Annotated in this window: 55 protein-coding genes and 1 pseudogene (2 of these 56 only partly in view); 40 read left to right on the top strand and 16 right to left on the bottom strand. The window is 73.0% G+C overall.

The window, feature by feature from the left end; genetic code table 11:
• The 12 genes from AC1DZC_RS16365 to AC1DZC_RS16310 form a co-directional block, all read left to right on the top strand.
• A protein-coding gene (locus tag AC1DZC_RS16365; RefSeq protein ID WP_477039792.1) for a DUF3180 domain-containing protein crosses the window boundary here: on the top strand, positions 1 to 89 show its final stretch. The gene continues 403 nt to the left of window position 1, outside the view; only the last 89 of its 492 coding nucleotides appear in the window; the start codon falls outside the window, past its left edge; it ends in the stop codon at positions 87 to 89.
• A gap of 43 nt (positions 90 to 132) precedes the next feature.
• Positions 133 to 642, top strand: a complete 510-nt coding sequence (locus tag AC1DZC_RS16360; protein ID WP_477043995.1) for a PH domain-containing protein — start codon at positions 133 to 135, stop codon at positions 640 to 642.
• Positions 639 to 2324: a PH domain-containing protein gene (locus AC1DZC_RS16355; RefSeq protein ID WP_477043994.1), complete on the top strand. Its 1686-nt coding sequence runs from the start codon at positions 639 to 641 to the stop codon at positions 2322 to 2324. The genes AC1DZC_RS16360 and AC1DZC_RS16355 overlap by 4 nt, the downstream gene beginning before the upstream one ends.
• Positions 2321 to 3310: a Rossmann-like and DUF2520 domain-containing protein gene (locus AC1DZC_RS16350; protein ID WP_477039694.1), complete on the top strand. Its 990-nt coding sequence runs from the start codon at positions 2321 to 2323 to the stop codon at positions 3308 to 3310. The genes AC1DZC_RS16355 and AC1DZC_RS16350 overlap by 4 nt, the downstream gene beginning before the upstream one ends.
• Entirely contained in the window at positions 3307 to 4224 is a 918-nt protein-coding gene (gene panC, locus AC1DZC_RS16345) for a pantoate--beta-alanine ligase (protein WP_477043993.1), read from the top strand. Before AC1DZC_RS16350 ends, panC begins: the two co-directional genes overlap by 4 nt.
• On the top strand, positions 4221 to 4670 hold the full coding sequence (gene panD, locus AC1DZC_RS16340) for an aspartate 1-decarboxylase (protein ID WP_477039696.1): 450 nt from the start codon (positions 4221 to 4223) through the stop codon (positions 4668 to 4670). Before panC ends, panD begins: the two co-directional genes overlap by 4 nt.
• Entirely contained in the window at positions 4667 to 6391 is a 1725-nt protein-coding gene (locus AC1DZC_RS16335) for an L-aspartate oxidase (protein ID WP_477043992.1), read from the top strand. The genes panD and AC1DZC_RS16335 overlap by 4 nt, the downstream gene beginning before the upstream one ends.
• Positions 6388 to 6834 (top strand): N-acetyltransferase family protein, encoded by a 447-nt coding sequence (locus tag AC1DZC_RS16330; RefSeq protein ID WP_477043991.1) that lies wholly within the window; start codon positions 6388 to 6390, stop codon positions 6832 to 6834. Before AC1DZC_RS16335 ends, AC1DZC_RS16330 begins: the two co-directional genes overlap by 4 nt.
• Positions 6835 to 6988: 154 nt before the next feature.
• Positions 6989 to 7912, top strand: coding sequence for a carboxylating nicotinate-nucleotide diphosphorylase (gene nadC / locus AC1DZC_RS16325; protein ID WP_477043990.1), 924 nt, complete (start codon positions 6989 to 6991; stop codon positions 7910 to 7912).
• The gene (gene lysS, locus AC1DZC_RS16320; RefSeq protein ID WP_477043989.1) at positions 7905 to 9407 is read left to right on the top strand and encodes a lysine--tRNA ligase; all 1503 of its coding nucleotides are present in this window, start codon (positions 7905 to 7907) and stop codon (positions 9405 to 9407) included. The genes nadC and lysS overlap by 8 nt, the downstream gene beginning before the upstream one ends.
• A 1-nt stretch (position 9408) precedes the next feature.
• Positions 9409 to 9609: a hypothetical protein gene (locus AC1DZC_RS16315; protein ID WP_477039701.1), complete on the top strand. Its 201-nt coding sequence runs from the start codon at positions 9409 to 9411 to the stop codon at positions 9607 to 9609.
• A gap of 66 nt (positions 9610 to 9675) precedes the next feature.
• Positions 9676 to 10005: a histone-like nucleoid-structuring protein Lsr2 gene (locus tag AC1DZC_RS16310; RefSeq protein WP_477043988.1), complete on the top strand. Its 330-nt coding sequence runs from the start codon at positions 9676 to 9678 to the stop codon at positions 10003 to 10005.
• 86 nt (positions 10006 to 10091) lie between these two features.
• Here AC1DZC_RS16310 and xylB read toward each other — a convergent pair whose 3' ends face one another.
• Complete coding sequence (gene xylB / locus AC1DZC_RS16305; protein ID WP_477043987.1) at positions 10092 to 11486, bottom strand: xylulokinase; 1395 nt, start codon at positions 11484 to 11486, stop codon at positions 10092 to 10094.
• 159 nt (positions 11487 to 11645) lie between these two features.
• Complete coding sequence (gene xylA, locus AC1DZC_RS16300; protein ID WP_477043986.1) at positions 11646 to 12833, bottom strand: xylose isomerase; 1188 nt, start codon at positions 12831 to 12833, stop codon at positions 11646 to 11648.
• 68 nt (positions 12834 to 12901) lie between these two features.
• Between xylA and AC1DZC_RS16295 the strand changes: the two genes are divergently transcribed.
• The 5 genes from AC1DZC_RS16295 to AC1DZC_RS16275 all read left to right on the top strand — a co-directional run bounded on the left by AC1DZC_RS16295 (position 12902) and on the right by AC1DZC_RS16275 (position 22407).
• Positions 12902 to 14056, top strand: a complete 1155-nt coding sequence (locus AC1DZC_RS16295; protein WP_477043985.1) for an ROK family protein — start codon at positions 12902 to 12904, stop codon at positions 14054 to 14056.
• Positions 14057 to 14067: 11 nt separating this feature from the next.
• On the top strand, positions 14068 to 15081 hold the full coding sequence (locus AC1DZC_RS16290; protein WP_477043984.1) for a lactonase family protein: 1014 nt from the start codon (positions 14068 to 14070) through the stop codon (positions 15079 to 15081).
• A gap of 130 nt (positions 15082 to 15211) precedes the next feature.
• Complete coding sequence (locus AC1DZC_RS16285; RefSeq protein WP_477043983.1) at positions 15212 to 20239, top strand: glycoside hydrolase family 3 N-terminal domain-containing protein; 5028 nt, start codon at positions 15212 to 15214, stop codon at positions 20237 to 20239.
• Between the two features lie 79 nt (positions 20240 to 20318).
• A complete protein-coding gene (locus AC1DZC_RS16280; RefSeq protein WP_477044025.1) occupies positions 20319 to 21623 on the top strand; it encodes a glycosyltransferase in 1305 nt (434 codons plus the stop codon).
• Positions 21624 to 21666: 43 nt separating this feature from the next.
• Entirely contained in the window at positions 21667 to 22407 is a 741-nt protein-coding gene (locus AC1DZC_RS16275) for a phosphoglyceromutase (RefSeq protein WP_477043982.1), read from the top strand.
• A gap of 339 nt (positions 22408 to 22746) precedes the next feature.
• Here the strand turns inward: AC1DZC_RS16275 and phoU are convergent, their stop codons facing one another.
• From phoU to AC1DZC_RS16260, 3 genes are all read right to left on the bottom strand, one after another.
• Positions 22747 to 23412, bottom strand: a complete 666-nt coding sequence (gene phoU, locus AC1DZC_RS16270) for a phosphate signaling complex protein PhoU (RefSeq protein ID WP_477039709.1) — start codon at positions 23410 to 23412, stop codon at positions 22747 to 22749.
• A gap of 132 nt (positions 23413 to 23544) precedes the next feature.
• Positions 23545 to 23769 (bottom strand): hypothetical protein, encoded by a 225-nt coding sequence (locus AC1DZC_RS16265; RefSeq protein ID WP_477039710.1) that lies wholly within the window; start codon positions 23767 to 23769, stop codon positions 23545 to 23547.
• Between the two features lie 93 nt (positions 23770 to 23862).
• A complete protein-coding gene (locus tag AC1DZC_RS16260; RefSeq protein WP_477043981.1) occupies positions 23863 to 24057 on the bottom strand; it encodes a hypothetical protein in 195 nt (64 codons plus the stop codon).
• 12 nt (positions 24058 to 24069) lie between these two features.
• On the opposite strand from AC1DZC_RS16260, the gene AC1DZC_RS16255 reads away from it, so the two are divergent.
• The 8 genes from AC1DZC_RS16255 to pstB all read left to right on the top strand — a co-directional run bounded on the left by AC1DZC_RS16255 (position 24070) and on the right by pstB (position 31205).
• Positions 24070 to 24471, top strand: coding sequence for a DUF7144 family membrane protein (locus tag AC1DZC_RS16255; protein WP_477039711.1), 402 nt, complete (start codon positions 24070 to 24072; stop codon positions 24469 to 24471).
• Between the two features lie 22 nt (positions 24472 to 24493).
• Positions 24494 to 24976 carry a DUF1269 domain-containing protein gene (locus AC1DZC_RS16250; protein ID WP_477039712.1) on the top strand — a complete coding sequence of 161 codons (483 nt, stop codon included), beginning with the start codon at positions 24494 to 24496 and terminating at the stop codon, positions 24974 to 24976.
• A 95-nt stretch (positions 24977 to 25071) separates the two neighbouring features.
• Complete coding sequence (locus AC1DZC_RS16245) at positions 25072 to 26280, top strand: sensor histidine kinase (protein WP_477039713.1); 1209 nt, start codon at positions 25072 to 25074, stop codon at positions 26278 to 26280.
• Complete coding sequence (locus AC1DZC_RS16240) at positions 26277 to 27008, top strand: response regulator (protein WP_477039714.1); 732 nt, start codon at positions 26277 to 26279, stop codon at positions 27006 to 27008. The genes AC1DZC_RS16245 and AC1DZC_RS16240 overlap by 4 nt, the downstream gene beginning before the upstream one ends.
• Before the next feature lie 235 nt (positions 27009 to 27243).
• Positions 27244 to 28359 (top strand): phosphate ABC transporter substrate-binding protein PstS, encoded by a 1116-nt coding sequence (locus AC1DZC_RS16235; protein ID WP_477043980.1) that lies wholly within the window; start codon positions 27244 to 27246, stop codon positions 28357 to 28359.
• 100 nt (positions 28360 to 28459) lie between these two features.
• On the top strand, positions 28460 to 29449 hold the full coding sequence (gene pstC, locus AC1DZC_RS16230) for a phosphate ABC transporter permease subunit PstC (RefSeq protein WP_477043979.1): 990 nt from the start codon (positions 28460 to 28462) through the stop codon (positions 29447 to 29449).
• 1 nt (position 29450) lies between these two features.
• Complete coding sequence (gene pstA, locus AC1DZC_RS16225; RefSeq protein WP_477043978.1) at positions 29451 to 30401, top strand: phosphate ABC transporter permease PstA; 951 nt, start codon at positions 29451 to 29453, stop codon at positions 30399 to 30401.
• A 24-nt stretch (positions 30402 to 30425) separates the two neighbouring features.
• Positions 30426 to 31205, top strand: coding sequence for a phosphate ABC transporter ATP-binding protein PstB (pstB, locus tag AC1DZC_RS16220; protein WP_477039717.1), 780 nt, complete (start codon positions 30426 to 30428; stop codon positions 31203 to 31205).
• Between the two features lie 71 nt (positions 31206 to 31276).
• Here the strand turns inward: pstB and AC1DZC_RS16215 are convergent, their stop codons facing one another.
• On the bottom strand, positions 31277 to 31786 hold the full coding sequence (locus AC1DZC_RS16215) for a hypothetical protein (protein ID WP_477043977.1): 510 nt from the start codon (positions 31784 to 31786) through the stop codon (positions 31277 to 31279).
• A 223-nt stretch (positions 31787 to 32009) separates the two neighbouring features.
• On the opposite strand from AC1DZC_RS16215, the gene AC1DZC_RS16210 reads away from it, so the two are divergent.
• Genes AC1DZC_RS16210 through ispF form a run of 3 tightly spaced genes read left to right on the top strand, consistent with a single transcriptional unit; the run spans position 32010 to position 33721 of the window.
• Positions 32010 to 32492, top strand: a complete 483-nt coding sequence (locus AC1DZC_RS16210; RefSeq protein ID WP_028046210.1) for a CarD family transcriptional regulator — start codon at positions 32010 to 32012, stop codon at positions 32490 to 32492.
• Positions 32493 to 32498: 6 nt separating this feature from the next.
• Positions 32499 to 33230 (top strand): 2-C-methyl-D-erythritol 4-phosphate cytidylyltransferase, encoded by a 732-nt coding sequence (gene ispD, locus AC1DZC_RS16205; protein ID WP_477043976.1) that lies wholly within the window; start codon positions 32499 to 32501, stop codon positions 33228 to 33230.
• Positions 33227 to 33721 carry a 2-C-methyl-D-erythritol 2,4-cyclodiphosphate synthase gene (gene ispF / locus AC1DZC_RS16200; RefSeq protein ID WP_477043975.1) on the top strand — a complete coding sequence of 165 codons (495 nt, stop codon included), beginning with the start codon at positions 33227 to 33229 and terminating at the stop codon, positions 33719 to 33721. The genes ispD and ispF overlap by 4 nt, the downstream gene beginning before the upstream one ends.
• Positions 33722 to 33888: 167 nt before the next feature.
• On the opposite strand, the pseudogene AC1DZC_RS16195 reads toward ispF, so the two are convergent.
• A pseudogene (locus AC1DZC_RS16195) lies at positions 33889 to 34692 on the bottom strand (EamA family transporter); the annotation flags it as partial.
• A 72-nt stretch (positions 34693 to 34764) separates the two neighbouring features.
• Here AC1DZC_RS16195 and AC1DZC_RS16190 point away from each other — a divergent pair.
• Positions 34765 to 35664 carry a LysR family transcriptional regulator gene (locus AC1DZC_RS16190; protein ID WP_477043974.1) on the top strand — a complete coding sequence of 300 codons (900 nt, stop codon included), beginning with the start codon at positions 34765 to 34767 and terminating at the stop codon, positions 35662 to 35664.
• A gap of 214 nt (positions 35665 to 35878) precedes the next feature.
• Complete coding sequence (locus tag AC1DZC_RS16185; RefSeq protein WP_477043973.1) at positions 35879 to 36091, top strand: hypothetical protein; 213 nt, start codon at positions 35879 to 35881, stop codon at positions 36089 to 36091.
• 20 nt (positions 36092 to 36111) lie between these two features.
• Here AC1DZC_RS16185 and AC1DZC_RS16180 read toward each other — a convergent pair whose 3' ends face one another.
• Both AC1DZC_RS16180 and AC1DZC_RS16175 read right to left on the bottom strand, forming a co-directional pair.
• On the bottom strand, positions 36112 to 37062 hold the full coding sequence (locus tag AC1DZC_RS16180) for an NADP-dependent oxidoreductase (RefSeq protein ID WP_477043972.1): 951 nt from the start codon (positions 37060 to 37062) through the stop codon (positions 36112 to 36114).
• 57 nt (positions 37063 to 37119) lie between these two features.
• Positions 37120 to 38454, bottom strand: coding sequence for a D-arabinono-1,4-lactone oxidase (locus AC1DZC_RS16175; protein ID WP_477043971.1), 1335 nt, complete (start codon positions 38452 to 38454; stop codon positions 37120 to 37122).
• A gap of 158 nt (positions 38455 to 38612) precedes the next feature.
• Between AC1DZC_RS16175 and AC1DZC_RS16170 the strand changes: the two genes are divergently transcribed.
• The 5 genes from AC1DZC_RS16170 to rlmB all read left to right on the top strand — a co-directional run bounded on the left by AC1DZC_RS16170 (position 38613) and on the right by rlmB (position 44243).
• The gene (locus AC1DZC_RS16170) at positions 38613 to 39263 is read left to right on the top strand and encodes a TetR/AcrR family transcriptional regulator (RefSeq protein ID WP_477039725.1); all 651 of its coding nucleotides are present in this window, start codon (positions 38613 to 38615) and stop codon (positions 39261 to 39263) included.
• Positions 39260 to 40474 carry an MFS transporter gene (locus AC1DZC_RS16165; RefSeq protein ID WP_477043970.1) on the top strand — a complete coding sequence of 405 codons (1215 nt, stop codon included), beginning with the start codon at positions 39260 to 39262 and terminating at the stop codon, positions 40472 to 40474. Before AC1DZC_RS16170 ends, AC1DZC_RS16165 begins: the two co-directional genes overlap by 4 nt.
• Entirely contained in the window at positions 40471 to 41649 is a 1179-nt protein-coding gene (locus AC1DZC_RS16160) for an alanine racemase (RefSeq protein ID WP_477039727.1), read from the top strand. Before AC1DZC_RS16165 ends, AC1DZC_RS16160 begins: the two co-directional genes overlap by 4 nt.
• 104 nt (positions 41650 to 41753) lie before the next feature.
• Positions 41754 to 43193 carry a cysteine--tRNA ligase gene (gene cysS / locus AC1DZC_RS16155; RefSeq protein ID WP_477043969.1) on the top strand — a complete coding sequence of 480 codons (1440 nt, stop codon included), beginning with the start codon at positions 41754 to 41756 and terminating at the stop codon, positions 43191 to 43193.
• A gap of 42 nt (positions 43194 to 43235) precedes the next feature.
• Entirely contained in the window at positions 43236 to 44243 is a 1008-nt protein-coding gene (gene rlmB, locus AC1DZC_RS16150) for a 23S rRNA (guanosine(2251)-2'-O)-methyltransferase RlmB (RefSeq protein WP_477043968.1), read from the top strand.
• A 153-nt stretch (positions 44244 to 44396) separates the two neighbouring features.
• On the opposite strand, the gene AC1DZC_RS16145 is transcribed toward rlmB, so the two are convergent.
• From AC1DZC_RS16145 to AC1DZC_RS16115, 7 genes are all read right to left on the bottom strand, one after another.
• Positions 44397 to 45338 (bottom strand): type IV toxin-antitoxin system AbiEi family antitoxin domain-containing protein, encoded by a 942-nt coding sequence (locus AC1DZC_RS16145; RefSeq protein ID WP_477043967.1) that lies wholly within the window; start codon positions 45336 to 45338, stop codon positions 44397 to 44399.
• Positions 45339 to 45507: 169 nt separating this feature from the next.
• Complete coding sequence (locus AC1DZC_RS16140) at positions 45508 to 46779, bottom strand: DUF4032 domain-containing protein (RefSeq protein WP_477043966.1); 1272 nt, start codon at positions 46777 to 46779, stop codon at positions 45508 to 45510.
• Positions 46780 to 46860: 81 nt separating this feature from the next.
• Positions 46861 to 47988 carry an ABC transporter ATP-binding protein gene (locus AC1DZC_RS16135; protein ID WP_477039732.1) on the bottom strand — a complete coding sequence of 376 codons (1128 nt, stop codon included), beginning with the start codon at positions 47986 to 47988 and terminating at the stop codon, positions 46861 to 46863.
• A gap of 192 nt (positions 47989 to 48180) precedes the next feature.
• A complete protein-coding gene (locus AC1DZC_RS16130) occupies positions 48181 to 49659 on the bottom strand; it encodes an outer membrane protein assembly factor BamB family protein (protein WP_477043965.1) in 1479 nt (492 codons plus the stop codon).
• 10 nt (positions 49660 to 49669) lie between these two features.
• Positions 49670 to 51196, bottom strand: coding sequence for an outer membrane protein assembly factor BamB family protein (locus tag AC1DZC_RS16125; protein ID WP_477043964.1), 1527 nt, complete (start codon positions 51194 to 51196; stop codon positions 49670 to 49672).
• Between the two features lie 47 nt (positions 51197 to 51243).
• The gene (otsB, locus tag AC1DZC_RS16120) at positions 51244 to 52011 is read right to left on the bottom strand and encodes a trehalose-phosphatase (RefSeq protein WP_477043963.1); all 768 of its coding nucleotides are present in this window, start codon (positions 52009 to 52011) and stop codon (positions 51244 to 51246) included.
• Entirely contained in the window at positions 51998 to 53440 is a 1443-nt protein-coding gene (locus AC1DZC_RS16115; RefSeq protein WP_477039736.1) for an alpha,alpha-trehalose-phosphate synthase (UDP-forming), read from the bottom strand. The genes otsB and AC1DZC_RS16115 overlap by 14 nt, the downstream gene beginning before the upstream one ends.
• Before the next feature lie 105 nt (positions 53441 to 53545).
• On the opposite strand from AC1DZC_RS16115, the gene AC1DZC_RS16110 reads away from it, so the two are divergent.
• The 5 genes from AC1DZC_RS16110 to AC1DZC_RS16090 all read left to right on the top strand — a co-directional run.
• Positions 53546 to 55285 (top strand): serine/threonine-protein kinase, encoded by a 1740-nt coding sequence (locus AC1DZC_RS16110; protein WP_477043962.1) that lies wholly within the window; start codon positions 53546 to 53548, stop codon positions 55283 to 55285.
• Positions 55286 to 55416: 131 nt separating this feature from the next.
• Positions 55417 to 55605, top strand: coding sequence for a hypothetical protein (locus AC1DZC_RS16105; RefSeq protein ID WP_477039738.1), 189 nt, complete (start codon positions 55417 to 55419; stop codon positions 55603 to 55605).
• Entirely contained in the window at positions 55602 to 56018 is a 417-nt protein-coding gene (locus tag AC1DZC_RS16100) for a hypothetical protein (RefSeq protein ID WP_477039739.1), read from the top strand. Before AC1DZC_RS16105 ends, AC1DZC_RS16100 begins: the two co-directional genes overlap by 4 nt.
• A 33-nt stretch (positions 56019 to 56051) precedes the next feature.
• Entirely contained in the window at positions 56052 to 56564 is a 513-nt protein-coding gene (locus tag AC1DZC_RS16095; RefSeq protein ID WP_477039740.1) for a hypothetical protein, read from the top strand.
• A gap of 48 nt (positions 56565 to 56612) precedes the next feature.
• On the top strand, positions 56613 to 57218 hold the 5' portion of the coding sequence (locus AC1DZC_RS16090; RefSeq protein WP_477039741.1) for a DsbA family protein. It continues 309 nt past the right edge of the window; only the first 606 of its 915 coding nucleotides appear in the window; the start codon lies at positions 56613 to 56615; the stop codon falls past the right edge of the window.

The following is a 57218-nucleotide window of genomic DNA, read 5'->3' as shown; positions in this document are numbered from 1 at the left end:
TGGTCGAGCGGTTCTGCCGGATCCCGCCGCCCGAGGCCGGCGCCGACTCGGCCCGCGAACGCCCGGCGCCGGACCCGACCACGCTGTGACGGACGCGCCGGCGCGATCCCGCGCGGTGACAGGATGGGCACCATGACCTCTGACGCGCTGCCGCCGAGCCGGGAGCCCTTCGACCCGAGCGACGTCACCTGGACCCCCGTGTCCCGCAAGCTGATCGGCGCACGGCTGACGGTCGCGGGCCTGTTCCTGGTGCCGCTGCTGGTCGTGCTCGTGATCGTGGCGGTGGCGGCCGGCGAGGCGTGGCTCTGGTCGCTGCCGGCGTTCGTCGTGCTGCTCGGCGTGTGGATCGGCTGGCTCGTGCCGCGTCAGGTCGGTGCGATGGCCTACGCGGAACGCGCCGACGACCTGCTGGTGCGGCACGGGATCATGTTCCGCTCGATGGTCGTGGTGCCCTACGGGCGCATGCAGTACGTGGACGTCAACGCCGGCCCGCTGGCCCGCCGGTTCGGGATCGCGACGGTCCAGCTGCACACGGCCGCTCCCGCGACGAGCGCCGCGATCGACGGCCTGCCGCCGCACGAGGCGGCCCGCCTGCGCGACCGGATGGCCTCTCGGGGCGAGGCCCGGCTGGCGGGGCTGTGACCGAGCCCTTCCCCGGCGCGCCGCCCGTCGAGCACGAGCCCGTCGAGGGGCCCGACGCGATCGTCGGCTGGCGCCGGATGCACCCGATCACCCCGGCGCTCAAGGGCTGGCGGATCCTGGCGGTCGTCGTCGGCATCGTCGTGATCCAGTCCGAGAACCTGCGCGAGGCCGTCGACCTGCGGCACGGCCGCACGTGGCTCATCGTGCTGGCCGCCATCGCGGTGATCGCCCTGATCGGGTTCGCGTACTCGTCGCTGGCCTGGCGCGTGACCCGGTTCGCCGTGACCGACGAGGCGGTGCACCTGCGCACGGGCCTCCTGTTCCGGCAGCAGCGACAGGCCCGCCTCGACCGGCTGCAGGCCGTGGACGTGGTGCAGCCGCTGCTGGCGCGGCTGGTCGGGCTGTCCGAGCTGAAGATCGAGGTCGCCGGCGGCGAGGGCTCCAGCGTCTCGCTCGCGTTCCTGCGCGAGGCCGAGGCCGAGGTGCTGCGGGCCGAGCTGCTCGCGCTGGCCGCAGGTCTGCGACGTCCGGCCGTGGCGGCGCCTGCGCCCGTCGCGTCGGCGCCGGACCAGGGCGGCATCCCGGTACCGACGACGACGCCCGCGCCGCCGGCCGTGTTCGGCGCGGCTCCCGAGCGCGAGGTCTACGAGCTGCCGATGGCGCGGCTCATCGTCGCCACGCTGCGTTCCGGGGCGGTGCCGACGCTCCTGCTCGCGGCCGCCGGCATCGTCGTCGCCGTCGTCGTGTCCGGCGAGTTCGGGGCGCTGTTCTACATGCTGCCCGCGATCTTCGGTGGCGCCGCGTTCGTCTGGAACCGGGTCAACCAGGGCGCCAACTTCCGGGCGGCCATCTCGCCCGACGGCATCCGCCTGCGCCACGGGCTGACCGAGAACCGCGCCCAGACCGTGCCCCCCGGCCGCGTGCAGGCCATCCGCCTCACGCAGACCCCGCTCTGGCGTGGCAAGGACTGGTGGCGCGTCGAGATCAACGTCGCCGGGTACGGCCAGGGCAACGAGTCGCAGCGGGACACCGTGCTGCACCCCGTGGCCACCCGCGGCGAGGCGATGACCGCCCTGTGGCTCGTGCTGCCGGACCTCGGGGTCGCGGACCCGGTGGCCCTGGTCAACGCGGCGCTGGACAGCTCCGGCGACGACGCGGGCTTCACGGGGGCGCCCCGCAGCGCCCGGTGGGTCGACCCGATCGGGTGGCGGCGGCACGGCTTCCGCGTCACCGACCGGGCGCTGGTCACCCGGTCGGGGAGGTTCTGGCGGCAGGTCGACGTGGTGCCGCACGAGCGGACCCAGTCGCTGGGCCTCGAGCAGGGGGCCATCCAGCGCAGGCTCGGGCTCGCGTCGTTCGTCCTGCACTCGACGCCCGGTCCCGTCGCGCCCCGCGTGAACCACCTCGGCGCCGCGATCGCCGCCGAGCTCCTCGACGAGCAGGCGGCCCGCGCCCGCACCGCCCGCGCGACCGCGTCGCCCGAGCAGTGGATGCGAGCCGTCGGGGTCCCGACGCCGGCCTCGCAGCCCGTGGCCGAGGTCCCGCCGACGCAGCCCGACGTCTCCGCATCGCAGCCCGTCGTCGACATCCCCGCGACGCAGCCCGCGGCCGACCTCCCCACACCGCGACCCGTCGCCGACGTCCCCGCGGTGCACCCCCCAGACCAGGGACCGCCCGCATGAGCGACCCGGCCGCGCGACCGGGCCGGCTCGGGGTCGGCGTCGTCGGCGCGGGACGGGTCGGTGCGGTCCTCGGCAGCGCACTGCGCGGTGCGGGCCACCCGGTGGTCGCCGTCTCMGCCATCTCGGAGGCCTCCCGAGAGCGCGCCGCCGCGCTGCTGCCGGGCGTGCCCGTGCTGGACATCCCCGAGGTGGTCCGTCGCGCGGAGCTGGTCCTGCTCGCGGTCCCCGACGACGCGCTCGCGGGCCTCGTGAAGGGCCTGGCCGACGTGGGCGCCTGGCAGGCCGGCCAGATCGTCGTGCACACGTCGGGTCGGTTCGGCGTGGACGTCCTTGCGCCGGCGCGGGCTGCGGGCGTGATCCCGCTGGCGCTGCACCCCGCGATGACGTTCACGGGCACGTCGCTGGACCTGGCCCGCCTGGTCGGCTGCTCGTTCGCGGTCACGGCGCCGGGCCCGGTGCTGCCGATCGGGCAGGCGCTCGTCGTCGAGATCGGCGGCGAGCCGGTGGTGCTCGACGAGGAGGCCCGCGGCCTCTACCACGCGGCCCTCGCGCACGGCGCGAACCATCTCGTCGTCCTCGTCGCGCAGGCCGCCCAGGCGCTCGCGGCCGCCGGCGTGGCGGATCCCGGACGGATGCTCACCCCGCTGCTCGAGGCGGCGCTCGACGGAGCGCTGCGCGCGGAGTCGCCCACCGATCCCGCCACCGGCAGCCGGGGCGCGGGCGCGATCAGCGCGCTGACGGGCCCGGTGCGCCGCGGGGATGCCGGCACGGTCCGCGAGCACGGGGTGGCGCTGGCGGGGTTCGCCGCCCGCACGGGGGCGGTGGACGTCGTCGAGGGGTACCGTGCTCTGGCCCGATCGGCCGCCGCCAGGGCGCTCGCGGCCGGTCTGATCTCGGCGAGCGCGGCGCAGGACGTTCTGGACGGCATCAACGAGGGCTCCCCGGCGTTGCAAGGGGACGTGAGCCCGCAGGAGGACGACCAATGACCACGCAGACCACGACGCCGACCCTCGTGCACACGCGCGAGGAGCTCGCCGCGGCGCTGGCGGTGCAGGACGTGCAGGCGGTGCCGCGCACCGAGGGTCGTGCCGCGCACACGGCGAGGCCGCACCGGCGGGCCGTCGTCATGACGATGGGCGCGCTGCACGCCGGCCACCTGTCCCTCGTCGCGAAGGCCCGTGAGCTGGCCGACGCCGTGGTGGTGACGATCTTCGTGAACCCGCTGCAGTTCGGCGCCGGCGAGGACCTGTCCCGCTACCCGCGCGACCTGCACGGCGACCTCGCGCTGCTCTCCGGCCCCGGGCTGCTGGGTCCCGACGACATCGTCTTCGCCCCCGACCCGTCCGTGATGTACCCGGACGGCGACCCGATCGTGCGGGTCAGCGCTGGCGCGATCGGCGACGTGCTCGAGGGCGTGTCCCGCCCCGGCCACCTCGACGGCGTCCTGACCGTCGTGCTCAAGCTCCTGCACCTCACCCGCCCCGACGTCGCGCTGTTCGGCCGCAAGGACGCCCAGCAGCTGGCCGCGGTCCGCCGCATGGTCCGCGACCTCGACGTCCCGGTCGTGGTGCACGGCGCCCCGCTGGTCCGCGACGAGGACGGCATGGCCCTCTCGAGCCGCAACGCCTACCTGTCCGACGACGAGCGCCGTCGCGCGCTCGGGCTGTGGCACGCGCTGCGGCTGGCCGCGCGCAAGCAGACGGTCGACGACATCCGGTCCATCGCCCTCGACACCCTGCAGGCCTCCGGCGTCGAGGACATCGACTACGTGGCGCTCGTCGACCCCGACACGTTCGACGAGGTCGACGCGTCCTTCCGCGGTGGGGCGCTCCTGCTGCTCGCCGCGACCGTGGGGAGCACGCGCCTGATCGACAACGCCACCGTGGAGGTCACCGCGTGACGAGCCTTCAGCGCACGATGATGACCGGCAAGATCCACCGCGCGACCGTCACCCAGGCCGACCTGCACTACGTCGGCTCGATCACGGTGGACGCTGCGCTGCTGGCGGCCGCCGACATCCTGCCCGGGCAGCAGGTGGACGTGGTCGACGTGACCAACGGGGCGCGCCTGACCACCTACGCGATCGCGGGCTCACCCGGCCAGGTCTGCGTCAACGGCGCGGCCGCACACCTCGTCCATCCCGGAGACGTCGTGATCCTCATCGCCTACGGCGCGATGGCCGACGACGAGGCCCGCACCTACGCGCCGCGCGTCGTGCTCGTCGACGAGCAGAACCGCGCGGTGGCGCTCGGCGACGACCCCGGCCAGGTCCCGGACTGGTCGGACCTCGAACCGAGCGGGCTGACGCTCGCCGAGGGGCGCGCACTCGTCGGGGAGAGCCGGTGACGGCGCTCGTCGGCGACCCGGCCGAGGCCGTCCGGACGGCCACCGCCCTGGCCACCCGGCTCGCGGCGCCCGCGCCGGGCTGGACCGTGCAGGCCGACGCGGTCGTCGTCGGGTCGGGGATCGCCGGCCTGACCGCCGCGCTCGAGCTGCGCACGCGCGTCCCGCGGGTCCTGCTCGTCACCAAGGACATCCTCGCGTCGGGCTCCACGGTCTGGGCGCAGGGCGGGATCGCCGCGGCGCTCGACCCCTCGGACTCGCCGGCCGCCCACCTGCAGGACACCCTCGTCGCCGGTGCGGGCCTGTGCGACCCGCGCGCCGTCGAGGTGCTGGTCACCGAGGGTCCCGCCCGCGTCCGGGAGCTGGTCCAGCGCGGTGCCGTGTTCGACCGGGCACCCGACGGCACCATCTCGCTGACCCGCGAGGGCGGTCACCACGCCGACCGGATCGTGCACGCGGGTGGTGACGCCACGGGTGCCGAGGTCTCGCGCGCGCTCGTCGCGCAGATCGAGGCGGTGCGCAACGACCCGGGCATCGAGGTGATCGAGCACGCGCTGGTCCTGGACGTGCTGACCGGCCCGCCGGGACCGGACGGCCGGCCCGGCCGCGCGTGCGGCGTGACGCTGCACGTGATCGGCGAGGGCCAGCGCGACGGCGTCGGCGCGGCCCTCGGCAGCGCTGTCGTGCTCGCGACCGGCGGCATCGGCCAGGTGTTCCGCTCGTCGACCAACCCGTCGCAGGCGACGGGCGACGGGATCGCCGCGGCGCTGCGCGCGGGCGCGGTGCTCGGGGACGTCGAGTTCGTGCAGTTCCACCCGACGGTCCTGTGGCTGGGCGCCGGCGTGAAGGGCCAGCTGACGCTCGTGTCCGAGGCCGTGCGCGGCGAGGGCGCCCTGCTGCTCGACACCGACGGCGTGCGGTTCATGCCGGACGTGCACCCCATGGCCGAGCTCGCCCCGCGCGACATCGTCGCCCACGCCATCGTGCGCCGGATGGCGCTCACGGGCGCCGACCACGTCTGGCTGGACGCCCGGCACCTGGGCGCGGACTTCCTGCGCCGCCGCTTCCCGACGATCCACGACCGGCTGGCCGAGCACGGGATCGACATGGCGACCGACCTGGTCCCGGTCGCGCCCGCGCAGCACTACCACTCGGGCGGCGTCGTGACGGACCTGGTCGGCCGGACCACGGTGCCGGGCCTGTACGCCGTGGGGGAGGTCGCCTGTACAGGCGTGCACGGCGCCAACCGGCTCGCGTCGAACTCGCTGCTGGAGGGCCTCGTGTTCGCCACGCGCGCGGCACGGCACATCGCGACGCAGCCGCTCTCGACGGTCGAGCCGGTCGAGCGGTCCGGGGACGCGGCGCTGGTGGCGGCGGCCTCCCGCTCCCGGGTCCAGCGCATCGCCTCGGACGGGCCGGGGGTCCTGCGCTCGGGCGAGGGGCTGCAGCGCGCGACGGCCGCCCTCGCTGCCGTGCCCACGGACGCGCACCTGCGCAGCGACGAGGGGCGCCGGCTGGCCGCACCCCAGGTCGCCGAGTGGGAGACGACGAACGTGCACCAGGTGGCGACCGTGCTGACCGCGACCGCGCTGGAGCGCGAGGAGAGCCGGGGTGGCCACGCCCGCAGCGACTTCCCCTCGCAGGTCGAGGCCTGGCGCCTGCGGCTGGAGGCCTCCCTGGACGCCGACGGCACGCTGACCACGCGCCGCGTGCCGCTCACGTGAGCGTCCGCTTCCGGCCCGCCCGCCTCGAGGATCTGGCGCGGGTCGTCGAGCTCATCGCCGACGACGTCGTCTCGGCCGAGCGCACCGGCGCCTTCGACGGCCGGCACCTCGCCGGCTTCGAGGCGATCGAGGCCGACCCGAACAACGAGCTGGTGGTCGCCGAGCTCGACGGCAAGGTGATCGGCACGATGCAGCTGACCTACGTCCCCGGGATCTCGCGGCACGGAGGAACGAGGCTGCTCGTCGAGGCCGTGCGCGTCGACGCACGCCTGCGCGGCGGCGGGATCGGCCGGCAGATGATGCTCTGGGCGCACGAGCGCGGTCGCGCGCGAGGCTGCGTGCTCGTGCAGCTGACCTCGGACAAGCGCCGGGCCGACGCGCACCGGTTCTACCGTTCGCTCGGCTACGAGCAGTCCCACGAAGGCTTCAAGCTGAGCCTGTGAGCCGTGTGCGCCTGTCTGCGCGGCGAGGGCGACCCTTCGCCCCGAGATCGCCCGTCCGCACAGCCGTTCTCGCGCCGGAGGGTCGATCTCGGCCGCGGCCGCACGGTCCCGGACGGACGCGATCGTCCAGGTCGGGAACCGCTAGCGTGCAGCCGTGAGCATCACCGGACTCGACCCGGACTGGGTCGCCCGCACCGTCGCGACCGCGCTCGACGAGGACCTCGGCCCGGCTCCCGGCCGGGACGTCACGACGCAGTCGACCATCTCGCCGGACGCGACCGGGTCGGCGGACCTCGTCACGCGCGAGGCCGGTGTCGTGGCGGGGCTGGTGCTTGTGCCGGCGGTGCTGCAGCAGGTGGCCCAGCGCCTCGGCCTGCCGACGCCGACCGTCGAGCAGCGGATCTCCGACGGCTCCCGCGTGGTGCGCGGCGACGTGCTCGCGGTCCTCGCCGGACGGCTCCAGGTGCTGCTGGTCGCGGAGCGGACCCTGCTCAACCTGGCCAGCCGCGCCTCCGGCGTCGCGTCGCACACCCGCCGCTGGGCGGACGTGCTGGAGGGCACCGGCGCCCAGGTGCTCGACACCCGCAAGACGACCCCCGGTCTGCGCGCGCTCGACAAGTACGCGGTGCGTTGCGGCGGCGGGACGAACAAGCGGATGGGCCTCTACGACGTCGCGATGGTCAAGGACAACCACGTGGTCGCGGCCGGCTCGGTGACCGCGGCGATCGACGCGATCCGGTCGCGGTACCCCGACGTCCTGGTCCAGGTCGAGGCGGACACGCTCGACCAGGCGCTGGAGGCGGTCGACGCGGGCGCGCGGTTCCTGCTGCTGGACAACATGCCGACGCCGGTCCTGCGGCAGGTCGTACAGGCGGTCCGGGCAAAGGACGCCGGCGTCGAGCTGGAGGCGACGGGCAACCTGACCCTCGACCGTGCGCGCGAGGTCGCCGAGACGGGGGTCGACTACCTGTCCGTCGGCGGGCTGACCCACTCGTCGCCGATCCTGGACCTGGCGCTGGACCTGGAACCCCTCGCCGCGACCGCACAGGACGCGCCGGTATCCTTGCCCGGTGACTGAGGCACCGACCGACGACGCCCCCGAGCAGATCCGCGTCCGGCGGGAGAAGCGCGAGCGACTCCTGGCGACGGGGCAGGAGGCCTACCCCGTCGGCGTCCCGCGCACCCACACGATCGCGCAGGTCCGTGCCGCGTACCCCGACCTCGAGGCCGGCACCGAGACGGATGACGAGGTCGGCGTTGCCGGTCGCGTGGTCTTCGTGCGCATCGGGGGCAAGCTCTGCTTCGCCACCCTGCAGGACGGCGAGGGCAACCGGCTGCAGGCGATGTTCAGCCTCGACGCGGTCGGCGAGGAGCGCCTCGCCGCGTTCAAGACGGACGTCGACCTCGGGGACCACCTGTTCGTGCACGGCCGCGTGATCTCGTCGCGACGCGGTGAGCTCTCGGTCCTGGCGGACGCCTGGCAGATCGCCGCCAAGTCGCTGCGCCCGCTGCCCAACCTGTACGAGGGCGTCGAGCTGTCCGAGGAGGCCCGCGTCCGGCAGCGCTACGTCGACCTGATCGTGCGTCCGACGGCCCGGCAGACGGCCCGCCTGCGCCCGGCGATGATCCGCTCGCTGCGCGACAACTTCCACGCGCGCGACTTCATCGAGATCGAGACGCCGATGCTGCAGACGCAGCCCGGCGGCGCCACGGCGCGCCCGTTCATCACGCACATGAATGCTTTCGACATCGATCTCTACATGAGGATCGCGCCCGAGCTGTTCCTGAAGCGTGCGGTCGTCGGTGGAATCGAGCGCGTCTTCGAGATCAACCGGAACTTCCGCAACGAGGGCGCCGACTCCACGCACTCGCCGGAATTCGCGATGCTCGAGGCGTACGAGGCCTACGGCGACTACGACACGATGGCGGAATTGACGCGCGATCTCGTGCAGCGTTCCGCGCTCGACGTTCTGGGTACGACGACGGTCGCGTTGCCCGACGGGACCGAGTACGAGCTGGGCGGCCAGTGGGCACAGCTCTCGATGTATGACTCGCTGGCCGAGTCGCTCGGCATTCCGATCACCCCCGAGACGTCGTTGGACGACCTGCTGGTTCTCGCGGAGAAGTTCGACATCGAGGCGGACCCCAAGAAGATCAATCACGGCAAGCTCGTCGAGCTGTTGTGGGAGCACCGCGTCGGCGACGATCTGTACGCGCCGACATTCGTGCGCGATTTCCCCGTGGAGACCAGCCCGTTGGTCCGTCAGCACCGGTCGGTGCCGGGTGTCGTCGAGAAGTGGGACCTCTACGTGCGGGGCGTCGAGCTGGCCACGGGCTACTCCGAGCTGGTCGACCCCGTGATCCAGCGGCAGCGGTTCGAGGCCCAGGCGCTGCTCGCGGCCGCCGGTGACGACGAGGCGATGCGCGTCGACGAGGATTTCCTCACGGCCGTCGAGTACGCGCTCCCGCCGAGCGGCGGCATCGGCCTGGGCATCGACCGACTTCTCATGGCGCTCACCGGGCTCGGCATCCGGGAGACCATCCTCTTTCCTCTCGTGAAACCTCAGGTGTGAGATGAATCCCCTGTTCACGGCCCTCGCAGCGCTGCTTCCGTCGATCGGCGTCGGCCTGCTGTTCTGGGTGGCGATCCGCGCGCTCGTCAATGCAGACCGCACGGAACGGCAGGCGTTGGCAAAAATGGATGCCGAGGAACGCATCGCCGAGGCCGCCAAGGCACGAAACATCAATGGGGAAACGCCGACCTCCAGCGTTTGACGCTCTCATGTGCCGATGCGATAGTGACCGCGTCCGCATTGTAATTTCAGCCAGACGGAGCGAACAATGGCGCAGAAGGTCCAGGTTCTCCTGGTCGACGACATCGACGGTGGAACCGCCGATGAAACCGTGACGTTCGGACTGGACGGCGTCACCTATGAGATCGACCTGACCGCCGGTCACGCGACCGAGCTGCGTGACGCGCTCGCCCAGTGGGTCGGGCACGCGCGCAAGGTCGGTGGCCGCACGGCCAGCAAGTCGGCCCCCCGCGGCCGTCGTTCGTCGTCCAGCGACGCGCAGGCGATCCGCGAGTGGGCCAAGGAGCACGGGCACCAGGTGTCCGAGCGTGGCCGCATCTCGGCCGAGGTCAAGGCCGCGTACGACGCGTCGCACTGACGCGAGCAGAGCAATGACCGGCCCCCGCCGGTCGACGACGAGCCCGGCGCCCCCGCGCCGGGCTCTCGTGCGTCAGGGGGACCGGGTCAGAGGGGCCGCGTGCCCGTGAGCTCGCGGACCGCCGCGTACTGGGACCGCACGTGCGGCTGCGGCTCGGCGCGGTGGACGGCAGCCTCGGTGGCCGCGCTCCACGCGGGCGCCTCGCCGGAGAGCACCCAGGCGGCCTGCCGGGCCGCCCCGTCGGCGACGTACTCGCCGGGCGTCGGGACGTGCACGTCGAGCCCGAGGACGGTCGGCGCGATGGCGCGCACGGCGGCGGACTGCGCACCGCCGCCCACGAGGAACAGCCGCTGCACCGGCACGCCCTGGGCGCGCAGCGCGTCGATGCCGTCGGCCAGCGCGCAGAGCATGCCCTCGACGGCCGCGCGGGCCAGGTGCGCGGGTGTCGTGTTGGCCAGCCGCATCCCGTGCAGGGCGCCGGTGGCGTCGGGCTTGTTGGGCGTGCGCTCGCCCTCGAGGTAGGGGATCAGGACGAGGCCGTCGGCGCCGGCGGGTGCGCTCAGCGCGAGCTCGGACAGGCCGTGGTGGTCGACGCCCAGCATGCGCGCGGCGGCGTCGAGGACCCGGGAGGCGTTGAGCGTGCACGCGAGCGGGAGGAAGGCGCCGGTGGCGTCGGCGAACCCGTTGACCAGTCCGGAGGCGTCGGCGGTCGGGGCGCTGGACACCGCCGAGACGACGCCCGAGGTGCCGATGGAGACGGCGACGTCGCCGGGGGCCAGGTCGAGGGCGAGGGCCGCGGCGGCGTTGTCTCCGGCGCCCGGGCCGAGCACCTGGCCGCCGAGCGCGCGGTAGCCCGCGTCGGAGGGACCGAGCACGCGGGGGAGCCGCGCGCCGTGGCCGAGGGCGAGCTCGAGCAGGTCATGCCGGTAGGACCCGCTCGAAGGGGACCAGTAGCCGGTGCCGGAGGCGTCCGACCGGTCCGTGACCAGCGTGTCCAGGCCGACGGCACCCGACAGCTGCCAGGTGATCCAGTCGTGCGGGAGCGCGACGGCCGCGACCTTGGCCGCGACGGACGGCTCGGCGTCGCGCAGCCAGCGCAGCTTGGTGACGGTCAGCGAGGCCACCGGGACGGACCCGACGGCGGACGCCCACTCGGCGGCGCCGAGCTCGTCGGTCAGGTCGGTCGCAGCGCCGGCCGAGCGCGTGTCGTTCCACAGGATGGCGTCGCGCAGGACGCTCCCGCCCGCGTCGAGGGCGACGAGACCGTGCTGCTGGCCGCCGACGGAGATCGCGGCGACGTCGTCGAGACCGCCTGCCTGCGCGAGGGCGGACTGCAGGGCGTCCCACCAGTGCCGCGGGTCGACGGACGTGCCGTCGGGGTGCGGCGCCCGGCCGCTGCGCACGAGCGCACCCGTCGATGCGTCGCGAACCACGACCTTGCAGGACTGCGTCGACGAGTCCACCCCGGCAACGAGCGTCATGACGATCCCCTCAGACAGCGACGAAGACCCAGCAACGCGGACGCTACCGGGGAGAAAGGGCCGCAACGTCCGCGCCCGTGAGGGTTCAGGGCCTCACGAGTGCGGACGTTGCGGGGGCAGGGAGGCCGTCACCTGAAGGCCCAGGTGACGGCCTCCCGGTCAGCGGGCGCCGAGGGCGTGCTCGAGCGCCAGCTGGTTGAGGCGCACGAAGCCGAAGCCGCGCGCGGCCACCGCGTCCACGTCCAGCTCCTCGTACGCGGACGTGTCGGCGAGCAGGTCGCTCAGGGTCTCGCCCTCGGCGAGCGTCGGCTGCGCGAGCTCGAAGACGCCGGACTCCTCGAGTGCCGCCTGCACCTCGGGGTCGGCGCGGAACGCCTGTGCGCGCTCCTTGAGCAGGAGGTAGGTCGACATGTTGGCCGCCGCCGAGTCCCAGACACCCTGGGCGTCCTCGGTGCGCGACGGCTTGTAGTCGAAGTGCCGGGGACCGTCGTACGTGGGGCCGCCGGACGGGAAGCCGTTCTCGATCAGGTCCACCGTGGCGAACGCGGAGAACAGGTCGCCGTGCCCGAACACCAGGTCCTGGTCGTACTTGATCGACTTCTGGCCGTTCAGGTCGATGTGGAACAGCTTGCCGGCCCACAGCGCCTGGCCGATGCCCTGCGTGTAGTTGAGGCCGGCCATCTGCTCGTGCCCGACCTCGGGGTTCAGGCCGACGATGTCGCCGTGCTCCAGCTTCGCGATGAGCGCGAGGGCGTGGCCGATCGTGGGCAGGAGGATGTCGCCGCGGGGCTCGTTGGGCTTGGGCTCCAGCGCGATGCGCAGGTCGTAGCCCTTCTCCTTGATGTAGGCGGCGACCGTGTCGATGCCCTCGGCGTACCGCTCGTGCGCGGCGTACAGGTCCTTGGCGGAGTCGTACTCGGCGCCCTCGCGGCCGCCCCACATGACGAAGGTCGACGCGCCCAGCGACGCGGCGAGGTCGACGTTGCGGACGACCTTGCGCAGGCCGTAGCGGCGCACGCGACGGTCGTTCGACGTGAACGCGCCGTCCTTGAAGATCGGGTGGCTGAAGGTGTTGGTGGTGACCATCTCGACGGTCACGCCGGTCTCGGCGAGCGCCGACCGGAAGCCGTCGAGGATCTTCTCGCGCTCGGCGTCCGACGAGCCGAACGGGACGACGTCGTCGTCGTGGAACGTCACGTGCGCGGCGCCGAGCTCGGCGAGGCGGTGCACGGACTCGACTGGGTCGAGCCACGGCCGCGAGGCGCTGCCGAACTGGTCCTGAGCGTTCCAGCCGACGGTCCAGAGGCCGAACGAGAACTTGTCCTCCGGGGTGGGCTGCAGTGCCATGTCGTGTCTCCTCATCGAGATTGGTTTACGCGATGAATTTATCCCCGAATACCGTTAAGGTCAACCCCATGGCGCGCCAGGAGCAGATGAGGGACCAGAACCTCGCCGTCGCGCTGCGCATGATCGTCGAGGCGCCCCAACCGCTCTCGCGCGCGCAGGTCGCCGCTCAGGCCGGCCTCGCGCGGGCGACCGTGACCGGCCTGGTGGACCAGCTCGTCGAGGCGGGACTGATCCGCGAGCTCGAACCGACCCAGACGCAGCGGGCCGGCCGCCCGGCGGTGCCGCTGGTGGCACAGCGGGGGACGGTGGCCGGGCTCGGCATGGAGGTGAACGTCGACTATCTCGGCGTCCTCGTGCTCGACCTGTCGGGAGACGTGCTGGCCGAGCACGTGGAGCTCGAGGACCTGCGCGACTCGGACCCGCGGACCGTGCTCGACCGCCTCCAGCAGATCGCCGACGACGCCGTCGCGACCCTCGGTGACGTCGCCGTGGCCGGCTCCGTGCTCGCCCTGCCCGGGCTCGTCGACCGGGTCACCGGACCGCTGCGGATCGCGCCGCGACTCGGCTGGCGGGACATCGACATCGTCGCGCTGCTCGGCGAGAACGGCCGCAACGGTGGGGCCCGCGCGAATCCCACGCGGCTCGCCAACGAGGCCAACCTCGCCTCGCGAGCCGAGGCGCACGCGCGCCGCGGCGGATCGTTCGTGTACGTGTCCGGCGAGGTCGGCATCGGTGGCGCGCTCGTGCTCGACGGCGAGCTCTTCCGCGGCCGGCGCGGGTGGAGCGGCGAGATCGGGCACATCCGCGTGGACGGGGTCTCGCTCGAGGAGCTCGCCGGCCAGGACGCCATGCTGCGCAACGCGGGCATCGAGCCGACGGGACGCGTCGACGCCCTCCTGGCGGCCCTCGAGGCCGGCGACCGGCGCGCGCAGGAGTCGGTCGAGCAGGCGGGCAGGGCGCTCGGCGTGGCGCTCTCGGCGGCGGTGAACGTGGTCGACGTCGACGAGGTCGTGCTCGGCGGCACCTTCGGCCGGCTGTTCGAGCACGTCCGGGAGGCGGTCCAGGAGCAGCTCGACGCCTCCGTGATCTTCGCGCCGTGGGCACCGCTCACGGTCTCGCAGGCCCGCGCCGGCGCCTACCCCGCCATGACGGGCGCCGCGCTCGCAGTGCTGGGCGGCGTGCTGGCCGACCCGGGACCGTGGCTCAGGGGTGAGCGCACGTAGGCTCGTCCCCCGTGAGCAGCCTCTGGATCGGTACCTATCCCGTCGCCGGCGCCGGCACCCCGGTCGGACTCGGGGAGGGGATCTGGCGGGTCGACCTCGTCGACGGAGCCGTGCAGGACGCCCGTCAGGTCGTCGAGACCCCGTCCCCGTCGTTCCTCGCGCTGAGCGCGGACGGGTCAGTCCTGTACGCCGCGAACGAGCAGGCGGACGGCACGATCACCGCCTTCGACGTGGTCCGTGACTCGCTCGTGCAGCGGCAGGTCGTGCCCAGCGGCGGCGCCGACCCGTGCCACCTGCTCCTCGACTCCGACGGCGGTGCCCTGCTCGTCGCCAACTACAGCAGCGGCTCGCTCGCGGTCCTGCCGCTCGACGGGACCGGCGGGTTCGCAGGCGACGTCCGCATGCTCGGGCACGTCGGCGGCGGCCCGCACCCGCAGCGCCAGGAGGGACCGCACGCGCACTTCGTCGTGCATGCGCCCGGCGGCTGGGTGCTCGTGGTGGACCTGGGGACCGACGAGATCCGGCGCTACCGTCGCGACGACGAGGGCCTGCGCGACGACGGCATCGCGGTCACGTTCGAGCCGGGTACGGGCCCGCGCCATCTCGCGTTCTCCGCCGACGGCCGGTTCGCCTATGTCGTCGGCGAGCTCGACGTGACGGTCCGCGTGCTGGCCTGGGACGCGGCCACCGGCACGGGCACGCCCGTCCAGACGGTGCCGGCCATCGAGACCCCCGTCGCCGGCGCCCTGCCGTCCCACGTCCTGCTCGACGGTCGTCGGCTCCTCGTCGGCACCCGCACGGCCGACGTGCTGGCGGAGTTCCGCACCACCGACCATGGCCTGCTCGAGCACGTCGCGGACCACGCGCTGCCGGGCAGCTGGCCCCGCCACTTCGAGGTCGTGGACGGCTGGACGGTCGTGGTCGACCAGGTCTCGAGCGACCTCGCGGTGCTGGCCGCGGACGGCTCGGTCCGCGGCTCGTGGCCGCTGCCGTCGCCCGCCTGTGTGCTTCCTGTGCGGCCGTGACCGTTCTGTGATTGTCTGACGAACAGCCGCTCGAGACGCTCGCGCGGCGGGGCGCCGACGCCCCACCCGGAGCGCCTCCCCGCGGTGCTGGCCGAGCAACGACGCCCGGCCACGTCACGAGGGAGTGACCGTGCGTCGTCAGGCCGAGCGTCCGTTCCGTCTCCCCGCCAGCCTCGCCGCGGCCGCGCTGGTGGTACCGCTCTCGCTGGTGGGCATCGCCCCGCCGGCAGCGGCGGCGCCGGGCGACCTGGCCCTGACGGGCGTGGCGACCGCCGACAGGTTCCAGTCCGACGGCGACGGCACGTTCCCGCCGTCGGCGCTCATCGACGGCGACCCCGCCACGCGGTGGGCGAGCGGCAACGGTCCCGACGAGGACGTCCCGTACACGGCGTGGGTGCAGGTCGACCTCGGCTCGGTCGCAGCGGTCGACCAGGTCGTGCTCGCGTGGGAGGCGGCGTTCGCGGCGGACTACGACGTGCAGGTCGCGACGACCGCGCCGGACGACCCGGCGTCGTGGACGACCGTGGCGACGGACCCCGCGGGCGACGGCGGCACCGACACGGTCGCCCTGGCGACGCCCGCCGACGCGCGCTACGTCCGCATCCAGATGAACCACCGGACCAGCTTCACGTGGGACCCGGCGCAGCTGCACTGGTACGGCTTCTCGCTGTTCTCCCTCGAGGTCTACGGCACGCCGTCGCAGGTCAGCGCGGTCTTCGGGAGCGCCGGCACGACCGTCCCCGCGGGTACGGCGGCCGAGGTGCCCGTGATCCTGGCGACGGCCGCCGACGTCGAGACGAGCGTGCGGGTGACGTCGACGGGCGGCACGGGTGTCGCCGGGACGGACTACACGGCCGTCGACGAGGTGGTGACCTTCGCGCCGGGCTCGACGAGCGGCAACGTGAGCGTCCCGACCGTCGACCACGGCCCGCTCGGCCAGGTGCACACGGTCGAGCTGACCCTGTCCGAGCCGACCGGCGGTCTCGCGCTCGGCGGCCGCACCACCACGGTCGTCACCATCACGCCGCACGGCGACCTGCCCGACGTCGGCGCGGTGACCCTGCTCGACGACTTCGAGTCGGGCGTGCCCGCGGGCTACACCACCTGGGGCATCAGCGCGCCGGTCACGCCGGTGCTGAGCACGGGGCCGGCCCGCACCGGCAACGGCCTCGTCGCGACCGTCGGCGGCCCGGTGAACCCCGGCGACTGGTTCGGCTTCACGCACGACATCGCGGCCAGCGACTGGTCGGCGCACGACGGCTTCACGTTCTGGTTCCTGGGCACCGGTGGCGGGGGGCTGCTGCGGTACGAGCTCAAGAGCGGCGGCCAGCTGTTCGAGCGGTCCGTGGTCGACGACTCCGCGGGCTGGCGGCAGGTCAGCGTCGCGTTCTCCCAGCTGCGGCTCAAGGGCGACCCGGCCTCCGACGCGCGCTTCGACCCGACCGCGAGCACCGGCTTCGCGGTCACGCTCACCGACCTCGGCGCGGGCGCGTGGACCTTCGACGACCTCGGCCTCTACGACCGGGTCACGACGATCGAGGACGCCGAGGGGGACGTCCCGCTCGCGGCGCCGGGGTCCACCGTCGGCATCTTCACGTGGGGCTCGTCGGCAGACCTCGTGAGCCTGGGGGTCACGACGCAGGACCGCCCGGGCCTGCCCGCCGGCAACCACGTGCTGTCCGGCAGCTACCAGATCCCGTCCGGCGGGTACGGCGGCTACAGCCAGAACCTCTCGGCCGGCCAGGACTGGAGCTCGTTCCGCGGCATCCGCCTGGCCTGGTACGCGTCGCAGAACACGCGCCCGGCCAGCCCGACGGCCGGCGACGACATCAAGGTCGAGCTCAAGGACGGCGGACCCGACGGCGAGCACTCGGAGCTGTGGGCCGCCACGTTCCAGGACAACTGGTCGTCCGACGGGAGCCGCTGGAAGATCGTCGACATCCCGTTCTCGGCCTTCGGCCTCAGCGGCTACCAGCCCGGCGACGCGGCCACGCGCAACGGCACCCTCGACCTCACGTCGGCGTGGGGCTACGCGCTGACCATGGTGCCCGGGACGGCCACCCCGGTCGGCTGGGCCGTCGACGACGTGCAGCTCTACGGCTCCGCGGTCCCTGCGCCGACGGCCACGGTCGCGGGCGGAACCGACGTCGTCCTCGTCGACCCCGGCGAGACGGCCCACGCCGCGGTGGTCCTCACGACGACCGACGGCCAGCCGCTAACGGCACCGGTGTCCGTCGCCTACGCGGGCGGCGACGGCACCGCCGAGGCGGGCACCCACTACGACGCCTTCTCGGGCACGCTCGACTTCCCGGCGGGCACGGCCTCGGGCGCGACGCAGACGATCGACGTCGTCACGCACGAGACGGCGGCCGTCGACGAGGCGCGCACCCTGTCCGTGGTCCTCACCGCCACGGGCGCGGTCGTCGGCACGCCTCCTCGCGTCGTGCTCAACGCGGTCGGCGCCACCTACCTCGACGCCTCCAGGCCGACCGCGGAGCGCGTCGACGATCTCCTCGGCCGCATGACGCTCGCCGAGAAGCTCGGTCAGATGACCCAGGCCGAGCGCCTCGGGCTGTCGTCGCCGAAGCAGGTGGCGGACCTGGCGCTGGGTTCGGTCCTCTCCGGCGGCGGATCGGTGCCGTCGCAGAACACCGCCGCCGGCTGGGCCGACATGGTCGACGGGTTCCAGCGCGAGGCGCTGTCCACGCGCCTGCAGATCCCGATCCTCTACGGCGTCGACGCGGTGCACGGGCACAACAACGTGGTCGGCGCGACGGTCTTCCCGCACAACGAGGGTCTCGGCGCCGCCCGCGACCCCGGGCTGGTGGAGCGGGTCCAGCAGGTCACCGCGCAGGAGGTCCGCGCCACGGGCGTCCAGTGGGCGTTCTCGCCGTGCCTGTGCGTGACGCGCGACGAGCGCTGGGGGCGCTCGTACGAGTCGTTCGGCGAGGACCCGGCGCTGGTGTCGGCGCTCTCGGCGGAGGCGGTCACCGGCCTCCAGGGCCACGACCCGGCAGACCTCTCCGGCCCCGACAAGGTGCTCGCCACCGCCAAGCACTGGCTCGGCGACGGCGGCACGCGCTACGAGCCGTCGCAGGCGGGGTCGGGGTACCCGATCGACCAGGGGATCACGTACGTGGCGTCCGAGGAGGAGCTGCAACGCCTCTTCGTCGACCCCTACGAACCCGCCATCGCCGCGGGCGTCGGGTCGATCATGCCGTCCTACTCGGCGATGTCGATCGGCGGCTCGGACCCGGTCCGGATGCACGAGGACGGCGCCCTGAACACGGACCTGCTCAAGGGCGACCTCGGGTTCGACGGGTTCCTCATCAGCGACTGGGAGGGCATCGACAAGCTGCCCGGCGGCACGTACGGCGAGAAGGCCGCGCGCTCGGTGAACGGGGGCCTGGACATGGCGATGGCGCCGTACAACTTCGGCACGTTCCTGTCGACGATGACCGACAACGTCGGCTCGGGCGCCGTCAGCATGGAGCGGGTCGACGACGCGGTCCGGCGGATCCTCACGCAGAAGTTCGCGCTCGGCCTGTTCGAGCAGCCGTTCGCGGACCGGTCGCTGGCCGGGGACGTGGGTTCCGACGAGCACCGCGCGGTGGCCCGTGAGGCGGCCGCCGAGTCGCAGGTGCTGCTGAAGAACGCCGACGGCGTGCTCCCGCTGGCCAGGGACGCGTCGATCTACGTCGCGGGCTCCAACGCCGACGACCTGGGCAACCAGGCGGGCGGCTGGACGGTGTCCTGGCAGGGGTCCTCGGGCGCGATCATCCCGGGCACGACGATCCTCGGCGGGCTGCGCGAGCGGGCGCCGGACGTGACCTTCTCCCAGGACGCGTCCGCCCCGATCGGCGACGCGACGGTCGGGGTCGTCGTCGTCGGCGAGACGCCCTATGCGGAGGGGCAGGGCGACGTCGGCAACAACGGCAAGAGCCTGTCGCTGAGCGCGGCGGACCGGTCGGCCATCGACACCGTCTGCGCCGCCGTGGAGTGCGTCGTCCTCGTCGTCTCGGGCCGCCCGCAGCTGGTCACCGACAAGCTCGACGCGATCGACGGGCTCGTCGCCTCCTGGCTGCCGGGCTCCGAGGGCGCGGGCGTGGCCGACGTCCTGTTCGGCGACCAGCCGTTCACGGGACGGCTCCCGGTCACGTGGCCCGCCGGCGCGGAGCAGGTCCCGATCAACGTCGGCGACGCCACCTACGCGCCGCTGTACGCGTACGGCTGGGGCCTGCGCACGGACGCGCAGCGGCCTCGCCTGGACGGGCTGACCGAGCCCGAGGCCCAGGCGGTGCTCGACGCGCCGATCTGGACGGGCGACGCGCTCGACCCGGCGAGGGCCGCCCAGGCCCTGCCGCTGCTGGCCGACGCGGCGGACGCCGTCGACGACCCGGGCCTCGTCGTCTCCCTCGCGCGTGACCTCGCCCAGCAGGCGATGGTCGCGGGCTCCGCGGTGCCCGACGCCGCCGCCCTGTCGGCGGACGCGGAGCACGCGCTGATGTCCGGGGACGGCCGTGGTGCGGTCGCGCTGCTGGCCAGGGTGCTCGGCCTCTCGGCGACGGCGCCGGTGGCATCGACCACCGCCCTGTCGCTCTCGTCGGGACTCACCGTCTTCGGCCTGCCGGTGTCCGCCAAGGTCACGGTGACCGCTCCAGGTGCCACGCCGACGGGCCAGGTCCAGGTGCTCGTCGACGGGTCCACGGTCGCCACCGGGGAGCTGACCGCCGACGGCACGGTCCGGGTGCCCCTGCCCGCGACGGTCGGGGTGGGCCGGCACACGATCACGGCCGTCTACGGGGGCGTCCCGGACGGCGACCCGCCGATCCTGGGCTCGTCGGCCACGGCCCGCACGCTCACGGTAACCAGGACGCTGCCCGCGGTGCGCACCGACGGCACGGACTGGTCGGTCGGCCGCTCCGACCCGAAGGTCGTCCACGTCCAGGTCACGGGTGTCGCGGGCGTCGAGCCGACCGGGTCGGTCACCGTCTGGGTGAACGGGATGCGCAAGGGGACGGTCGCGCTCGACCCCTCCGGCGACGCCGCCATACCCCTCGCGACCTCGACGAAGACCGCCGTGGTCGTCGTCACCTACTCCGGGGACGGCACCTACCTGCCGTGGGTCGCCTCACCCCACCTGCTCATCGTGCGGTGAGGCGCGGCTCTTTGAGCGAGAATGGAGGCCGACCCGTCCCCTGACAGGAGCCCCCGTGACCTACGCACCCCGCGTCGCCATGCTCTCGGTGCACACGTCACCGCTCGAGCAGCCGGGCACCGGGGACGCGGGCGGCATGAACGTCTACGTGCTGGAGCTGTCCCGTGCGCTGGCCGCCCGGGGCGCGCGCGTCGAGATCTTCACGCGCGCCACCTCGTCGGACCAGGCGGAGACGGTGACGCTCTCCGGGTCCGACGCCGCGGGACGCGCACTGTCGCCGGAGGAGGAGCGGGAGGTCCTGCTCGCCGACGAGGTCGAGGCCGGCGCGGTCCCGCCGATCCTGGTGCACCACGTGCCGGCCGGCCCGTTCGAGCGGCTCGACAAGAACGACCTGCCCGGTGTGCTGTGCGGGATGGCCGCGGGCGTCCTGCGCTCCGAGGCCGCGCGCCGGCCCGGCTGGTACGACGTCGTGCACTCGCACTACTGGCTGTCCGGGCAGGTGGGCGCGATCGCGGCCGACCGCTGGGAGGTCCCGCTGGTGCACACCGCGCACACGCTGGCCCGCGTGAAGAACGCGTCGCTGGCGCCCGGGGACCTGGCGGAACCGAACGTGCGCGTGATCGGCGAGGAGCAGGTGGTCGCCGACGCTGACGCGCTCGTGGCCAGCACGCCCGTCGAGGCCGAGGAGCTGGTCGAGCTCTACGGCGCCGACCCCGACCGCGTGCACGTCGTCGAGCCCGGCGTGGACCTGGACCGGTTCGTGCCCGGGGACCGGACCGAGGCCCGGCGCGCGCTCGGCCTGCCGCTCGACCGCCAGATCGTCCTCTTCGCCGGCCGCGTGCAGGCGCTGAAGGCACCGGACGTCCTGGTCAGCGCGCTCGGCGTGCTGAAGGCCACCGGCCGGCCGGTCCCGCTGCTCGTGGTGCTCGGCGGCCCCTCGGGCAGGACGTCGGCCGTCCGCGAGCTCCTCGCGCTCGCCTCGATGACCGGGGTCGCCGACGACGTGATCGTGCACCCGCCCGCCGACCGCGACGCGCTCGCCCGCTGGTACCACGCCGCCGACGTCGTGGCGATGCCGTCGCGCAGCGAGTCCTTCGGGCTGGTCGCGGCGGAGGCGCAGGCCTCGGGGATCCCGGTCGTCGCCGCCTGCGTCGGGGGGCTGCGCACGATCGTCGACCACGACGTCTCCGGTCGGCTGGTACGCGGCCACGATCCCGCGGTCTGGGCTGACGTGCTCTCCGAGGTGCTGGCGTCGGAGGCCCTGCGCGCCACGTACGCGGTGGGCGCACGCCGGGTGGCCGAGCGGTTCGGCTGGTCGACGACCGCCGACCAGATGCTCAAGGTCTACTCGGTGGCCGGCGAGATCCGGGCGTCCAGGGTCTGATAGCCCTGCCCACGCCCGAACGCTCTGGGGCAGGATGGCGAGCATGACCTACACCCTCGTGCTGCTCCGCCACGGCGAGAGCGAGTGGAATGCGAAGAACCTGTTCACCGGCTGGGTCGACGTCCCCCTCTCCGAGAAGGGGATCGAGGAGGCCAAGCGCGGAGGCACGCTGCTCACCGACGCGGGCGTGCTGCCCGACGTCGTGCACACGTCGCTCCTGCGCCGCGCCATCACGACCGCCAACCTCGCGCTCGACGCCGCCGACCGCCACTGGATCCCCGTCCGGCGCTCCTGGCGCCTGAACGAGCGGCACTACGGCGCCCTGCAGGGCAAGGACAAGAAGCAGACGCTCGACGAGTACGGCGAGGAGCAGTTCATGCTCTGGCGCCGCTCGTACGACTTCCCGCCGCCGGACATCGAGCTGGGCTCGGAGTTCTCGCAGGACAGCGACCCGCGCTACGCCGGCGAGCCGATCCCGCGCGCCGAGGCCCTCGACCAGGTGCTCAACCGCGCGCTGCCGTACTGGGAGTCGGACATCGTCCCCGACCTCAGGACCGGCAAGACGGTGCTCGTCGCGGCCCACGGAAACTCGATCCGCGCGCTGGTCAAGCACCTCGACGACGTCGACAGCGGCACGATCGCCGGGATCAACATCCCGACGGGCATCCCGCTGCTCTACACGCTCGACGAGACGACGCTCAAGCCCACCAACCCGGGCGGCACGTACCTCGACCCCGAGGCAGCGGCGGAGGCCATCAAGGCCGTCGCCAACCAGGGCCGCTGAACCCGCCGCAACGTCCGCACTCGTGGGTCCTATTGCGCCCACGAGTGCGGACGTTGCTGTTTTCCCACCACTCACGTCCGAGCAGACGTGCGCCCTGACCTGCACCTGCTCGGACGTCCGGCGCTCACCGCTCGGAAGCCACCCGCCGCGACGACCGAGAGCGGCAGCTCCTCACCGACGCGGCACGAGCAGGTGCCGCGTTCGTGAGGAGCTGCCGCTCTCGCGGCCGGCGACCGGGTCCCCCCTCGGGACCGGTGCGTCGGCCTGCCCAGCCCGGGCAGACCCGGACCGGAGCAACCGGTCGGCCCGCGCGACCCCCGCGCCGGCCGACCGGAGGTGTCAGCCGGCCGTGCGGTCGAGCTCCTGGCGGCCGACACCGGTCACCAGGTAGGTCACGCGACGAGCGACGGAGACGCCGTGGTCGCCGAACCGCTCGTAGTACCGGCCGAGCAGGGTGACGTCGATGGTCTCCTGCGTCGTCCCGGCCCACGAGCCGCCCAGCAGGGCCGCGAACGTGTCCTCGTGCAGCTCGTCGAGAAGGTCGTCGTCCTGCTCGATGCTCTCAGCGAGGAGGACCTCACGGCTGGTGAGCAGGGTCGTGGTGCGACGAGCCACGCGGACGGCGGCGTCGTGCATCTCGGCGAACGTGCCGGACAGCGCGTGCGGCACGGCGTGCCGGGGGTAGCGCCCCCGGGCGACCTGCGCGACGTGGCGAGCCAGGTCGCCCATGCGCTCGAGCGACGCGCTCATGCGCAGCGCCGAGACGACGATCCGCAGGTCGGTGGCGACCGGCTGCTGCTGCGCGAGCAGCAGGACGCACCGCTCGTCGAGGTCGCGCTCCATGGCGTCGATGTCGAGGTCGTCGGCGATGACCGTCTCCGCCAGGGCGAGGTCGGCGGTCAGGAGCGCGATCCCCGCGTTCGTGATGGCGTGCTCGACCTTGCCGCTCATCGCCGCCAGGTCCTCGCCGAGCTGGTGCAGCTCGGCGTCGAAGATGTCCCGCATGTGCTCCCTCTCGTGCTGCGAGGGCAGGTGCCCCGCGTGGGTCAGGTTGGCATCGGTAGATGAACGAAGGGTCCCACCCAGGTGAACGGACGACGGCCGTTGCATGGGAGCTCCGCACGAATCCGGCGTAGATCACGGTACGTCGTCGATGTCCGGGACCATCGCCATCTCGGTCACGGGGAGGTCGAGATCGTGCAGCAGCGCCACCAGCCCGGTCAGGGCGACCGTGTCCGGCAGGCGGCACGACAGCACCGTCTCGTCCCCGACAGGGGCGCTGACGATGTCGAAGGACCCCAGGCGGTCGCTGTGCTGGTCGACGACGGCCTGAGGCCCGGCGATGCGGATGTGGTAGAGCACGGGACCCCCACGGAGCAGGCCTCCAGCCTCCCCGAGAGGTCGATGTGCGCGGCTCGCCCCTCAGGGGTGAGATAGCCACTAGCGTCGGCTGAGTCATCCGTCGCGGGTGAGCCGGTCGAGAGCAGGGAGTGCCGTGGGCGCTTCGGCGATCGCGTCGACGACAGCCCGGCGGCTGCTCGACGAGAGCACGACCTGATGCACCACGACAACGCCGTCATCGTCGGTGTCCTGCTGCTCGTCATCGGCGCCACGCCGGTGGGCGACGGCATCACCGCCCTCTGAGAACAAGGAGCATCGCGCATGGCCCGCAACGTCACGGCCTGGGTCGGCTGGGTCTGGTTCGCCGCGTTCAGCATCCTCGCGGTCGGCCTGTTCAACCTGGTCGCCGGCTTCGCCGCCGCGCTGTCGCCGAACAACGTGCTGTCGTGGACGAACGACGGTGTCGCGGTCGTCGACGTGTCCGCGTGGGGATGGGTGCACGTGATCCTCGGGGCGCTGCTGGTCGTCGTCGGCCTGTATCTGTTCTCCGGCGCCGCCGCGGCCCGCATCGCGGCCATCGTGCTGGTCGTGCTCAACCTGGTCGCGCAGTTCGTCTCGCTGCAGACCACCCCGTTCTGGTCGCTCGTCATCATCGTCGTCGACCTGGTGATCCTCTGGGCGCTGACCGTGCACGGCGCCGAGGTCGAGAAGGCAACCCGCTAAGAGCACGACGAGAGGAACTGCGATGACCACGTTCACAGCCTGGAAGTTCGACACGGCCGACGGTGCCCAGAAGGCCGCCGAGGCGCTGCAGGGTGCCTCGAGGGACCGCCTGGTCAAGATCGTCGACCACGCCGTCATCAGCTGGCCCGACGGCGCCGCCAAGCCCGACATGCACCACTCGCACGAGGACAAGTGGCGCGGCACGGGCTGGGGGGCCTTCTGGGGCGTGCTGTTCGGCGGCCTGTTCTTCGTCCCGCTGCTCGGCGCCGCGGTCGGTGCGGCCGCGGGCGCGATCACCAAGGCGATGAGCGCCGTCGGGATCGACGAGAACCAGCTCAACACGATCCGCGAGCAGGTCACGCCCGGGACGTCGCTGCTGTGCGCCGTCACCGAGGAGGGCGACCTGGACCGGCTCGGCGAGCGGTTCCACGGGCTGCACTCGACGCTCGTCGCGACGAACCTGACCGAGGCGGAGCGCTCCGTGCTGATGGAGACCTTCGGCTGAGACGCGTGAACGCCCGGTGAACGCTCGACGGCAGGAGAGGCCGTGGGCGGGTTCGCGGCCCGATGCATGCCGGAACCCGCCCTAGGGTTGGTCCTGTGGACGGAGTGGAGGGGATGTCGCTGCTGCTCGCCGGCGGGCTCGGCCTGCTGGTGGGCGTCGTGGCGACCCTGGCGTTCCGCTGGAGCGAGCGCGCCCAGCGCGGCCCTGCGCCGGCAGGCCCAGGCCCGGAGCTCGACGAGGGCCTGGTCCGCACGCTCGCCGTGCTGCGGTCCGCCGCCGTCGTGCTCGACGACGGCGACCGCGTCGTGCGGGCGAGCGCTCCGGCCCACGCCCTCGGCATCGTGCGGGACGGCCGCATCGCGCCCGCAGCGATACGCGACATGATCGCCGCGGTCCGACGCGACGGCGTGATCCGTGACGAGGAGCTCGAGGTGCCGCGCGGCCCGGTCGGCCCAGGCACGCTGCTGGTCCAGGTGCGCGTCGCGCAGGTCAGCGCGCAGCACCTGGTCGTGCTCGCCGAGGACCTGACGCAGGCCCGCCGGCTCGAGGCGATCCGCCGCGACTTCGTCGTGAACGTCTCGCACGAGCTCAAGACGCCCGTCGGCGCGCTGTCCCTGCTCGCCGAGACGGTGCAGGACGCGGCCGACGACCCCGAGGCCGTGCGCCGGTTCGCGGGCCGCATGCAGGCCGAGGCGACCCGGCTGTCGGCGCTCGTGCACGAGATCATCGAGCTGTCGCGCCTGCAGGTGGCGGGCGCGCTGGGCCAGGCCGGGCTCGTGGACGTCGACACGGTGCTGTCCGAGGCCGTCGACCGCGCGCGCACCGCCGCCGAGGCCAAGCACGTCCGGCTCGACATCGGCGGGGTGCACGGCACCCACGTCCTGGGGCAGCACGAGCTGCTGGTCACCGCGGTCCGCAACCTGCTGGACAACGCGGTCGCGTACTCGGGCGAGGCCGCGCACGTCGGCGTCGGCGTCCGGCTCGTCGACGACCTCGTCGAGATCGCGGTCGTCGACAACGGCATCGGGATCAGCGCGGCCGAGCAGGAGCGGGTGTTCGAGCGCTTCTACCGCGTCGACCCGGCCCGCTCGCGCGACACCGGCGGCACCGGCCTGGGGCTGTCGATCGTCAAGCACGTCGCCGCGGACCACGGCGGCGACGTCACCGTCTGGTCGCAGCCCGGACGCGGTTCGACCTTCACTCTGCGCCTGCCGCAGGCCGAGGTCGCCTCCGCCGTGACACCCACCATCCCTGACCAGCCTGCCAGCCCCGAAGGAGCACCCGTGCGCAGGAGCGCCTCATGACCCGGATCCTGCTCGTCGAGGACGAGGAGTCCTACCGCGACCCGCTGGCCTACCAGCTCGAGCGCGAGGGCTTCGACGTCGTCACCGCGGCGACCGGCCCCGACGCTCTGCTGCGGTTCGACGAGCAGGGCGCCGACCTGGTCCTGCTCGACCTCATGCTCCCCGGCCTGCCGGGCACGGAGGTGTGCCGCCGGCTGCGGCTCGTCAGCGACGTCCCCGTCATCATGCTCACCGCCAAGGACGACGAGATCGACAAGGTCGTCGGCCTGGAGCTCGGTGCCGACGACTACGTCACCAAGCCCTACTCGTCGCGCGAGCTGCTCGCCCGGGTGCGCGCGGTCCTGCGTCGCCGGGAGACCGCGGTCCCGGTCGGCGCTCCCGCCGCCTCGCCGCTGCCGGACCTGGAGGACGACGAGCTGCTCGTCGCCGGGCCGGTCCGCATGGACGTCGAGCGGCACACGGTCCGCGTCCGCGGCGAGCTCGTGGCGTTCCCGCTCAAGGAGTTCGAGCTGCTCGAGATGCTGCTGCGCAACGCCGGGCGCGTGCTGACGCGCGGCCAGCTGATCGACCGCATCTGGGGCTCGGACTACGTCGGCGACACCAAGACCCTCGACGTGCACGTGAAGCGCATCCGCGCCCGCATCGAGGTCGACCCCGGCAACCCCGCCCTCGTGCTGACGGTGCGCGGACTGGGCTACAAGTTCGCGGACGACGTCGAGGACGAGTAGCGCGCCCGACCGAGAACGCCCCCGTGCAGCAGCACGGGGGCGTTCGTCGTCCCGGGCCGGAATGTGCCTGTGACCACGGACACAATCGGCCGTCGAACCGCCGATCGCAGGGCACTCGTCGGCCACCGTTCACCTGGGGTTCACCCGATCCCGTCCGGACGGTCACGTCCGCTTCCTACCGTCAGCCTCGCCGCGCACACATCGGTGCGCACATTGATCGACAGGACGGACCACAGTGAAGCTTCCCCTCCTCGGCCGCATCGGGGCGGTTGCCCTCGTCGGCACCCTCGCCCTCACGCTGTCGGCCTGCGGATCGGACAACGCCACCGACACTCCCGCTGCCTCCGGCGGCGCCTCCGAGGCCCCCGCCTCGACCCTGTCCGGCACCTTGAACGGCGGCGGTTCCAGCGCGCAGGAGAAGGCCCAGCAGGCCTGGGTCGCCGGCTTCCAGACCGCGAACCCCGACGTCACCGTCAACTACACGACCTCCGACTCGGGCGCGGGTCGCAAGGGGTTCCTCGACTCCTCGCTCGACTACGCCGGCTCGGACAGCGCGCTGAACGACGAGGAGCTCGCCTCCTCGACCGAGCGCTGCTACGGCGGCGCCGGGATCGACCTGCCCGTCTACGTGAGCCCCATCGCCGTCGCCTTCAACATCGACGGTGTCACTGAGCTCAACATGTCGGCCGACGTCGTCGCCAAGATCTTCTCCGGTGCGATCACCACCTGGGACGACCCGGCCATCACCGATCTCAACCCGGACGCGACGCTGTCCGGACCGATCACGGTCGTCCACCGCTCCGACGACTCGGGGACGTCCAAGAACTTCCAGGACTACCTGTCCAAGACCGCTCCGGACGTGTGGACCTACGAGGTCTCCAACACCTGGCCCGTCCAGGTCGGCCAGGGCGCCAACGGCACCTCGGGCGTCGTCCAGACGATCCAGGCCGCCCCCGGCACCATCGGCTACGCGGACGCGTCCGCCGTCGGCTCGCTCGGCAAGGTCTCGCTCGGTGTCGGCAGCGAGTTCAACGCCCCGACCGCCGAGGGTGCCGCGGCGACCGTCGACGCCTCGCCCCGCGCCGAGGGCAAGGCCGACGGTGACATCGTCATCAACGTCGACCGCACCACCACGGCCGCGGGCGCCTACCCGGCGATCCTGGTGTCGTACCTGGTCGTCTGCAACACGTACGACACGCAGGAGAAGGTCGACCTGATCAAGGGCTACGCGAACTACGCCGCGAGCGCCGAGGGCCAGGACCAGGCTGCTTCCGCAGCCGGCTCCGCGCCGATCTCGGACACGCTGCGCACGGACGTCCTCGCCTCGATCGACGCGATCGCGGTCAAGTAGCAGCTCCGCTCGCAACGTCCTCGTCCGGCGGCCGCCCAGCGGCCGCCGGACGGCGGCGCTCTAAGACAGGAGAGATCCGTTGGCTTCGCCCACGACAGCGATGACCCCCCCGGTCGCGCCGGTACGGACGCCGAAATCACGACGGCGGAGGAAGACCACGGACCGTGGCCTCGACCGCGGGTTCCGGTACCTGGCCGTCTGGTCGGGGATCCTCATCCTCGCCGTCCTCGCCTCGGTCGCGATCTTCCTGATCATCGAGGCGTGGCCCGCACTGAAGAACCCCGACCTGGCGTCCGAGGTCGCCTGGATCCCGCAGGGCGGCAACCTCTGGTCGGTCGTCGGGCCGCTGATCTTCGGCACGGTCCTGGCCGCCATCGTCTCGCTCGTCATCGCTGTGCCGATCGCCGTCGGGGTCGCGCTGTTCATCTCGCACTACGCACCCCGCCGGATGGCGTCGATCCTGGGATACGTGGTGGACCTGCTCGCCGCCATCCCGTCGGTCGTCTACGGCCTCTGGGGTGTGCTGGTGCTGGCGCCCAAGGTGCAGCCGGTCTGGCAGTTCCTCGTCGACTACTTCGGCTGGATCCCGCTGTTCGCCGGCGACGCCCAGGGCAACGCGTCGAACCCGCCGCGCGTGCTGATGACCACCTCGATCGTGCTCGCGGTGATGATCCTGCCGATCATCACGGCCGTGAGCCGCGAGGTCTTCCTGCAGACCCCGCGCCTGCACGAGGAGGCCGCGCTCGCGCTCGGCGCCACGCGCTGGGAGCTCGTCCGGATGGCCGTCCTGCCGTTCGGGCGCTCGGGCGTCACGTCCGCCGCGATGCTCGGCCTGGGCCGCGCGCTCGGCGAGACCATGGCGGTCCTCATGATCCTGTCGCCCGGACTGCTGTACTCGTTCAAGCTGCTCGTCGCGAGCCAGCAGCAGACGATCGCCGGGAACATCGCGGCGAGGTTCAACGACGCCAACGACATCGGGCGATCGACCCTGATCGCGACCGGCCTGGCGCTCTTCGTCATCACCCTGCTGGTCAACCTGGCAGCCCGCGCGATCATCGCGCGGAACAAGGACTTCTCGGGAGCGAACTGACGTGGCCACCGCACAGCTCACCCCCGAGGCCGCGTCGCTGCGCGAGGCCCTGACCCGCGTCGACGGCTCGCGCCGGCGCAAGGACCGGTTCATGCAGTGGCTGATCTACGGCGCGTTCGCGCTCGCGGTCATCCCGCTCATCTCGCTCGTATGGAGCGTGCTCACCAACGGCCTCGGCCGGTTCGACCTCTACTTCCTGACGCACTCGATGCGGAACGTCTACGGCGGCATGGACGCCGGCGGCGTCTACCACGCGCTGCTCGGCACGATCCTCATCACGGCGCTGACCGTGGTCATCTCGGTCCCGATCGGCATCATCACGTCGATCTACCTGGTCGAGTACGGGTCGGGCACCCTGGCCCGCGCGGTGACGTTCTTCGTCGACGTCATGACGGGCATCCCGTCGATCGTCGCCGGTCTGTTCGCCTTCGCGTTCTTCTACCTGGTGGTCGGGCCGCAGTCGATGAGCGGGCTCGTCGGCGCGGTCGCCCTGTCGGTGCTGATGATCCCCGTCGTGATCCGCTCGACCGAGGAGATGCTGCGGCTCGTCCCGAACGAGCTGCGCGAGGCGTCGTTCGCGCTCGGCGTGCCGAAGTGGCTGACGATCATCCGCGTGGTGCTCCGCACCGCGGTGGCCGGCATCACGACCGGCGTGATGATCGCGATCGCCCGCGTGATCGGAGAGACGGCCCCGCTGCTCATCACCGTGGGCGCGACCGACTCGATCAACCGCGACCCCTTCCACGGCAACATGATGACGCTGCCGGTGTACGTCTACCGGCAGTACGCGGCGGGCCTTGTGCCCTGCGCCCCCGGTGCCGAAGACTGCATCCCGACGATCAATTACGACCGGGCATGGAGCGCAGCACTCGTGCTGATCCTGTTCGTCATGCTGCTCAACCTTCTGGCGCGCGGCGTGAGCCGCTGGTTCGCGCCCAAGACCCGGGCCTGAGCCCCCACAAGGAGATCGACGACCATGGCACAGCGAATTGACGTCAAGGACCTCAACATCTACTACAGCGACTTCCTCGCCGTGGCGGGTGTCGAGATGTCCGTGGAGCCTCGCTCCGTGACCGCCTTCATCGGCCCGTCGGGCTGCGGGAAGTCCACCTTCCTGCGCACGCTCAACCGCATGCACGAGGTCATCCCGGGCGCCCACGTCCAGGGGTCCGTCGCGATGGACGGCATCGACCTCTACGGCGCCGACGTCGACCCCGTGGCGGTCCGCCGGCAGGTGGGCATGGTGTTCCAGCGCCCCAACCCGTTCCCGACGATGTCCATCGCCGACAACGTGCTCGCGGGCATCAAGCTGAACAACAAGCGCATCTCCAAGAGCGACGCCGCGGACGTGGTCGAGCGCTCGCTCAAGAGCGCCAACCTCTGGAACGAGGTCAAGGACCGTCTGAACCGGCCCGGCTCCGGCCTCTCCGGCGGGCAGCAGCAGCGTCTGTGCATCGCGCGCGCCATCGCGGTCAAGCCCCAGGTGCTGCTCATGGACGAGCCGTGCTCGGCGCTCGACCCGATCTCCACGCTCGCGATCGAGGACCTGATCTCCGAGCTGAAGAACGACTACACGATCGTCATCGTCACGCACAACATGCAGCAGGCCGCGCGCGTCTCCGACCGGACGGCGTTCTTCAACCTCAAGGCCACCGGGCAGCCCGGCCGCCTGGTCGAGATCGACGAGACGTCGACCATCTTCTCCTCGCCGCGCGAGCAGGCCACGGAGGACTACATCTCGGGCCGCTTCGGGTGACCTGACAGCGACCACGACGCACGACGAAGGGGGCCGGTCCGCCATGGACCGGCCCCCTTTCGTCGTGCGGTTCAGCTGTCGGACGGCACCGCGTCCGCGTACTCCGGCAGGGTGCCGTCGACGACGGGGACCTCGAGGTCGGCGCTGCCCGCGTCCTTCGTCGCGACGGTGACCGTCACGACCGCGCCGGGCGGCTCGGGGACCGACTCGAAGACGATCTCCTCGTCCGTGTCGGAGTTGCCGCCGGGGGCGCCGAGCAGGACGGTCTTGCCCGCGGGCACCTTGACGGTCTGATCGTCGTCACCCAGCGAGATCTTCACCGTCTGGTCGTCGCCGCCCTTGTTCTGGAGCGCGCCGAGCAGGGCGCCCGGCTTGCCCTGGGCCTCGGAGGCGATCAGGAAGTTGATCGCCTTGATGTCGCCGATGTGGCCGCCCGTGCCGTCGGAGGAGTTGTACTCCAGCTCCGTGGTCATCTGGTTCGTGGCCGAGCAGCCCGTGAGCGTCAGGGCGGCGGCCAGACCGGCGACGGCCAGGCCGGTCGCGGTGCGGAACCGGCGGGTGCGGGGGCGGGGCGAGGTCACGGTGACTCCTGGGTGGCGTCGGACTGCAGGCGGAGCAGGGTCCGCCGGGGTGAGCAGGTCTGTGGCGCAAGCGTAGCCCGGGACGAGGGCTGCGGGGCGCTGAGCCCGCGCTGTGAGTCGGCTCGACGACGAGCGCGTGACCTGCGGCGACGGGGTACTACGTCCGGTAAAGACCGGATTTCCGCGTGATAAGATACCCCTCTGCGAAAGGGGACACCTGCAGATGACTTTCACTGTTGGGGAGACCGTTGTCTACCCGCACCACGGTGCGGCATTGATCGAAGAGATCAAGACCAGGACCATCCGCGGAGAGGACAAGCTCTACCTCAAGCTCAAGGTCGCTCAGGGAGATCTCACCATCGAGGTCCCCGCTGAGAACGTCGACCTGGTGGGCGTTCGTGACGTCGTCGGGCAGGAAGGTCTGGACCGCGTGTTCGAGGTGCTCCGCGCCCCGTACACCGAAGAGCCGACCAACTGGTCCCGCCGCTACAAGGCAAACCTCGAGAAGCTCGCGTCGGGCGACGTCATCAAGGTGGCCGAGGTCGTCCGCGACCTGTCCCGCCGTGACGCCGACCGTGGCCTGTCCGCGGGCGAGAAGCGCATGCTCGCCAAGGCCCGCCAGATCCTCGTCTCGGAGCTCGCACTTGCCGAGCACACCGAGGAGGAGAAGGCCGAAGCGATCCTCGACGAGGTCCTGGCGTCCTGACGCCAGGTGACCGTCGTTGCTGTCCTGACTGCCGCCGGGAGCGGTAGCAGGTTGGGTCATCCCCTCCCGAAGGCACTGGTGCCGCTGGGGGGTCAGTCGCTCGTCGTGCACGCCGCCAGGAACCTCCTGGCGGCACGCGCGGCGGGCGATCAGCATGTCCGGGCGCTGGTGGTCACCGCGCCCGCTGAGCACGTGTCCGCGGTCCGCGAGGCCCTGACCGGGCTGGACGTGCAGGTCGTCGCCGGTGGGCCCACGCGGCAGGCGTCCGTGGCGGCCGGGCTGGCGGCGCTGACGTCGCTCGTCGAGCAGACCTCCGACGAGGTCTCCGTGGTGCTCGTGCACGACGCCGCACGCCCGCTGGCGCCGCCGTCGCTGATCGCGCGCGTGATCGACGCGGTCCTCGACGGGCATGCCGCCGTCGTGCCCGGGCTGCCCGTCACCGACACGATCAAGCGGGTGTCGGCGGGCGGCTCGGTCGAGCCCGTGCTCGAGACCGTCCCGCGCGCCGACCTGCGGGCCGTGCAGACGCCGCAGGGGTTCTCGGCGGAGCTGCTGCGGCGGGCGCACGAGACGTTCGCTTCCGACGCCCTCGACGAGTCGACCTCCGCGTCCGACGACGCCGGTCTGGTCGAGCGTCTCGGGGAACGGGTCTGGGTCGTCGCCGGCGACGAGCGGGCCGCCAAGATCACCACGCCGCGCGATCTCGCCGTGGCGACGCTGCTGCTGGAGGACCGATGAGCGCCGCCCTGCCCCGCACCGGGATCGGGATCGACGTGCACGCCTACGCGGCCGACCCCGCCGAGGGTGCCGTGCTGCACCTCGCCGGGCTGGTGTGGCCCGGGGAGCGGCCGCTGGAGGGCCACTCCGACGCCGACGTCGCCGCGCACGCCTGCGCGGACGCGCTCCTGTCCGCCGCGGGTCTGGGGGACCTCGGGTCGAACTTCGGCACGTCCGAGCCGCAGTGGGCCGGCGCGGCCGGTGCCGTCCTCCTGGCCGAGGCGGCCTCGCGCGTGCGCGCCGCGGGGTTCGTCGTCGGGAACGTCGCCGTGCAGGTGATCGGGAACCGGCCGAAGATCGGTCAGCGCCGCGCCGAGGCCGAGGCGGCGCTCTCGGAGGCCGCCGGGGCGCCCGTGAGCGTGTCCGCCACGACGACCGACGGGCTCGGGCTGACCGGCCGCGGGGAGGGCGTCGCGGCGATCGCCACGGCGCTGGTGGTCGCGGCCGACTGAGCCGCGCGGTTCGTCCTCGCGACGGACTCCTTCGCGTCGGCCGGTGGTGCGATCCGCTGGTCCGCGTCGTTCGTCGCGACGGCCTTGCGCCGGGACCGCGTGCTGCCCAGCAGGACGCCGCCCAGCACGAGGGCGCCCCAGGCCAGCTCGATGACGCTCGTGCGCTCACGCAGCAGGAACCACGAGGCGGCGATGCCGGCGACGGGGACGAGCATGGAGAACGGGGCGACGGTGCTGGACGGGTGCCGTCCCATCAGGCCGGTCCAGAGCATGCCGCCGCACAGGGTCGCGACGAGGACGGTGTAGGCCAGCCCGGCGAGCGCGAGCAGGCCCTGGGTGCTCGTCAGACCGGTGAACGAGTCGCCGATCGCGGCCGGCCCCTCGATGAGCAGCGACAGCGCCAGCATCGGCAGCGGCGGCACGACCGACATCCACAGCAGCAAACGAACGGGCTCGTGCGGGCTGGCCTGCATGGCCTTGCGGCTGCCCAGGTTGCCGATCGCCCAGCCCAGGCCGCCCGCGAGCGTGAGCAGCACCGGGACCAGCGTGGCGCCGCCGTTCAGGCCCGCCCGGTGCGCCGCGATGCCGCCCAGACCCGCCACGGCGAGCAGGATGCCGACACCCTGCCGGGCCGTCAGCCGCTCCCGCAGGAACGTCGCCGCCAGGACGACCGTGAACGGTGCCGACGACTGCAGCACCAGCGACGCGAGCCCCGTCGGCATCCCGTTGGCCATCGCCAGGTAGAGGAACACGAACTGCAGGACGCCGAACCCGGTCCCGTACAGCAGGATCCAGCGCCAGGGCGCCGACGGGCGGGGAACCAGCAGCAGGGTCGGGACCGCGAGCAGGGCGAACCGGAACGCCACGAGGAAGAACGGCGGGAACTGCTGCAGCGACACGTGGATGGCGGTGAAGTTCAGGCCCCAGAGCACGGCGACCAGTGCGGCGAGCAGGCGGTCCCGGGTGGTCATGCGACGAGTGTGTGTCCGGGCTTTCGTTCAGCACCAGCGAAAGATATTTATCCGACGATGTAGCGTGCCTACATGGATGCTCGCGCGCTCGAGACGCTCCGCACGGTCGGGTCGCAGGGCGGCGTGACCGCCGCGGCGGCCGTCCTGCACCTCACGCCGTCCGCGGTGTCGCAGCAGGTGGCCGTGCTGCAGCGCGAGGCCGGGGTGCCCCTCACCGAGCGGGTCGGGCGCGGGCTCCGGCTGACCCCCGCGGGGGAGGCTCTGGCCGCGGCCGCCGTGGACGTCGCAGTGGCCCTGGAACGCGCCCAGGCGGCCTGTGACGCCTTCCGGGAGCGCCCCGAGGGCATCGTGAGGGTGTCGGCGTTCCAGAGCGGCGCAGAGCTGCTCCTGCCCGGGCTGCTGACCCGCGTGGGGCTGCTCGACGGCATCACGCTGGAGTGCACCGACGAGGACGTGGCCCAGGAGGACTTCGCGGCGCTCACCGACCGGATCGACATCGTCGTCGCCCACCGGCCCGAGGACGCGCCCGACTGGCCGGGCGTGCAGGTGGTGCCGTTGCTGCGCGAGCCGCTCGACGTCGCCGTGCCGCTCGACCACCCGCTCGCGTCGCGCGCATCCGTCCACCCGACCGACCTGGCCGACGCCTCGTGGATCTCGGTGCGCGTCGGCTTCCCGATCGCCTCGCTGGTCACCGAGGTCGCCGGCCGGGCCGGGACGGCGCGGCGCATCGTGCACCGGGTCAACGACTTCCACGTGGTCGAGGCGCTCGTCGGCGCCGGGCACGGCATCTCGCTCCTGCCGCGCTACACGTTCGGCGGCAGCACGCGGATCCGGCTCGTCCCGCTGGAGGGCGTGCGGGCCGGCCGCCGGATCGACGCCCTCCTGCGTCGCGACCGCGCCGAGCGCCTCGTCGTCCGCCGCGTCCTGCACGAGCTCCGGTCCCTCGCCGCGCAGATCGCCCCGCCGGGCTGACCGACGTCGCGCGTGACGATGCACGAGTCCTGACCTGCGCACCCGCCCCGCGACCGTTCGGCACCGGCGCGCGGACGCGTCGCGATCGGGGCCTGCGGCCGTTCGGGGCGTTCCGAGGGGGTGTCGCTCGTTCGGGGTCGCGTCCGGGTGACCGTCGGGTGAGGTCCGGGTCTGCAGGCTGGCGTCCGATTCGGACGAAAGGTACGTTCCTGCCGTGACCCAGACCGCCGACGCTCCCACGCAGCAGCTGCCCGTCGTGCGCGCGGCGGGCACCCCGGGCGGACAGCGGTTCGACGACCCCCGCGGGTTCCTCCCGCTCGACGTCCTCGAGGCCACGCGTGCGGGCCTGATGGGCCTCGACGACCACGCCCCACGCCAGCTCACGGGCACCGCGCCCCCGGTCCCGGTGCTGACCCGCACGGTCTGACCGGTCGGCACGGTACGGCGTCAGGGCAGCAGGACCAGCTTCCCGTTGGCGTGGCCGGTCATGCCCTCGGCGTGGGCCTTGGCGGCGTCCTCGAGCGCGTAGGTCTGCGCGACCCGCACGTCGAGGGACCCGTCGGACGCCAGCTCCGCCAGCTGCGCGCGGGCGGCCTCCCGGACGAGAGTCCCCGGGTCGGCGCCCGGGCCCCCACCCAGCGCCCGGATGCCCAGCTCGCCGGCCCGCCGGAACCCCGCGATCGTCGCGACGCGCTGCCGGTCCTCGACGACGGCGACGGAGGTGTCGAGCGCCTCGTCGGTGCCGACGGTGTCGATCGCGACGGTGATCGGCCCGGTGGTCCGGACCGCGTCGTCCAGCCGGTCGAGCAGCCCGTCCCCGTAGGCCACCGGGATCGCGCCGAGGGCGCGCAGGTCGTCGTGGTGGCGCGGGGACGCGGTCGCTATCACCTGGGCCCCGCGCAGGACGGCCAGCTGCACGACCATCCGCCCGACGCCCCCGGACCCGCCGTGCACGAGGACGACGTCGCCGTCGTGGGTGCCGGTCGCGGACAGGGTGTGGACCGCGGTGGCGCCGGTGAGCAGGAGACCGGAGGCGGGAGCCCAGTCGAGGTTGGGCGGCCGGCGGACGGTCACCTGCTCCGAGACGACGATCCGGTCGGCGTAGCCGCCGTCGACGCGCCACGCGATGACCTCGTCGCCCGGCGAGAGCCACCGGACGGACGGACCGACGGCGCTCACGACGCCGGACACCTCGTAGCCGAGCCGCATCGGGAGCCGGCTGGGGTCGGCGCTGCCCCCGCCCGAGTACCGCTTCCAGTCGATCGCGTTGACGGCTGCGGCGCGGACGTCGATGAGGACGTTCCCGGGACCGGGTTCTGCGGTGTCCACCTCGACGACGCGGAGGACCTCGGGCCCGCCGAACGCTGTTGCGACGACGGCTCTGCTGCTGACTGCCACGGGCTCAGAGTGCACCCGTGCGCGGCCGTTGACCAGGGTGTGCGCCCTGTGAGGGCTTTACGCGCCGAAGAGGCGGGACAGGTACGGGTTGCTGAACACGCCGTCCGGGTCGGCCTGTTGCCGGACTCGCTGCGCGTCGGCGAACCGGGGGTACAGCTGGCTGAGGCGGTCGGCCTCGAGCCAGTGCATCTTGCCCCAGTGCGGACGGCCCCCGACGGCGGCGACGATCTGCTCGACCGCACGGAAGTACGTCTCGAACGGCAGGCGGATGTACTGGTGCACGGCGATGTAGGCGGTCTCGCGGCCGTGCGCCGTGGACAGCCACAGGTCGTCGGCGGCGGCGAACCGGATCTCGACGGGGAACGGGACGCGCTCGCCCGAGGCCTCGAGCCAGCGGTCGATCTCGGTCAGCACCGGGACGAGCTGGTCGCGGGGGATCGCGTACTCCATCTCGCGGAAGCGCACGCGGCGGGGGCTGACGAAGACCTCGGGCGCGGGGGCGACGAAGCGGCGCGAGCTCAGCGCGCGGGCGGACAGGCCGTTGATGCCGGCCGTCGTCCGCGGCGCGATCGTCGCGAGCGCGTTGACCGCGGCGAACAGGCCGTTCGACATCAGCTCGTCCTCGATCCAGCCGCGGACCGGGTTCAGCGGCCGCTCGACCTCGTCGGGAACCCTGTTGTTGCGCTTGGTGAGGGTGCGGCGCGTGTGCGGGAACCAGTAGAACTCGAAGTGGTCGTTGCCCTCGACGAGTCCGTCGGGTCCGTCGAGGCGCTCGAGCACGCGGTCCAGGGGCCAGGGTTCCTCGACGGCCTCGAGCTTGAACGCGGGGACGACCTCGAGGGTGACCGCGGAGAGCACGCCGACGCTGCCCAGGCCGAGGCGGGCCAGCTCGAACAGCTCGGGGTTCTGCTCGGGGCAGGTCTCGAGAACCTCACCCTTGGCCGTGACGATGCGGGCGCCGACGACCTGCGTCGCGAGGCCCCCGAGACGGGCGCCGGTGCCGTGCGTGCCGGTCGAGATCGCGCCGGCGACCGACTGCTTGTCGATGTCGCCGAGGTTCCGCATGCCCAGGCCGCGGGCAGCCAGCTCGGCGTTCAGGGCGCCGAGGCGGATGCCCGCGCCGACCGTGACGTGTGTCGTGCCATCGATCTGGGGCGCGACACGCTCGAACGCGTTCAGCCGATCGAGGTGCAGGTGCATGCCGTCCGACGCGGCCACGGGGGTGAAAGAGTGCCCGGCGCCCACCGCCCGCACCTGCAGACCCTCGTCTGCCCCGCTCCGTACGGTTTCGACCAGTTCGTCCTGGTCAGCGGGGTAGACCACGCGCTGAGGGGTCGCCGACGCGGTGCGCGACCAGTTGCGCCACGCCACGGAGCCGGACGGGTGTCCCATGGAATAGAGGGTCCTATTGGTCAACTGTCCAAGTCAAGTGCGCCCGGTCCTTGACTATCGTCACGGTGGGTATTGAAACTGTGCACTGGGGAGGCGTCGGCCTCACCCGCCGGTGTTGCGCCAACCGGTGGGGCCGCCGTTCGAGGGAGGGGACCTTCGTGAATCGTTTGCCTGTCGCTGAAAGACGTGAGCAGCTCATCGAGGCTGCACTCGCGGTCGCGAGCCGGGACGGCATCGACGCCGCCACCGTGCGGGCGGTCGCGGCCGAGGCCGGCGTGTCGTTGGGCGTCGTGCACTACTGCTTCCAGGACAAGGACGAGCTGCTGCGCGCGATGGCGCACGCCATCACGTCGGCCAACCTCCAGCGCAGCCTGGGCGAGCTCCCGCCGGAGGCCGGGGTCGCGGACATCATCGACGGCACCATCGACGCGCTCTGGGACGGCATCAAGGACTCGAGGGGTTCGCAGCTGCTGAGCTACGAGCTCACGACCTCCTCGCTGCGCCACCCGGAGCTCAACCAGGTCGCGATCGAGCAGTACCGGGGCCAGTGGGCCGCCGCGGAGCAGGTCCTGCGGGGCGTCGAGCAGGGAGCCGGCGTGACCTTCACGGTCCCGCTCGAGACCCTCGCGCGCACGGTCGTCGCGGTCGTCGACGGCTACTCGCTGGCCTGGCTGGTCGACGGCGACGAGGAGAAGGCCCGCGAGGGCATGCACGGCTTCGGCAAGTTCCTGCTCTCCATGACCGTCGCCAACCCCTCCGGCGACCTGGACGAGCTGCTGACGACCGGCGACGAGGCACTGCCCGCGTGAGCGCTGTCGTCCCGGCGGCGGCCGGAGCGGACCGCCGGGCGCGCGTCGCCGTGTCCCTCGGCTTCGGCGCCCAGGGATTCGTCCTCCTCCTGATCCTGCTGAGCCTGGACTCGTTCAAGACGCGGTACGGCGTCGACGACGGCGCGATCACGCTCGCCGTGCTCGGCGTCCTGCTCGCCGCGGCCGCAGGAACCTTCGTCGCCGACACGGTGAGCCGGCGCGGCGGCAGCCGCGTCGCGCTCACCGCGGGTCTGGTCGGGATCGGCGTGATCGTGCCGATCATCGCGGTCGTGCCCACGTTCGCCCTGGTCGTCGTGGCGTTCGTCGTCTACGGGCTGTCGCTCGGCATGGTCGACGCCTCGCTCAACATGCAGGCCATCGCGGTGCAGCGCGCCTACGGCCGACCGCTGACCTCGGGCTTCTACGCGTCGTGGTCCGCGGGAGCCGTCCTGGCGTCGTTCGCCGTCGCCGCGTCCGTGGCAGCGGACCTCCCGCTCGAGCCCGTGCATGTGCTGTTCCTGCTCGCCGCGCCGGTGGCCTGGGTCGCGGCGGCGCTGGCGATGCGCGACGGGGCACGGACGCAGGATGCGCCCCTGGCGGGCGCCGACGACCCGCCGCGGGCGCACGTGCCCTGGGGTCCGATGCTCGTGCTGGCCGTCGCCGTCGTCGCGTACTTCGCGGTCGACAACGCGACGCAGACCTGGGGAACCATCTACCTGCTCGACGCGCTCGACGCGGCCGACTGGGTCGCGCCGCTCGTCATCGCGCCGTACCTGGGCGCGACGCTCGCGTCCCGGCTCGTCGGCGACTCGGCCGTGCGGCGCTGGGGCCGCGTCCGCGTCGTCCGAGTCTCGTCGCTCGTCGGCGCCGCCGGTCTGCTCCTGGTCATCACGGCACCCGGGGTCGTGGCGGCGACGATCGGCTTCGCGGTCGCCGGCGCCGGGCTCGGGCTCATCGCGCCGCTGTGCTTCTCCGCGGCCGGCGCCCTCGCGCCCGACCACGCCGACGCCGTCATCGCCCGGCTCAACGTCTTCAACTACGTCGGGACGCTGCTCGGGGCCGTCATGGTCGGCGCGATCGGGAACGCCACGTCGTTCCGGATCGGCTTCCTCGTCCCCGTCGCGCTGGTCGTCACCGTGGCCGCCCTCGCGGGCCGGTTCGCGACGCCCGCCGCCCGACGCCCACCTACGCCTGAGGAGGTGCCCGCGTGAAGCTGGGCGACCGGCTCGACACCGCCACCCGAGGACTGCCCGCACCGCTGGCAGTCGTCGACCTCGATGCTCTCGACGCCAACGCGACCGACCTGGTGCGGCGCGCGGCCGGCACGCCCATCCGCGTCGCCAGCAAGTCCGTGCGTGTCCGCGCCGTCCTGCAGCGCGTGCTCGCCCGCGACGGCTTCGCGGGCGTCATGGCGTACTCGCTGCGGGAGGCGCTCTGGCTCGTCTCGCAGGGTGTCGACGACGTCCTGATGGGCTACCCGACCGTCGACACCGACGCCATGGACAAGCTCGCGGCCGACCCCGCCGCGGTCGCCGCCGTCACGCTCATGGTCGACGACCTCGCGCAGGTAGACCTCGCGGCCCGCTCGGCGTCCGCGCACGGCGTCACGATCCGGCTCTGCCTGGACGTCGACGCGTCGCTGCGCGTCAAGATCGGCCCGCTGGCCGCGCACCTCGGCGTGCGTCGCTCGCCGGTTCACTCGGCGGCCGACGCCGGGGCGCTCGCCCGCGCGATCGCCGCTCGTCCGGGCGTCGACGTGGTCGGCGTCATGTTCTACGAGGCCCAGGTGGCCGGTCTGCCCGACTCCAGCGCGGCGGTCCGCGCGGTCAAGCGCCTGTCGATCGCGGACCTGGCCTCCCGCCGTGCCGCCGTCGTCGCCGCGGTGCAGGACGGCGTCGGGCACGAGCTCTCCCTGGTGAACAGCGGCGGCTCCGGCTCCGTCGCGAGCAGCGCCGCCGACCCGGCCGTCACCGAGGTCACGGCCGGCTCGGGCCTGTTCGTGCCCACCCTGTTCGACTCCTACCGGTCGTTCACGCCTCGCCCTGCCGCGTTCTTCGGGCTCGACGTGGTCCGCATCCCTGCCGCGGGCTTCGCGACGGTGTTCGGTGGCGGCTACATCGCGTCCGGCCCGTCGACGAAGTCCCGCCAGCCGCGTCCGGTCTGGCCCGGCGGGCTGTCGCTGACCAGCCGCGAGGGCGCCGGCGAGGTGCAGACGCCGCTGCGCCTGTCCGGCGGCGCCGACCTGCGCGTCGGCGACCGCGTCTGGTTCCGGCACGCCAAGTCGGGCGAGGTCATGGAGCGCTTCGAGTCGGTGCACCTGGTCCGGGACACCACCATCGAGGCCACCGTCCCCACGTACCGCGGCGAGTCCCACACCTTCGGCTGACCGCCCCGGCCCGCACTCGTCGGGCCGACGACGAGCGCGAACGCGGACGTCGGGGATCCCCGGCGGGCGCGGGGCGGGGCGCTGCGCCCGGTAGCCTTGCCCGCGTGACCCTGCGCCTCTTCGACACCGCGACCCGGACGGTGCGTGACTTCGTACCGCTCGTTCCCGGCGAGGTGGGCGTGTACCTGTGTGGCGCGACCGTGCAGTCGGCGCCGCACATCGGCCACCTGCGGTCGGCGGTCGCCTTCGACGTGCTCGTCCGCTGGCTGCGCCGGTCGGGCAACAGGGTCACGCTCATCCGCAACGTCACCGACATCGACGACAAGATCCTCGCGAAGGCCGCCGACGCGGGCGAGGCGTGGTGGGCCTGGGCGATGCTCAACGAGCGCGCGTTCAGCGAGGCCTACGACGCCCTCGGGGTCCTGCCGCCCAGCTACGAGCCGCGGGCGACCGGGCACGTGCCCGCGATGATCGAGCTGATGGTGCGGCTCGTCGAGAAGGGCCATGCCTACACGACGAGCCCCGGCGACGTGTGGTTCGACGTCCGCAGCTACGGCGACTACGGCGCGCTGACCAACCAGCGCGTGGACGACATGATCCCGGCGCCGGACGGCACGGTCGACGACGACGCCAAGCGCGACCCGCGCGACTTCGCCCTCTGGAAGGCCGCGAAGCCGGGGGAGCCCGACACGGCGAGCTGGGACACCCCGTTCGGCCGCGGCCGGCCGGGCTGGCACCTGGAGTGCTCCGCCATGGCGCAGCGCTACCTGGGCGAGACGTTCGACATCCACGGCGGCGGCCTGGACCTGCGGTTCCCGCACCACGAGAACGAGCAGGCGCAGTCGCGCGCGGCCGGGTACGGGTTCGCGCGGTACTGGCTGCACAACGGCTGGGTCACGCAGGGCGGCGCCAAGATGAGCAAGTCGCTCGGCAACGGCCTGCTGGTCACCGCGGTGCTGGCCAAGGAGCGCGCGTCGGTCCTGCGGTACGCGATGACCGCCGTCCAGTACAGCTCCATGCTCGAGTGGTCCGACGACACCCTGCGCGAGGCCGAGGCGACGTGGGACCGGCTCGCGGGGTTCGTCGAGCGGGCCGCCGAGAAGGTCGGTGTGGCCGACGACGCCGAGGTGGCGTCCGCGAAGCTGCCCGACGACTTCGTCGCCGCGATGGACGACGACCTCAACGTCCCGGCCGCGCTCGCGGTCGTGCACGAGCACCTGCGCACCGGCAACTCCGCGCTCGCGCGCGGGGACGCCGCCGAGGCGCGTGAGTCGATGGTCGTGCTCCGCGCGATGCTCGACGTGCTCGGCCTCGACCCGGCCGGCGAGCACTGGCGTGCCACGACGGGCGACGAGCGCTACGTGCACGCCCTGGAGTCGGTGGTCGCCTCCGAGCTCGAGGCCCGCGCGCAGGCCCGCGCCGCCCGCGACTTCGCCACGTCCGACGCGATCCGGGACCGCCTCGCCGCGGCCGGGGTCGTCGTCGAGGATTCATCTTCCGGGGCGCGCTGGTCGCTGGCCGCGCGCACCGACGTCGACGGCTGACACCAGCCGGACCCCACACGCTTCAGAACAAAGGAACACAGCATGGCTGGCAACTCCTCCCGCCGCGGGGCCACCCGCAAGGCAGGATCCAAGAAGACCGCGAGCGCGGGCACCGGCGGCAAGAACCGCCGCTCGCTCGAGGGTCGCGGCCCGACGCCCAAGGCCGAGGACCGCGAGTACCACCCGGCGCACAAGGCGAAGATCGCGGCCGAGCGCCGCGCGGTCGCCGGGACGCGCGGGACCTCCGGGCGGCAGGCGGCGGGGGCGTCGCGCAGCGCGGCCGGCTCCAAGGGCGGGCGCAAGAGCTCGACCCACGAGATCGTGTCCGGCCGCAACAGCGTGGTCGAGGCGCTGCGCGCGGGCATCCCGGTGTCGACGGTGTACATCGCCTCGCGCCTGGAGGCCGACGACCGCACGCGCGAGATCATCGCTGCGGCAGGCAACTCGAACTACCCGCTGCTCGAGGTCAGCCGCTCCGAGCTCGACCGCCTGACCGACGGCTCCGTCCACCAGGGCGTCGCCATCCAGGTCCCCCCCTACGAGTACGCCGACGACGACGACCTGCTCGACGCGGCCGCGGAGTCGGACCGTGCGGCGCTGATCGTCGCGCTCGACGGCGTGACCGACCCGCGCAACCTCGGCGCGGTCCTGCGGTCCGCGGGCGCGTTCGGAGCGCACGGCGTGCTGGTGCCGGAGCGGCGTGCCGCCGGCGTCACCGCGTCCGCGTGGAAGGTCTCCGCCGGTGCCGCGGCACGCGTGCCGGTCGCCCGCGTGACCAACCTCGTGCGCACCCTGCAGGGGCTCAAGCAGGCCGGCGTGTTCGTCGTCGGGCTGGACGGCGGCGGCGACACCACGATCACCGAGCTGCCCTACGCGACCGACCCGCTCGTGCTCGTCGTCGGCTCCGAGGGCAAGGGCCTGTCCCGCCTGGTGCGCGAGCAGTGCGACGCCATCGCCTCGATCCCGATCACGTCCGCGGTCGAGTCGCTCAACGCCGGCGTCGCCGCGGGCATCGCCCTCTACGAGGTCGCCCGCCAGCGCGCAGTCTGACGCCGCGGTCGGCGGCCGCACCGCCGCTGGCCCGCCGCGGACGTGCCGCACGGCCGCAGGCCCGCCGGAATCGCCGACGGCGCCCGAAATGCGCGACGGCGCCAGCCACACGGGGCGCCGTCGCAGGCCCGGGGCGCCGTCGGCGGGTGCGCTTCAGCGGGTGGCCGTCAGGCCGGCCGTGGCCAGGTGGGCGGCGAAGCGGTCGCGGTCGAGTGCGACGTCCCAGGTCCAGCGGACCATCCTCGCGCCGCCCGCGCGTAGTCGATCCTCCCGGAGCTTCTCGGCCCAGAGCCGCTCCTCGAGTGCTCGGCGGTCCTCGACGCCGTCGACGCGGTACTTGATCCGCCCGTCGAACTCTCCGATCAGGCGCAGGTGGCGCCACCAGAAGTCCACCCGTCCGACGGGACCTCGAACGTCCTTCAGTGGCTGCTGAAGAGTCGGGAGCGGGATGCCGATCTCGATCATCCGGCCGCGGCTCAGGGACTCGCCCGTCGACTCGGCCAATCCCGACGCGTGCTCGAGGACCCGCCGCGCCGCTCGAGCTCCGCGCCTGGTGCCGAGCTCGTCGAGCGCTGCCGCGAGATCGGCGTGGGTGGTGAGCTGGTGGTGCAGGGCGTGGTCGGCGGCAGCGAGACCGGTCACGAACGTGGAGGTCCGCGCGAGGTCGACGACCGTCCTGGCCKGCCCGGTGACCAGCAGCCCGTCGACCTGGACGGCGGGCACCTCGTTCGTCGAGTCGCGGCGGACGACTCCCGGCTTCGACCGTCCGCCACCGCGTCGCTGAGTCGCGACCTCGATCGACGACGGCCAGGCGCCGACCCGCGGGAGGCCCCAGACCGCCGCCGCCGACGCGTGCGAGAACACCGCGCCGGGCATCTCCTGGGCCGCCGCGCGGACCCGAAGGAGATGCCGCTCGCCCGGTGCCGCCGACCGCCAGCGGGCTGCGCCGACGTAGCAGCCGCGGCGGACCCTGACGACGACGTCATGGGCGACCTCGTGCGCGAGCCGACCGTGGGTGAGCCCTGCGGCCAGGGCGTCCTGTGTCGTGAACACCCCACGACCGACCAACCCGTCCAGCTCGTCCGCTCGGTCCACCGCACGAGCCTGCCACCGCGCTCGGATGCGTATCGCGTCCCGTCCACAGGGCGCGCCGACGGCGCCCGGTAGACGCGACGGCGCCACAAGCACGGGGCGCCGTCGCGTCCCGCGGGCGCCGTCGGCGGCTAGACCCGCCTCGGAGGGCAGGTGGCGGGCGGTGGCCCGGTCAGCCGATGAGCGGGTCGTCGATGCGGGGGATCATGCCTGTCTCGGGGATCTCGCCCGCCTGCACGCCGAGGATCGCCTGCTCGTCGGGACGGTTGGGCAGGATGTCCTTGAGGTAGCTCTTCACGGCCTTCTTCATGGACACGTCGTGGCCGGCCTGCTCGGACAGGTACCACCGGTGGTCGAGCAGCTCGTGGTAGATCTGCGCGGGCTCGAGCTTGCCGCGCAGGTCGCGGGGGACGGCGCGGACGGCGGGCTCGAACACGTCGGTGAGCCAGTCGTGGGCGACGAACGACTCGTCCTCGCGCTGCCGGTCGGTGGCGGCCCTGTACTCGTCGAGGTCGTTCAGGAGCCGGCGGGCCTGGTTCTCCTGCACGTCCAGGCCGGTGAGGCGCATGAGGCGGCGGGAGTGGTGCCCGGCGTCGACGACCTTCGGCTGGATGACGACGCGCGTGCCGTCGACGTCGGTGGTGATGTCGAGCTCGCCGACGTCGAACCCCAGGTCGTTGAGGCGGTCGATGCGGGCCTGGACGCGCCAGCGGTCGCCGTAGCCGAACGTCTCGGGCTCGGTCAGGGCACGCCACAGCTCCTCGTACCGCTCGGCGAGGGCGTCCCCGATGGCGACGGCGTCGACGTCCTCCTCGAGGAACTCGCCCGCCTGCAGGTCCATGAGCTCGCCGATGATGTTCACGCGGGCGATCTCGAGGTCGTACCCGCGCTGGCCGTCGGTGAGGCGGTCGTGCAGGTCGCCCGTCTCGGCGTCGACGAGGTACGCGGCGAAGGTCTCGGCGTCTCGTCGGAACAGGGTGTTGGACAGCGACACGTCACCCCAGTAGAAGCCGACCAGGTGCAGCCGGACCAGGAGCACCGCGAGGGCGTCGATCAGCCGCGTGGCCGTGTCGGGCTGCAGGACCTGGCTGAACAGCGCGCGGTAGGGCAGCGAGAACGAGAGGTGCTGCGTGATGAGGCAGGCCTCGAGTCGTTCGCCGGAGGCGTCCGAGCGGCCGGTGATCACGCCCACGGGCTCGACGCCGGGGACGTCCAGGCGCCGCAGCTGGCGCAGCAGCTCGTACTCGCGGTACGCGACGGTCTCGCCGATCTCCTTGACGGCGATGACCCGCCCGGACATCTTCACGAACCGCACGATGTGCCGCGAGATGCCGCGGGGGAGGGCGGCCAGCGTCTCGGCGGGCCAGTCCTCGAGCGGGAGGTGCCAGGGAAGGTCGAGCAGCGCCGGGTCCGGCGAGGCCGCGGTGATCTGCAGCGCGTTCATGACGACCATTCTCCCAGCAGGTGCCAACACCAAAGGGACGGCCCCGGCGAGTGCCAGGACCGCCCCTCGGCGATCAGACGATCAGATGGCGATGCGCTCGCCCGAGCCGGCGTGGAACAGGTGGGACTCGCCCGCGCGGATCGCGATGTAGATGGTCTCGCCCTTGGCGGGCACCTGGCGCGGGTCGACGCGCACGATGACCTGGGCGTCGCCGGCACCGGAGTGCACGTCGGCGGCGTGGCCGAACTCGTTGGTCAGCGAGCCGTAGACGAACGCGTCGGAGCCGAGCTCCTCGACGATGTTCACGATGACCGGGATGCCGCCGGGGGTGCCGGAGGGCACGACGTCCACGGACTCGGGGCGGAAGCCGACGGTGATGTGGTTCTTGTCGTCCTCGGTCAGCTGGCCGATGGCGTCACGGGGGATCGGAACGGCGGTCCGGCCGAGGTTGGCGTTGCCGTCGAGCACCGGGAACGTGCCGATGTTCATGGCCGGCGAGCCGATGAAGCCGGCGACGAAGACGTTGGCCGGGGTGTCGTACATGTCGCGCGGCGTGCCGACCTGCTGCAGGAGGCCGTCCTTGAGGACCGCGATGCGGTCGCCCATGGTCAGGGCCTCGGTCTGGTCGTGCGTGACGTAGACGGTGGTGACACCGAGACGACGCTGCAGCGACGCGATCTGCGTACGGGTCTGGACGCGGAGCTTGGCGTCGAGGTTCGAGAGCGGCTCGTCCATGAGGAACACCTGGGGCGAACGCACGATGGCGCGACCCATGGCGACACGCTGACGCTGGCCACCGGAGAGGGCCTTCGGCTTGCGGTCGAGGTACTGCGACAGGTCGAGGATCTTGGCAGCCTCCTCGACGCGCTGGCGGATGTCCGCCTTCGGGGTGCCGGCGATCTTGAGCGCGAAGCCCATGTTGTCCGCCACCGTCATGTGCGGGTACAGCGCGTAGTTCTGGAACACCATCGCGATGTCGCGGTCCTTCGGCTGGACGTCCGTGACGTCGCGGTCGCCGATGAGGATGCGGCCGGAGTTGACGTCCTCGAGGCCCGCGAGCATGCGGAGCGAGGTGGACTTACCACAGCCGGAGGGGCCGACGAGGACGAGGAACTCGCCGTCCTCGATGTGCAGGTCGAGCGCGTCGACCGCGGGGCGCTCGGTCCCCGGGTAGATCCGGGAAGCCTTGTCGAAAGTGACCGTTGCCATGACTGATCAATCCCTTCACCGGCAGGTACGTGCCGGACGATCCGTTGTGAAGAGTGTCAAAGGTGTCCTCGATGACACGGGCCGGATGCAGGGTGTACATCGGCGACCCGCGGTCATCTTGCCACACCACGCCGGAACCACCGCAATCGGGCGTGACGTGCACCACACGTGCGGGTGGCTCTCACGCCACCTTCACCCGAGTGCCAGGCCGGAGCCGTCGCGGAACGTGAGCAGCAGCCGCCCGCCGTGCTCCTCCGCGTCGTCGAGGGTGGCGTAGCCGCCGCCCAGCAGCGAGCGGACGTCGGCGGTGCCGGCCGTCCGTCCGTCGACGAGGTCGAGCGTGCGCAGCTGGAGGTCGTCGGTGAGGACGACGACGTGCAGGGGGTCGGCGCCCAGGTAGACGGGCGTCGCGTCGACGTGGGCGCGCCAGCGCTCGTCGCCGGACCGTGCGTCGCGGGAGACCACCGAGGTGGAGCCCGCCGTCACCACAGCGCCGTCGAGCACCATCAGGGGGCCCGTGGTCCCTTCGGCCCGCCACAGCTCCCGGCCGGTCGTCGCGTCGCGCGCGACCACGACGGAGCCGCCCTGACCGTTGCGCAGCAGGACGACGTTGCGCGCGCTCCCGTCGTCGACCGCGAGGTCGGCCTGCGAGCCGTCCACGGCGACGTGCTTGCCGCGATCGGTGACCAGCACGCCCGCCGGGTGGGCCAGGCTCTGGAACGGCGTCCAGGCGAGGGTGTCGGAGCGCCCGAGCTCGGTCCAGCCCTTGGGTCCGACCGAGTGCGGGGTCAGCGGCTCCCCGTCGGGCGACCACAGCCACGCGTGCCCGTCGCCGGCGAGCAGGACCCGGTCGGCGTCGGCGCTCAGCGTGGTCTCGCTGTCGATCGTGGTGCTGCCGATGCGCAGGGGCTCCGAGGCCGCGACCGACGGCGTGCTGTCGCTCCAGACGCGCGCGCCGGTGCCCGGGTCGGTGGCGCGGACGTCCCAGTGGGTGTGGGTGCTGTCGTCGGCGACCGGGCGCGCGACCACCACGAGGCCGTCGCTGGCGGCCCAGAGCGTCCCGGCGGGCAGGATCCGACGGGAGATCACCGAGCCGTCGTTGGGGTCGAGGACCATGAGCGGCGTGCCGACGACCTGCCCCGGGCCGGCGAGGTCCGCGCCGCAGACCGCGCGTGCGGCCGGGAGGGTCGCGCACCGCACCCAGACGGACGGGAACGTGCCGCGGGCCTCCGGCGGCAGCGCGTCGTCGATCGGGAACGGCGTGGACCACAGGTGTGCGCCGGTGTCCGGGTCGATGCCGCGCAGCTCGACGGCGCCCTGGCGGTAGCGGGTGCCGATCGTCCACCGGCCGGCGGTGTCGTCGGCCACGAGGGTCACCGCGTCGGCGGGCGTCCAGCCCCAGAGCGTGGAGACGTGCTCGGGGAGCGGCTGCAGGACGCCGGGCACGCTGGCCAGGTACGCCAGCCGGTCGCGCGCGCGGACGTCGAACAGCGTCTGCGCGCCGACCAGGGCGAGCACGGCGACCACGACCGCGACCGCCAGCCAGGGTGCGCGCCGCCGGATCCAGTCGCGCCGGGCGCCGACGACGTCCGAGGTCGTGACGGGCTCGCCCTCGTCGATCTCGAGGACCTGTCGGTGGCCGCCGAGATGGAGGCGCTGGCTCTCGCTCATGGCGGCGACGTCATCCCAGGACGGCGACCGCGCCGTCGGTCATCCACACGAACAGCCGGGGGTCGCGGCCGGTCGACTGGAACCCCTGCGGGACCAGCGTCGAGCGACCCTCGGTGACGGCGTCGTGCAGGTCCGCCGTCCACGCGAGCTGCCCGTCCGCGAGCGAGTACGCCTCCAGGGTGATCCGCAGGCCGGGCACCAGCAGGTACCGGCCGTCGGTCGAGAGCTGGGAGGGTCCGACGTCGAGCTTGGTGGTCCAGCGCACCTCGCCGGTCCGGGCGTCGACGGCGCTGAGGTCGCTGAACGCCAGCACGTACACGACGCCGTCGAGCAGCAGCGCGGTGGTGACGGCGTCGTCCTTGTGCCACAAGGTCTGTCCGGTCTTGGCGTCGCGCCCGCTGATGCCGAGAACCCCGGACGGGCCGTCGCCGACCGTCAGCACCACACCGGGCGCGGAGCCGTCGTCGACGGGGAGCCAGGCCGCGGTCTGGTCCATCGGGACCTCGGTCCCGTCGGCGAGCAGCAGCTTCCCGGAGTACCGGTTGCTCGACGAATAGGTGCTCAGCACGTACGCCCCGGCCCGAGCGCCCTGGAGCCACGAGCCGGACTCGAGCGGGACGTCGCGAACGAGCGTGCCGTCGTCGTCGAGGATCCACGCGTCGGTGTCGACGCTGAGCACCACCTGGTCGCCGAACGTCGACATGTAGGCACCGCCCGACGCGTTCGCCGCCGACGGCCCGTCCTCGCGGCCCAGGACGTCGACCGGGGGCGTCGTCCAGGTCCACTGCTGCGTGCCGTCGCGGGCGTCCGCGGCCACCACCTTCCACCGGACCGAGCTGGCGTCGTCGCGGGCCGGCTCGCCCGCGTCGTCGACCCGCGTCGCGACCACGATCGCGTCCTTCGTGAACGTCACGCCCGACGTCCCGGCGATCGAGCGCGTGGACAGCACGTGCCCGTCGGAGGGGTCGAGCACCCAGATCGTGGTGTCGGGCAGGCCGACGACGTTCTCGCCGTACTGCTGCGACAGGCAGGCGGCCAGCGGTCCGTCGTCGCGGGGGATCTCGCTGCAGCTGACCCACGTGCTCGGCTGCGTGCCGTCCGGCTGCGGGTTCGGGACGGGCAGCGACACCGGGGTGGTCCACCGGGTCTCGCCCGTGTCCGGGTCGAGGGCGACGACGCGCACGCCGCCGTCGTCGTCCGTGGCGCCGCCCACCATCAGACCGTCCACCATCGACCCGCCCTGCATGACGGCGCCGAGCTCGGGCGGGGCCCGCCAGATCACGCCGATGTCGGGACCGGTGGGCGGGATGACGCCGGGGACGTCGGCGAGCGCGGCGATCCGGCTGCGCTCGCGGGCGTCGAGGACGGACTGCGCGCCGACGAGACCCAGGACGGCCACGACGGCGACGGGTACCAGCCAGAGCGCGTGCCGACGAGGCCACGAACGCGGCCCCGGAGCCGAGCCGTCGGAGGGCGCTGCCGTGACGTGGACGTCGATCTCGTCGACGAGCTCGACCTCGCGCATCCGGCCGGTCATGGGGCGGACGGTACGCCTCGGTCCTGTCCGGGGCCAGCGCCCCGGCGTCAGAGGGCGTCGGCGAAGGACCCGAGCGCCGCGACGAGCTGCTCGGGGGTCTGGACGCGGAAGCGCGCGACCGTCGTCCCGTCGCCCACCTTGACCGTGACGTCGTCCGGACCCAGGGCCTCGAAGGCGTGCTCGTCGGTGACGTCGTCGCCCGCGTAGAGCACGACGGCAGCGCCGAGCTCGTCGCGGAGCGCGACCAGGGCCTCGCCCTTGCTGGCGCGCAGCACCGAGATCTCCACGACGTCCTTGCCGTGCAGCACGCCCGTGCCCAGCTCCTCGCCGAGCGCGATCGCCTCGTCCTCGGCCGGACCGGCCACGGCGCTCTCGGCCAGCCGCGTGTGCACGACGACCGCCGTCGGCTTGGTCTCCACCCACACGCCGTCGCGGCCGCGCGCGATCCGCAGCGCCTGCGCGCCCAGGGTCGCCAGCCGGTCGGCCTGCTCGTCGGACAGCTGGACGACGTCGCGGTCGAGCCCGAACGTGGTGACCCGCGCCCGCTCGGCGCCGTGGCTGCCGATCAGGAACGTGCCCGCGGGCACCTCGGCGAGCGTGTGCAGGTCCGCCATGGAGCGTCCGGACACCAGCGCGAGCGAGATCCCGTCCGACGCGGCGAGCCGGGCCAGCGCCTCGACGCCCGCGGGCAGGATCCGCGACGCCGACGGGTCGTCCTGCAACGGCGCGAGCGTCCCGTCGAAGTCGAGCGCGACGAGCACGGGCCGGCGACCGTCGTCGGCGGCCAGCTCCTGAAGAACGTCATCCAGCGGCATGCGGGCCTCCGATCGGCACCGCGTTGAGAGCAGCGAGGAAGTCCTGCGACCACGCCACGACGTCGTGCCCCAGCACCCGGCGGCGCAGGCTGCGCATCCGCTTGCGCGAGTCGCGGGCGTCCATGTGCACGGCGTACCAGATGGCGTCCTTCATGCCGTCGATGTCGTGCGGGTTGACCAGGACGGCACCGCTCAGCTCGTCGGCGGCCCCCGTGAACTCCGAGAGGACCAGGGCGCCGCGATCGTCGGAACGGGCCGCCACGTACTCCTTGGCCACGAGGTTCATGCCGTCGCGCAGGGCGGTGACGAGCATGACGTCGGCGGCCAGGTAGAGCGCCGCCATCTCCTCCATGGGGAACGACTGGTGCAGGTACTGCACGGGCGCGTGGCCCACCTGCCCGTAGTCCCCGTTGATGCGGCCCACGAGCAGCTCCACGTCGTCGCGCAGCTGCTGGTACGCACCCACGTTCTCCCGGCTCGGGCTGGCCACCTGCACGAGCGTGGTGCTGTGCGGGGACAGCCGGTCCTCCGCGAGCAGCTCGCCGTACGCCTTGATGCGGTGCCGGATGCCCTTGGTGTAGTCGAGCCGGTCGACGCCGAGCAGCAGGAACTCCGGGTCGCCCAGCTCGTGGCGGATCTGCTTGGCGCGCTCCTGGACCTCGTCGGTGCGCGCCAGGTCGTCGAACGCGTGGGAGTCGATCGAGATGGGGAACGCGGCCGCGCGCACGTGCCGGTCCACGCGGCCGTCGGCGTCGTTGAGCGTGATCACCTGCCCACGCGTGGTCAGGTCCGTGTACCGACGGACCACGCGCACGAAGTTCGCGGCGTCGCCGCCCCGCTGGAAGCCGACGAGGTCCGCGCCGAGCAGCCCCTCGACCACCTGCTTGCGCCACGGCAGCTGCGCGAAGATCTCGAGTGCAGGGAACGGGATGTGGTGGAAGTAGCCGATGCGCAGGTCCGGACGCAGCTCGCGCAGCATCTTCGGGACGAGCTGCAGCTGGTAGTCGTGCACCCAGACGGTGGCGCCGTCGGCGGCCTGGTCCGCGGCGGCCTGGGCGAACCGTCGGTTGACCCGCTGGTACACGTCCCACCACTGCCGGTGGAACTGCGGGGGCGCGATGACGTCGTGGTAGAGCGGCCAGAGGGTGTCGTTGGAGAAGCCCTCGTAGAACTGCTCGATGTCGTCCTCGGTGAGCACGACAGGGATCAGCTCGGTCCCGTCCACGTCGAAGGGGTCGAGCTCGAGGTCGGGCGCGCCGCCCCAGCCCACCCAGGCGCCTGACGTGGACGCCATGACGGGCGCGAGCGCGGTGACCAGACCGCCCGGCGAGCGGGTCCAGGTCGGTTCGCCGTCGTCGTCGAGCGAGACGTCGACCGGGAGCCGGTTGGCGACGACGACGAAGTCGTAGCCGGGCACGTCGGAAGGCACCTGATCAACTCCTCGGGATTCCGCACGACCCTATCGGGCGGCACGCCGGCGTGCGGTACGGAGCGCCGCCATGCTCACGGCTCGCCGTCGCCGTACCGTGCACGGATGGAGCGGATCGGACTGACACCGGGGTCGGAGATCGGCGGATACACCGTCGTCGCGCCGCTCGGTCAAGGTGGCATGGGGACGGTCTACCGCGCGGTGGACGGCGCCGGCGACGCGGTCGCGCTCAAGCTGCTGCACACGCAGATCGGCACCGACGCCACGGCCCGGGCCCGTCTGCGTCGGGAGGTGAGCGCGCTGCAGAAGCTCCGGCACCCGGGCGTCGCCGCGATCCTGGACGCCGAGGCCGACTCGACCGAGGCGTTCCTGGTCACCGAGCTGATCCAGGGCGACAACCTCGAGGAGCACGTCCGCGAGCGCGGCCCGCTGGGCGCCGAGGACCTGCTGGACCTCGCCGAGGGCCTGCGCGACGTGCTCGAGGCGGTGCACGGCGCGGGCGTGATCCACCGCGACCTCAAGCCCTCCAACGTGCTCGTCACCGACGACGGACCGGTGCTCATCGACTTCGGCATCGCGCAGGCCGCCGACGACTCCCGGATGACGTCGGCCGGCCTGGTGATCGGGACCCCCGGCTACCTGGCGCCCGAGCTGCTCGACGGCGACGAGCCCAGCGCCGCCACCGACTTCTGGGGCTGGGCCGCGGTCCTCGCGTTCGCCGCCACGGGCCGCCCGCCGTTCGGCACCCGCCCGCTCGAGGCCGTCCTGGCCCGGGCGCGTGCGGGAGAGGTGGACGTCGACGGGCTCGGCCCTCTGACCGCGTCCGCGTTGCGACGAGCCCTCGCGCCCGCCGTCGAGGAGCGCACCAGCCCGGACGACGTCGTCGCGGCGCTGACGCTCGTCGTCGCCGAGGGCGAGTCGCTCGCCGACGATACCGAGACCACCGCGTTCGGCCCGCAGGACGTCGTCGGGACGACCGTCCTGGGAACCGAGCCGCCGACGGTCGCGGTGGCTGCCGGCGCCGGTTCCGCCGCTGCGGCCGGTGCCGGGTCCGTCGTCTCCACGGCGCCGCCGGTCAACGACGGCCTCACGCGTCCGTTCGACCCGACGGCCGGGACGGACGACGAGTACGAGGAGGACGAGGACCTCGAGGACGACGACGAGGACGGCGTCGACTGGATCGAGGAGGACCTGGACCTCTCCGAGGGGGAGGGCCCGGAGGGCTCCGGCTACGTGCGCCCGCCCGCGTTGCGCCGCTGGGGCACCCTCCTCGCGTTCGCGGTGCTGGTCGGCTCGGCGGGTGCGATCTACCCCGGCATCACCCTGATCGCGTTCCTCGTCATCGTCATCGTGATCCGGACCATCGGGTCGACCGTCGAGTCGATGCACGCGCACCGGGAGCGTGTCGGCGTCCGTCGCTCGGACCACGCGCGCGCGGTCGCGACCGGTCCCTGGCACCTCGTGCGGTCGCTGCTCGGGCTCGTGCCGTCGCTCCTCGTCGCCGGCAGCGTCGTGGTGATCCTGCTCGGCGTCGCCTGGTGGCTCATCGGGGAGGGGCACTGGACGATCGGCGGGTCGCCGTCCGGCCAGGAGCCGCAGGGCAGGACCGCAACCCTGCTCGTCGCGGCCATCCTCATGATCGGCGTCTGCATCGTCTGGTGGGGGCCGCTGTCCCGGATGACCCGCGTCGGCGCGCGCCGGGTGCTCGCGGTCGTCGCCCCGGGGCGCAAGGGAGCGCTCGTCGCGATCGTCGTGCTGCTCGGTGTGTCCGCGATCTTCGTCACACTGATCCTCACCGGCACGGACATCACGTGGGCCCCGTTCCCCGAGCCCACGCTGCCCTGACCCCCTACGCGCCCGTGCGCAGGCTCCGTGACACCGCAGGGGAGTCTCGCCATGCAAAATGGCCCTGGCGTGCAGCGGTCCCACACCATTGGGTGAGGCCCTGACCGGGGGCCGGCGGGACGGGAGCATGGGTGGCGCGAGCGGCGGGCGGGGACGGGCAGGCCGGCGACGACGTCGTCGAGGGACGACGCAGCAACGGCGACCTCGTGCGGTTCGACCACCGCACCGGGACCCTGGGCGTGCACCGCGGCGACGTGATCATCGCGTGGTTCCGGCCCGACGAGGGCTACGAGTTCTTCCTGCGTGAGGTGGCCAAGTGACCAGCCCGTTCGACGCCGCCTTCACCGCGTTCGTGCGGGGTCGCGGGCTCTGGCGCGACGACACCCCGGGGGCGGTGCTCGAACGGTGGTCGAGCTTCGTGGAGGAGTGCGAGCACGGGTACCGCGAGGACGAGTTCGCCTACGCCAACGAGGTGATGTCGCGGACCACGCTCGAGGCCGCGCTGCGTGCGCCGGAGCTGGCGGACTTCCCCGAGACCGCCGTCCTGCGTGCCCGGGTCGCCGAGATCGACGCGCGCTTCCGGCCGCTGCTGGTGGAGCACGCGCACCGGGGGATCGACGTGGACGAGTGGTGGCTGCGGGGCATCGTCAGGTTTGCCGGGCACCGGCTTGCGCGCGAGTGGAAGCAGTCGTTCGGGTTCGACGTCGAGGTGGTCCGTCAGTCGCGTGCCTGACGTCCCACAGGCGCTACCCCTACGCTGTGCGGCATGACGGCGCGAGGACGGGCGATCGACGCGCTCGTGCATGCCCGTCGGCCGGTCGTGCCGCTCGCCGGCGCCCTGGCCCTCCTGGCGTTCACGGCGGGGATCGCGATGCAGGGGCGGGTGCTCCTGCACGACTGCGTGAGCACGGGCGGTGCCTTCGGGTCCCTGGGCCTGCGCCTGGCCGTGCTGCAGGACGTCGCCGACTGCCCCGAGGGGGCCTACGGCCTGGGTGGCGTCTCGCGCGGTGCGGTCCTGCTGCTCAGCGTCGCGCTGCCGGTGCTCGTCGGCTACGCGCTCCTGACCGCGTGCGGTGTCGGCCTGTCGGCCCTGCTCGTGCGGGCGGCCCGCCAGACGCGTGCGCTGCTCCGCTCGGTCCTGCCCCGCCGCGCTGCCGACGCCTCCTCGGCGCCCGTGCGGCCCGGGTCGCTCGTCACGGTCGCGCGCACGTCGGTGCCGCGCCCCCGGGTGCTCGTCGGGAGCATCGCGCGCCGCGGTCCGCCGCTCGTCGCGGCCTGACCGCTCTCGACCCGACCCCGTACGAACCCACAGCCACTGGAGTGCACCATGCCCACGAACGAACCACGTCCCACGAAGGCGGTGCGGCGCGACGAGGCCCGCGCCAAGGCCGCTGAGATGCGCAAGGCGCAGGAGGCCAAGGCCAAGCGCAACCGCCTCATCGGCATCGCGGTCCTCGTCGTCGCCGTCCTCGCCCTCGGCGGCATCGTCTTCTCGATCATCAACAACCAGAAGACCAACGAGGCGAACAACTCCGAGGTCGTCTACGGCAGCAACTCGGCCGACGTCATCCCGCCCGCCCTCGCCGACGTGACGGCTCCGGCGCCTGCCGGCGACAACGGCGGCATCCCGGTCAGCGGCACGGGCGCCGACGCGGTCGGCACGGTCGGTGACGGCGACGTCGTGCTGAGCATCTACTTCGACTTCATGTGCCCGATCTGCGGCCAGTTCGAGCAGATCAACGGCGACGACATCGACACGATCCTGGCCGACGGTGGCACGACGATCGAGTACCACCCGATCTCGTTCCTCGACAGCAAGTCCTCGGGAACCAACTACTCGACGCGTGCTGCCAACGCGGCCGCCGTCGTCGCCGACAAGGACCCGGAGCACTTCGCCGAGTTCGTCAGCGCGATGTACGTCGACCAGCCCGCC

Source organism: Cellulomonas sp. P2_B4 (assembly GCF_056404795.1).
The sequence above is the reverse complement of the archived record's forward strand: the minus strand, read 5'-3'. Positions and strand labels throughout refer to the sequence as shown.

Coding starts and splice junctions, on each gene's coding strand:
- AC1DZC_RS16110 (WP_477043962.1), top strand. CDS start 53,546: ATGGAGCGGATCGGACTGACACCGGGGTCGGAGATCGGCGGATACACC.
- xylA (WP_477043986.1), bottom strand. CDS start 12,833: ATGGCACTGCAGCCCACCCCGGAGGACAAGTTCTCGTTCGGCCTCTGG.
- AC1DZC_RS16280 (WP_477044025.1), top strand. CDS start 20,319: ATGCTCTCGGTGCACACGTCACCGCTCGAGCAGCCGGGCACCGGGGAC.
- AC1DZC_RS16125 (WP_477043964.1), bottom strand. CDS start 51,196: ATGACCGGCCGGATGCGCGAGGTCGAGCTCGTCGACGAGATCGACGTC.
- AC1DZC_RS16210 (WP_028046210.1), top strand. CDS start 32,010: ATGACTTTCACTGTTGGGGAGACCGTTGTCTACCCGCACCACGGTGCG.
- AC1DZC_RS16095 (WP_477039740.1), top strand. CDS start 56,052: ATGACGGCGCGAGGACGGGCGATCGACGCGCTCGTGCATGCCCGTCGG.
- AC1DZC_RS16255 (WP_477039711.1), top strand. CDS start 24,070: ATGGCCCGCAACGTCACGGCCTGGGTCGGCTGGGTCTGGTTCGCCGCG.
- AC1DZC_RS16175 (WP_477043971.1), bottom strand. CDS start 38,454: ATGGGACACCCGTCCGGCTCCGTGGCGTGGCGCAACTGGTCGCGCACC.
- pstB (WP_477039717.1), top strand. CDS start 30,426: ATGGCACAGCGAATTGACGTCAAGGACCTCAACATCTACTACAGCGAC.
- pstC (WP_477043979.1), top strand. CDS start 28,460: ATGACCCCCCCGGTCGCGCCGGTACGGACGCCGAAATCACGACGGCGG.
- AC1DZC_RS16310 (WP_477043988.1), top strand. CDS start 9,676: ATGGCGCAGAAGGTCCAGGTTCTCCTGGTCGACGACATCGACGGTGGA.
- panC (WP_477043993.1), top strand. CDS start 3,307: ATGACCACGCAGACCACGACGCCGACCCTCGTGCACACGCGCGAGGAG.
- AC1DZC_RS16360 (WP_477043995.1), top strand. CDS start 133: ATGACCTCTGACGCGCTGCCGCCGAGCCGGGAGCCCTTCGACCCGAGC.
- AC1DZC_RS16140 (WP_477043966.1), bottom strand. CDS start 46,779: ATGAACGCGCTGCAGATCACCGCGGCCTCGCCGGACCCGGCGCTGCTC.
- AC1DZC_RS16295 (WP_477043985.1), top strand. CDS start 12,902: ATGGCGCGCCAGGAGCAGATGAGGGACCAGAACCTCGCCGTCGCGCTG.
- AC1DZC_RS16315 (WP_477039701.1), top strand. CDS start 9,409: ATGAATCCCCTGTTCACGGCCCTCGCAGCGCTGCTTCCGTCGATCGGC.
- ispF (WP_477043975.1), top strand. CDS start 33,227: ATGAGCGCCGCCCTGCCCCGCACCGGGATCGGGATCGACGTGCACGCC.
- otsB (WP_477043963.1), bottom strand. CDS start 52,011: ATGCCGCTGGATGACGTTCTTCAGGAGCTGGCCGCCGACGACGGTCGC.
- rlmB (WP_477043968.1), top strand. CDS start 43,236: ATGGCTGGCAACTCCTCCCGCCGCGGGGCCACCCGCAAGGCAGGATCC.
- AC1DZC_RS16190 (WP_477043974.1), top strand. CDS start 34,765: ATGGATGCTCGCGCGCTCGAGACGCTCCGCACGGTCGGGTCGCAGGGC.
- xylB (WP_477043987.1), bottom strand. CDS start 11,486: ATGACGCTCGTTGCCGGGGTGGACTCGTCGACGCAGTCCTGCAAGGTC.
- AC1DZC_RS16240 (WP_477039714.1), top strand. CDS start 26,277: ATGACCCGGATCCTGCTCGTCGAGGACGAGGAGTCCTACCGCGACCCG.
- AC1DZC_RS16135 (WP_477039732.1), bottom strand. CDS start 47,988: ATGGCAACGGTCACTTTCGACAAGGCTTCCCGGATCTACCCGGGGACC.
- phoU (WP_477039709.1), bottom strand. CDS start 23,412: ATGCGGGACATCTTCGACGCCGAGCTGCACCAGCTCGGCGAGGACCTG.
- AC1DZC_RS16275 (WP_477043982.1), top strand. CDS start 21,667: ATGACCTACACCCTCGTGCTGCTCCGCCACGGCGAGAGCGAGTGGAAT.
- AC1DZC_RS16130 (WP_477043965.1), bottom strand. CDS start 49,659: ATGAGCGAGAGCCAGCGCCTCCATCTCGGCGGCCACCGACAGGTCCTC.
- AC1DZC_RS16250 (WP_477039712.1), top strand. CDS start 24,494: ATGACCACGTTCACAGCCTGGAAGTTCGACACGGCCGACGGTGCCCAG.